At 70.3% G+C, this 56,387-nt stretch carries 57 protein-coding genes, 1 tRNA gene and 1 pseudogene (1 of these 59 running past the window's edge); 37 read left to right on the forward strand and 22 right to left on the reverse strand.

The genetic code is table 11. The features are described from left to right. Positions 1 to 988, forward strand: a pseudogene (locus tag QM634_RS03360) (DNA polymerase III subunit gamma/tau); the annotation flags it as partial. A gap of 3 nt (positions 989 to 991) precedes the next feature. On the opposite strand, the gene QM634_RS03365 reads toward QM634_RS03360, so the two are convergent. Further along, on the reverse strand, positions 992 to 2,308 hold the full coding sequence (locus QM634_RS03365) for a class I SAM-dependent methyltransferase (RefSeq protein WP_415041362.1): 1,317 nt from the start codon (positions 2,306 to 2,308) through the stop codon (positions 992 to 994). After that, entirely contained in the window at positions 2,305 to 3,711 is a 1,407-nt protein-coding gene (locus tag QM634_RS03370; protein ID WP_415041418.1) for an FAD-binding oxidoreductase, read from the reverse strand. The genes QM634_RS03365 and QM634_RS03370 overlap by 4 nt, the downstream gene beginning before the upstream one ends. A gap of 99 nt (positions 3,712 to 3,810) precedes the next feature. On the opposite strand from QM634_RS03370, the gene QM634_RS03375 reads away from it, so the two are divergent. From QM634_RS03375 to QM634_RS03405, 7 genes are read left to right on the forward strand one after another with little or no spacing between them, the layout of a single operon-like run. Beyond that, complete coding sequence (locus tag QM634_RS03375) at positions 3,811 to 4,248, forward strand: SRPBCC family protein (RefSeq protein WP_415041363.1); 438 nt, start codon at positions 3,811 to 3,813, stop codon at positions 4,246 to 4,248. A 41-nt stretch (positions 4,249 to 4,289) separates the two neighbouring features. Further along, the gene (locus QM634_RS03380; protein WP_415041364.1) at positions 4,290 to 5,147 is read left to right on the forward strand and encodes a pseudouridine synthase; all 858 of its coding nucleotides are present in this window, start codon (positions 4,290 to 4,292) and stop codon (positions 5,145 to 5,147) included. Positions 5,148 to 5,163: 16 nt separating this feature from the next. Then, a complete protein-coding gene (locus QM634_RS03385) occupies positions 5,164 to 5,799 on the forward strand; it encodes a vitamin K epoxide reductase family protein (protein ID WP_415041365.1) in 636 nt (211 codons plus the stop codon). 3 nt (positions 5,800 to 5,802) lie between these two features. Beyond that, positions 5,803 to 6,132 (forward strand): hypothetical protein, encoded by a 330-nt coding sequence (locus QM634_RS03390; RefSeq protein WP_415041366.1) that lies wholly within the window; start codon positions 5,803 to 5,805, stop codon positions 6,130 to 6,132. Between the two features lie 31 nt (positions 6,133 to 6,163). Then, positions 6,164 to 6,523, forward strand: a complete 360-nt coding sequence (locus QM634_RS03395) for a YbaB/EbfC family nucleoid-associated protein (RefSeq protein WP_415041367.1) — start codon at positions 6,164 to 6,166, stop codon at positions 6,521 to 6,523. Between the two features lie 2 nt (positions 6,524 to 6,525). Continuing rightward, positions 6,526 to 7,137 (forward strand): recombination mediator RecR, encoded by a 612-nt coding sequence (recR, locus tag QM634_RS03400; RefSeq protein WP_415041368.1) that lies wholly within the window; start codon positions 6,526 to 6,528, stop codon positions 7,135 to 7,137. A gap of 3 nt (positions 7,138 to 7,140) precedes the next feature. After that, the gene (locus QM634_RS03405) at positions 7,141 to 7,641 is read left to right on the forward strand and encodes a uridine kinase family protein (RefSeq protein ID WP_415041369.1); all 501 of its coding nucleotides are present in this window, start codon (positions 7,141 to 7,143) and stop codon (positions 7,639 to 7,641) included. Positions 7,642 to 7,691: 50 nt separating this feature from the next. On the opposite strand, the gene QM634_RS03410 is transcribed toward QM634_RS03405, so the two are convergent. Continuing rightward, positions 7,692 to 8,405 carry a type 1 glutamine amidotransferase gene (locus QM634_RS03410; protein ID WP_415041370.1) on the reverse strand — a complete coding sequence of 238 codons (714 nt, stop codon included), beginning with the start codon at positions 8,403 to 8,405 and terminating at the stop codon, positions 7,692 to 7,694. Then, positions 8,405 to 9,688, reverse strand: a complete 1,284-nt coding sequence (locus QM634_RS03415; protein WP_415041371.1) for a MurT ligase domain-containing protein — start codon at positions 9,686 to 9,688, stop codon at positions 8,405 to 8,407. The genes QM634_RS03410 and QM634_RS03415 overlap by 1 nt, the downstream gene beginning before the upstream one ends. Before the next feature lie 66 nt (positions 9,689 to 9,754). Here QM634_RS03415 and QM634_RS03420 point away from each other — a divergent pair, with 66 nt between their 5' ends. Next, complete coding sequence (locus QM634_RS03420; protein ID WP_415041372.1) at positions 9,755 to 10,822, forward strand: alpha/beta hydrolase; 1,068 nt, start codon at positions 9,755 to 9,757, stop codon at positions 10,820 to 10,822. Then, the gene (locus QM634_RS03425) at positions 10,815 to 12,335 is read left to right on the forward strand and encodes a sugar porter family MFS transporter (protein WP_415041373.1); all 1,521 of its coding nucleotides are present in this window, start codon (positions 10,815 to 10,817) and stop codon (positions 12,333 to 12,335) included. Before QM634_RS03420 ends, QM634_RS03425 begins: the two co-directional genes overlap by 8 nt. 19 nt (positions 12,336 to 12,354) lie before the next feature. Here the strand turns inward: QM634_RS03425 and leuA are convergent, their stop codons facing one another. After that, positions 12,355 to 14,202, reverse strand: a complete 1,848-nt coding sequence (leuA, locus tag QM634_RS03430; RefSeq protein WP_415041374.1) for a 2-isopropylmalate synthase — start codon at positions 14,200 to 14,202, stop codon at positions 12,355 to 12,357. Between the two features lie 180 nt (positions 14,203 to 14,382). Further along, positions 14,383 to 15,138: a class I SAM-dependent methyltransferase gene (locus QM634_RS03435; protein ID WP_415041375.1), complete on the reverse strand. Its 756-nt coding sequence runs from the start codon at positions 15,136 to 15,138 to the stop codon at positions 14,383 to 14,385. A 172-nt stretch (positions 15,139 to 15,310) separates the two neighbouring features. Between QM634_RS03435 and QM634_RS03440 the strand changes: the two genes are divergently transcribed. Then, the gene (locus QM634_RS03440; RefSeq protein WP_415041376.1) at positions 15,311 to 15,751 is read left to right on the forward strand and encodes a hypothetical protein; all 441 of its coding nucleotides are present in this window, start codon (positions 15,311 to 15,313) and stop codon (positions 15,749 to 15,751) included. On the opposite strand, the gene QM634_RS03445 is transcribed toward QM634_RS03440, so the two are convergent. Continuing rightward, positions 15,752 to 17,233 carry an MFS transporter gene (locus QM634_RS03445; protein WP_415041377.1) on the reverse strand — a complete coding sequence of 494 codons (1,482 nt, stop codon included), beginning with the start codon at positions 17,231 to 17,233 and terminating at the stop codon, positions 15,752 to 15,754. Positions 17,234 to 17,266: 33 nt separating this feature from the next. Next, on the reverse strand, positions 17,267 to 18,517 hold the full coding sequence (locus tag QM634_RS03450; protein WP_415041378.1) for a hypothetical protein: 1,251 nt from the start codon (positions 18,515 to 18,517) through the stop codon (positions 17,267 to 17,269). A 102-nt stretch (positions 18,518 to 18,619) separates the two neighbouring features. Between QM634_RS03450 and QM634_RS03455 the strand changes: the two genes are divergently transcribed. Both QM634_RS03455 and QM634_RS03460 read left to right on the forward strand, forming a co-directional pair. Then, a complete protein-coding gene (locus QM634_RS03455; RefSeq protein WP_415041379.1) occupies positions 18,620 to 19,885 on the forward strand; it encodes an aspartate kinase in 1,266 nt (421 codons plus the stop codon). 2 nt (positions 19,886 to 19,887) lie between these two features. Then, positions 19,888 to 20,913 (forward strand): aspartate-semialdehyde dehydrogenase, encoded by a 1,026-nt coding sequence (locus QM634_RS03460; protein WP_415041380.1) that lies wholly within the window; start codon positions 19,888 to 19,890, stop codon positions 20,911 to 20,913. A gap of 6 nt (positions 20,914 to 20,919) precedes the next feature. Here the strand turns inward: QM634_RS03460 and QM634_RS03465 are convergent, their stop codons facing one another. Continuing rightward, positions 20,920 to 21,546 (reverse strand): glycoside hydrolase family 19 protein, encoded by a 627-nt coding sequence (locus QM634_RS03465; RefSeq protein ID WP_415041381.1) that lies wholly within the window; start codon positions 21,544 to 21,546, stop codon positions 20,920 to 20,922. 10 nt (positions 21,547 to 21,556) lie between these two features. After that, positions 21,557 to 21,994, reverse strand: a complete 438-nt coding sequence (locus QM634_RS03470; RefSeq protein ID WP_415041382.1) for an SRPBCC family protein — start codon at positions 21,992 to 21,994, stop codon at positions 21,557 to 21,559. A gap of 104 nt (positions 21,995 to 22,098) precedes the next feature. Between QM634_RS03470 and QM634_RS03475 the strand changes: the two genes are divergently transcribed. From QM634_RS03475 to QM634_RS03515, 9 genes are all read left to right on the forward strand, one after another. Continuing rightward, positions 22,099 to 22,269, forward strand: coding sequence for a hypothetical protein (locus QM634_RS03475; RefSeq protein ID WP_415041383.1), 171 nt, complete (start codon positions 22,099 to 22,101; stop codon positions 22,267 to 22,269). Between the two features lie 128 nt (positions 22,270 to 22,397). Then, entirely contained in the window at positions 22,398 to 22,724 is a 327-nt protein-coding gene (locus tag QM634_RS03480; RefSeq protein WP_415041384.1) for a hypothetical protein, read from the forward strand. Positions 22,725 to 22,896: 172 nt separating this feature from the next. Further along, a complete protein-coding gene (locus QM634_RS03485) occupies positions 22,897 to 24,159 on the forward strand; it encodes a lipase family protein (RefSeq protein ID WP_415041385.1) in 1,263 nt (420 codons plus the stop codon). Positions 24,160 to 24,213: 54 nt separating this feature from the next. Continuing rightward, positions 24,214 to 25,617: a hypothetical protein gene (locus QM634_RS03490; protein ID WP_415041386.1), complete on the forward strand. Its 1,404-nt coding sequence runs from the start codon at positions 24,214 to 24,216 to the stop codon at positions 25,615 to 25,617. A 40-nt stretch (positions 25,618 to 25,657) separates the two neighbouring features. Next, positions 25,658 to 26,329: a hypothetical protein gene (locus tag QM634_RS03495; RefSeq protein ID WP_415041387.1), complete on the forward strand. Its 672-nt coding sequence runs from the start codon at positions 25,658 to 25,660 to the stop codon at positions 26,327 to 26,329. Between the two features lie 39 nt (positions 26,330 to 26,368). Beyond that, on the forward strand, positions 26,369 to 26,800 hold the full coding sequence (locus QM634_RS03500) for an Ohr family peroxiredoxin (protein WP_415041388.1): 432 nt from the start codon (positions 26,369 to 26,371) through the stop codon (positions 26,798 to 26,800). Between the two features lie 55 nt (positions 26,801 to 26,855). Continuing rightward, the gene (locus QM634_RS03505; protein WP_415041389.1) at positions 26,856 to 27,329 is read left to right on the forward strand and encodes a hypothetical protein; all 474 of its coding nucleotides are present in this window, start codon (positions 26,856 to 26,858) and stop codon (positions 27,327 to 27,329) included. 13 nt (positions 27,330 to 27,342) lie between these two features. Beyond that, entirely contained in the window at positions 27,343 to 28,815 is a 1,473-nt protein-coding gene (locus QM634_RS03510) for a hypothetical protein (protein ID WP_415041390.1), read from the forward strand. Between the two features lie 65 nt (positions 28,816 to 28,880). Further along, a tRNA-Pro gene (locus tag QM634_RS03515) sits at positions 28,881 to 28,954 on the forward strand. A 141-nt stretch (positions 28,955 to 29,095) separates the two neighbouring features. Here QM634_RS03515 and QM634_RS03520 read toward each other — a convergent pair. Both QM634_RS03520 and QM634_RS03525 read right to left on the reverse strand, forming a co-directional pair. Next, positions 29,096 to 30,079, reverse strand: coding sequence for a metallophosphoesterase (locus QM634_RS03520; protein ID WP_415041391.1), 984 nt, complete (start codon positions 30,077 to 30,079; stop codon positions 29,096 to 29,098). Between the two features lie 93 nt (positions 30,080 to 30,172). Next, positions 30,173 to 32,623, reverse strand: a complete 2,451-nt coding sequence (locus tag QM634_RS03525; protein ID WP_415041419.1) for a penicillin-binding protein — start codon at positions 32,621 to 32,623, stop codon at positions 30,173 to 30,175. Between the two features lie 292 nt (positions 32,624 to 32,915). Here QM634_RS03525 and QM634_RS03530 point away from each other — a divergent pair, with 292 nt between their 5' ends. Further along, entirely contained in the window at positions 32,916 to 33,233 is a 318-nt protein-coding gene (locus tag QM634_RS03530; RefSeq protein ID WP_415041392.1) for a WhiB family transcriptional regulator, read from the forward strand. Positions 33,234 to 33,248: 15 nt separating this feature from the next. Here the strand turns inward: QM634_RS03530 and QM634_RS03535 are convergent, their stop codons facing one another. Then, positions 33,249 to 34,367 (reverse strand): ArsA family ATPase, encoded by a 1,119-nt coding sequence (locus QM634_RS03535; RefSeq protein ID WP_415041393.1) that lies wholly within the window; start codon positions 34,365 to 34,367, stop codon positions 33,249 to 33,251. After that, entirely contained in the window at positions 34,368 to 35,399 is a 1,032-nt protein-coding gene (locus QM634_RS03540; RefSeq protein ID WP_415041394.1) for an ArsA family ATPase, read from the reverse strand. Between the two features lie 71 nt (positions 35,400 to 35,470). Here QM634_RS03540 and QM634_RS03545 point away from each other — a divergent pair, with 71 nt between their 5' ends. Genes QM634_RS03545 through QM634_RS03555 form a run of 3 tightly spaced genes read left to right on the forward strand, consistent with a single transcriptional unit; the run spans position 35,471 to position 36,976 of the window. Further along, positions 35,471 to 35,650: a hypothetical protein gene (locus QM634_RS03545; protein ID WP_415041395.1), complete on the forward strand. Its 180-nt coding sequence runs from the start codon at positions 35,471 to 35,473 to the stop codon at positions 35,648 to 35,650. Between the two features lie 4 nt (positions 35,651 to 35,654). Next, positions 35,655 to 36,134 (forward strand): RidA family protein, encoded by a 480-nt coding sequence (locus QM634_RS03550; RefSeq protein WP_415041396.1) that lies wholly within the window; start codon positions 35,655 to 35,657, stop codon positions 36,132 to 36,134. Continuing rightward, complete coding sequence (locus QM634_RS03555) at positions 36,131 to 36,976, forward strand: MBL fold metallo-hydrolase (RefSeq protein ID WP_415041397.1); 846 nt, start codon at positions 36,131 to 36,133, stop codon at positions 36,974 to 36,976. Before QM634_RS03550 ends, QM634_RS03555 begins: the two co-directional genes overlap by 4 nt. Positions 36,977 to 36,985: 9 nt before the next feature. On the opposite strand, the gene QM634_RS03560 is transcribed toward QM634_RS03555, so the two are convergent. Both QM634_RS03560 and QM634_RS03565 read right to left on the reverse strand, forming a co-directional pair. Then, on the reverse strand, positions 36,986 to 37,660 hold the full coding sequence (locus QM634_RS03560; RefSeq protein ID WP_415041398.1) for a Crp/Fnr family transcriptional regulator: 675 nt from the start codon (positions 37,658 to 37,660) through the stop codon (positions 36,986 to 36,988). A gap of 137 nt (positions 37,661 to 37,797) precedes the next feature. Then, positions 37,798 to 37,944 carry a hypothetical protein gene (locus QM634_RS03565; protein WP_415041399.1) on the reverse strand — a complete coding sequence of 49 codons (147 nt, stop codon included), beginning with the start codon at positions 37,942 to 37,944 and terminating at the stop codon, positions 37,798 to 37,800. Positions 37,945 to 38,212: 268 nt separating this feature from the next. On the opposite strand from QM634_RS03565, the gene QM634_RS03570 reads away from it, so the two are divergent. From QM634_RS03570 to QM634_RS03590, 5 genes are read left to right on the forward strand one after another with little or no spacing between them, the layout of a single operon-like run. After that, the gene (locus QM634_RS03570; protein WP_415041400.1) at positions 38,213 to 38,539 is read left to right on the forward strand and encodes a hypothetical protein; all 327 of its coding nucleotides are present in this window, start codon (positions 38,213 to 38,215) and stop codon (positions 38,537 to 38,539) included. A 53-nt stretch (positions 38,540 to 38,592) separates the two neighbouring features. Then, a complete protein-coding gene (nth, locus tag QM634_RS03575; RefSeq protein ID WP_415041401.1) occupies positions 38,593 to 39,339 on the forward strand; it encodes an endonuclease III in 747 nt (248 codons plus the stop codon). Further along, on the forward strand, positions 39,336 to 40,019 hold the full coding sequence (locus QM634_RS03580) for a TlpA family protein disulfide reductase (protein ID WP_415041402.1): 684 nt from the start codon (positions 39,336 to 39,338) through the stop codon (positions 40,017 to 40,019). The genes nth and QM634_RS03580 overlap by 4 nt, the downstream gene beginning before the upstream one ends. Then, entirely contained in the window at positions 40,016 to 40,861 is an 846-nt protein-coding gene (locus QM634_RS03585) for an NUDIX hydrolase (RefSeq protein WP_415041403.1), read from the forward strand. Before QM634_RS03580 ends, QM634_RS03585 begins: the two co-directional genes overlap by 4 nt. After that, the gene (locus QM634_RS03590) at positions 40,858 to 42,054 is read left to right on the forward strand and encodes a MarP family serine protease (RefSeq protein WP_415041404.1); all 1,197 of its coding nucleotides are present in this window, start codon (positions 40,858 to 40,860) and stop codon (positions 42,052 to 42,054) included. The genes QM634_RS03585 and QM634_RS03590 overlap by 4 nt, the downstream gene beginning before the upstream one ends. Positions 42,055 to 42,139: 85 nt before the next feature. Here the strand turns inward: QM634_RS03590 and QM634_RS03595 are convergent, their stop codons facing one another. The 4 genes from QM634_RS03595 to QM634_RS03610 form a co-directional block, all read right to left on the reverse strand. Then, positions 42,140 to 43,069 carry an alpha/beta fold hydrolase gene (locus QM634_RS03595; protein ID WP_415041405.1) on the reverse strand — a complete coding sequence of 310 codons (930 nt, stop codon included), beginning with the start codon at positions 43,067 to 43,069 and terminating at the stop codon, positions 42,140 to 42,142. A gap of 6 nt (positions 43,070 to 43,075) precedes the next feature. Then, positions 43,076 to 43,597, reverse strand: coding sequence for a phage holin family protein (locus tag QM634_RS03600; RefSeq protein ID WP_415041406.1), 522 nt, complete (start codon positions 43,595 to 43,597; stop codon positions 43,076 to 43,078). A 60-nt stretch (positions 43,598 to 43,657) separates the two neighbouring features. Next, positions 43,658 to 45,595 carry an acetate--CoA ligase gene (gene acs / locus QM634_RS03605; protein WP_415041407.1) on the reverse strand — a complete coding sequence of 646 codons (1,938 nt, stop codon included), beginning with the start codon at positions 45,593 to 45,595 and terminating at the stop codon, positions 43,658 to 43,660. A gap of 97 nt (positions 45,596 to 45,692) precedes the next feature. After that, a complete protein-coding gene (locus QM634_RS03610; RefSeq protein WP_415041408.1) occupies positions 45,693 to 46,508 on the reverse strand; it encodes a class I SAM-dependent methyltransferase in 816 nt (271 codons plus the stop codon). A gap of 80 nt (positions 46,509 to 46,588) precedes the next feature. Between QM634_RS03610 and QM634_RS03615 the strand changes: the two genes are divergently transcribed. Beyond that, complete coding sequence (locus tag QM634_RS03615) at positions 46,589 to 47,347, forward strand: oxidoreductase (RefSeq protein ID WP_415041409.1); 759 nt, start codon at positions 46,589 to 46,591, stop codon at positions 47,345 to 47,347. 333 nt (positions 47,348 to 47,680) lie between these two features. Here the strand turns inward: QM634_RS03615 and QM634_RS03620 are convergent, their stop codons facing one another. Beyond that, on the reverse strand, positions 47,681 to 48,517 hold the full coding sequence (locus QM634_RS03620; RefSeq protein ID WP_415041410.1) for an HAD family hydrolase: 837 nt from the start codon (positions 48,515 to 48,517) through the stop codon (positions 47,681 to 47,683). Positions 48,518 to 48,943: 426 nt separating this feature from the next. Here QM634_RS03620 and QM634_RS03625 point away from each other — a divergent pair, with 426 nt between their 5' ends. The 4 genes from QM634_RS03625 to QM634_RS03640 are packed head-to-tail and all read left to right on the forward strand — an operon-like array spanning position 48,944 to position 53,636. Further along, positions 48,944 to 49,909: an esterase/lipase family protein gene (locus QM634_RS03625; RefSeq protein ID WP_415041411.1), complete on the forward strand. Its 966-nt coding sequence runs from the start codon at positions 48,944 to 48,946 to the stop codon at positions 49,907 to 49,909. Between the two features lie 15 nt (positions 49,910 to 49,924). Further along, complete coding sequence (locus QM634_RS03630) at positions 49,925 to 50,848, forward strand: SDR family NAD(P)-dependent oxidoreductase (RefSeq protein WP_415041412.1); 924 nt, start codon at positions 49,925 to 49,927, stop codon at positions 50,846 to 50,848. After that, complete coding sequence (locus QM634_RS03635) at positions 50,845 to 52,488, forward strand: AMP-binding protein (protein WP_415041413.1); 1,644 nt, start codon at positions 50,845 to 50,847, stop codon at positions 52,486 to 52,488. The genes QM634_RS03630 and QM634_RS03635 overlap by 4 nt, the downstream gene beginning before the upstream one ends. Before the next feature lie 20 nt (positions 52,489 to 52,508). Continuing rightward, a complete protein-coding gene (locus QM634_RS03640) occupies positions 52,509 to 53,636 on the forward strand; it encodes a lipase family protein (RefSeq protein WP_415041414.1) in 1,128 nt (375 codons plus the stop codon). 42 nt (positions 53,637 to 53,678) lie between these two features. On the opposite strand, the gene QM634_RS03645 is transcribed toward QM634_RS03640, so the two are convergent. Further along, positions 53,679 to 56,279: a LuxR C-terminal-related transcriptional regulator gene (locus tag QM634_RS03645; protein ID WP_415041415.1), complete on the reverse strand. Its 2,601-nt coding sequence runs from the start codon at positions 56,277 to 56,279 to the stop codon at positions 53,679 to 53,681. An 81-nt stretch (positions 56,280 to 56,360) separates the two neighbouring features. Between QM634_RS03645 and QM634_RS03650 the strand changes: the two genes are divergently transcribed. Further along, a protein-coding gene (locus QM634_RS03650; protein WP_415041416.1) for a DUF1295 domain-containing protein crosses the window boundary here: on the forward strand, positions 56,361 to 56,387 show its 5' portion. Its footprint extends 855 nt past the window's final position; 27 of the gene's 882 nt are visible here — the first part of the coding sequence; the start codon lies at positions 56,361 to 56,363; its stop codon lies off the right edge, out of view.

Genomic DNA, 56,387 nt, shown 5'->3' on the forward strand with positions numbered 1-56,387 from the left:
CCCGGCTGCCTCCGCCGCGCCGACCGCCGCTGCGGCGCCGGCCCCGCCCCCCGCCGACGAGCCCGCGCCGAAGTTCATCCGGCCCTCGCAGCGCAAGGAAGCCGATCCCACCGAGCCGCAGCGCCCTTCGGAACCGGCCCCGGAGCCTGAACCGGTTGCCGCCGCCGCTCCGGAACCCGAGCCCGCTGGTGGTGGTCGAGTGGCCGACGAGGCGCCGGCCGAGGAGGGTGTATCGAGACCCCCGTCGGCCGACGTCGCTCCCGAACCCACTCCCGAACCCACGCCCGAACCCGAACCGGAACCTTCCGTCGTCGCTCCCGAACCCGCACCCGAACCAGAGCCGAAGGCGGAGGCGGAGCCCGAGCCGGAACCGGAGCCCGAGCCGGAACCGGAGCCCGAACCCGAACCGGAGCCCGAACCCGAACCGGCTGCGCAGGGCGGCCTGAGCCTGGACGAGGCGCAGCGCCGATTCGGCGAGGTCCGCGCGGCGATGCGCGAGCATTCGCCGGTGTTCGAGGCGATGCTCAGCGGCGCGTTCGTCCACCACGTCGGCGGTGCGGTGGTCACTCTCGGCCATGCGAACGAGGCGCTTGCCGCGCGACTGTCCGAGGAGCAGCGGGCGCAGGCGTTGCGGTCGGCGTTCACGACCGTGTTCGGCACCGAGTTCGAGGTGCGCACCGTCCATCTGCAGCCCGAGGCCGGACCGGCGGGCGCGGCGCCGCAGGCCGGCCAGCAGGCGCCGAAGCAGACCTACCGCCGGCCCAGTCGGGGTCAGGCGGCGGCTCCCTCGGAGGATGTGCCCCCCGAACCCGAGGAGCCTTCTCCGGAGCCCCCTAGGCCCGACGAGGAGATCCCCGAGGCCGAGCGCGACGAGATGGTCGCGCAGGCCCACGACACCGCGTCGTCCGATGGTGTCCGCGACCCCGACGAGATGGCCCTCGAGCTCCTGCAGGCCGAGCTCGGCGCCCAGGTCCTCGACGAGAAATAGTCCCTACGGCTGCCACCAGGGTCGCAGCGGGGTGTTCGGCTTCTTGTCGGGGCCGAGCTTGGTCGCCAGGACGTGGTGCAGCTGGATGACGTCGCGCTCGAAGCCGATGCGGCAGCCGGCCATGTAGAGGCCCCACAGGCGGGCGGTGCCCTCGCCGACCTCGGCGACCGCCTCGTCCCAGTGCTCGACGAGGTTGGCGTTCCAGTCGCGCAGGGTCATCGCATAGTGCTCGCGGAAGTTCTCCTCGTGCACGACCTCCAGTCCGCCGACGTCCTGGATCTTGCCGATGATCGTCCCGGATCCGGTCAACTCCCCGTCGGGGAACACATAGCGGTCGATGAACGCCCCGGCCTTGTTCGGGCCGATGTTGTCCGGGCGGGTGATGCAGTGGTTGAGCAGCAGTCCGCCGTCGCGCAGCTTGTCGCGCATGAACGAGAAGTACGACGGGTAGTTGTGCACGCCGATGTGCTCGGTGAGACCGATCGACGACACGGCGTCGAAGCCGGATTCGTGCACGTCGCGGTAGTCGCTGTGGCGCACCTCCGCGAGATCCTCCAGGCCCTCGCGCTTGATGGCCTCCTGTGCCCACGAAGCCTGCTCGGCCGACAGGGTGGCACCGATCGCCTTCACCCCGTGCTTGGCGGCGTAGCGGACCATCCCGCCCCACCCGCAGCCGATGTCCAGGAGCCGATCGCCCGGCTTGAGCCGGAGCTTGTCGAAGATCAGCCGGTACTTGTTCTCCTGCGCCGTCTCCAGAGTGGCGTCGGCGTCGGGGTACACCGCACAGGTGTAGGTCATCGACGGCCCGAGCACCCACTCGTAGAACGTGTTGGAGACGTCGTAGTGGTGGTGGATGGCCTCGGCGTCGCGCGTCTTGGAGTGGCGCAGCCCCTCGGCGAAGCGACGCCACCGCGGCAGCGTCTCCTGCGGCGGCGGGGCGATCGGTTTGAAGTGCTCCAAGCCGATGCTGCGGGCGATCTGCGCCATCTGCAGCGGCGACGGTTTGCTGAAGGACAGATCCTCGGCGAGCGCGACGAGCGCCGGATAGGGGTCGCCGGGCGGGACGCCGATCAGCTCCAGGTCGCCGGCGATGTAGGCGCGTGCCAAGCCGAGGTCGCCGGGAGCGGTCACCAGGTAGGTCGTGCCGCGGGGAGTCTTCAGGTTGACCCGGAACGGGGCGTCCTCGGGCCCGGTCGCACTGCCGTCGTAGGCGGTGAGCCGCACCCGCGACTCGCCGCCCAGGAACGTCTCGAACACGTTCGCCAGCGGCAGGTGGTGGTCCGTGCCGTGGGTCGCGCGCGCATCCCTCAGAGTGGTCATTTGCTCTTCACCGCCTTGGAGTAGAGGTCGAGTAGTCGGGACTGGGGGTCGTACTTCGCCTTGAGGTCGCGATAGTGCTCGCCGCCGTAGAGGGCGTCGAACTCGTCGACGTCGTAGAACGACTCCGAGTACAGCGATTTGTGGCCGTCGAGGTCGGCGACCTTGCGCTCGATGAGCCGGTTGGTGTGGCCGGGCTTTCCCGGGGTCACCGGGACCGCGGACCAGAAGCCGACGTTGACGTAGGTGCGCTCCGGCTCGAGCGGGTAGAGGGGCCACGGTCGGTGCGGGTCGGCCCCCGGCGGCAGCGGCGATCGCAAGCGCAGCGGGCACAACCAGATCGGCTCGATCGGCACCTCGCGCAGGAACCAGTCGACGAAGTCGGGGGTCTTCTCGATCGGCACCTCGATGTCCTGCACCACCCGCTCGCTCGGCGGCTGGCCCTTGCGGGCGCTGATCCGGTCGCCGATGTCGTACCGGTGGTCCAGGGCGATCAGCTTCCAGTAGAAGCTGCTGCGCAGCCACCGGCGCGGCCAGAACCGTCGGATCGTCGGGTTCTGCGTGCCGAAGGCCCGCGAACACCAGAACCAGTCGGTGTCCCAGCGCCACAGGTAGTCGCGGATCGTCAGCAGGTCCCGCTTCGGGGTCTGCGCCGGTGCGTGCTGGATCGACCGGTAGTAGATGTGCCGACCGGTGTAGTCGCTGACGGGCATCGACCGCTCGTCGGTCTGCCGGCCCAGCACCAGGTAGGACTCGTCGGCGGAGAACACCACACCGTCGAGGTAGTCGACGGGCTCGCCGTCGTAGGACTTCTCGTCGACGATCCGCGTCATGGCGGCGACGAGTGTGTCGACGTCGGTGAAGCGCACGTGGCGCAGTTCGACGTAGGGCTTGACCGGTTCCAGCTCGATCCGCAGTCGTACCGAATAGCCGAGTGTCCCGTAGGAGTTGGGGAAGCCGTAGAACAGGTCGGAGTGGGCGCCGCCGGGGGAGGCGGTGAGGATCTCGCCGGTGCCGGTGAGGATGTCGATCTCGGTCACCGATTCGTGCGGCAGCCCGTTGCGGAACGACGTCGACTCGATGCCCAGCCCGGTGACCGCGCCCCCGAGGGTGATGGTCTTGAGCTGTGGCACGACCAGCGGCGCCAGGCCGTGGGGGAGTGTCGCGTCGACTAGGTCCTCGTAGGTGCACATCCCGGCGACATCGGCGGTCCGCGCGTCGGGGTCGACGGCGATCACACCGGTCAGCCCGGAGACGTCCAGGCCCGGGTGGGGGTTGTGCTCGCGTCGTCGGAAGAGGTTGGAGGTCTTCTTCGCCAGGCGGACCGTGCCGTCGGTCGGGATCGCGCGGTAGCTGGCGAGCAGTCGTCGTACTCCCTGCTCGTAAACCGAAGGACCCGTCCCCAAGCTCACCGCCATTACCCTCTACCGTAGGCACGAAAGGCCGTGTCCGCGAGCGCAATACCGATACGCAGCGGCGATACCGACGACGAGGAGCAACCACCCATGGCGCAAGTGACCGCCACCCAGACCGCCATCATCAACGCCGCACCCGACGCGGTGCTGGCCGCGCTGGCCGATTACACGTCGGTGCGACCGGCCATCCTCCCGGAGAACTACCGGGATTACGAGGTCCTGTCCGGCGGCACCGGTGCCGGCACCGTCGTCCACTGGATCCTGCAGGCCACCGAGAAGCGCCAGCGCGACGTGAAGGCGACCGTCACGGTGGCCGACTCGACCATCACCGAGACCGACGAGAACTCCTCGATGGTCACCACCTACACCGTCGCCCCGAACGGATCCGGTTCGACCGTCAGCACGACCACCACCTGGCAGGGTGCCGGCGGCGTGGGCGGCTTCTTCGAGAAGACCTTCGCCCCCAAGGGACTGGGCCGCATCCAGGCCGCGCTGCTGGGCAACCTCAAGTCGCGGTTGGAGAGCTGAGCCGCCGACGTCGCCGCAGTCCGCTCCCGCCGCGCGCGGGGGTGGATGCGACGCGCGTCGTCCTGCGCGCCGAGGCCACCACGACCGTCGCCGACGCGCTGCTCGCGTCGAGCCAGGGAGCCGAGGTCGGGGTCGAGGGCCTGGCCGTCCGCTCCGACGCCGGGGAACTGGTGGACCTGGACGGCCGCCCGGTGCGGCTCGACGAGCCGTCACGGCCGGGGGCCGCGGTCTTCTTCTACCGCGACCTGCCCGACGAGGTGCCGATCCCCTTCGACCTGGAGATCCTCCACGACGATGACGACCTCATCGTCGTCGACAAACCGCATTTCCTGGCGACCATGCCGCGCGGCCGACACGTGACGCAGACCGCGCTCGTGCGGCTGCGCCGCGAGTACGGCGACGACGACATCGCCCCGGCGCACCGATTGGACCGGTTGACCGCCGGGGTGTTGATGTTCACCCGGCGACCGCAGGTCCGCACCGCCTACCAGGAGCTGTTCGCCTCTCGGCGCGTGCGCAAGACGTACTGGGCCGCCGCCGACGGGCAGTGGGAGCACGCCGATCGGGTGCGCGTGGCGAACCGCATCGAGAAGACCGCCGGGGATCTGCGCGCGCTCGTCGTCGACGGCGAACCGAACGCCGTCAGCACCATCGCACGCACCGACGACGGTTTCACGCTCCTGCCCGAGACCGGGCGCACCCACCAGCTGCGCGTCCACATGGCCGGGCTGGGGGTGCCGATCCAGAACGACCCGCTCTACCCGCAGGTGCGACCCGAGCTGGCCGAGCTGCCCGATCACGGCGACTTCTCCCGGCCGCTGCGGCTGGTCGCGACCTCGCTGGAGTTCGACGACCCGCTGACGGGTCGATCGCGGCGCTTCCGGTCCCGCCGCCGGTGAGCGGTACGCTTTCCCCGTGAGTGAGACCGACACCGCGGCCGACGCCGTGACCGAATCCGACGCCGTGGCCGAGCCGGATCGCGGTGAGCTCTGGACGCGGATCACCGCGTGGGTGCTGGTGATCGGGGGCGCGATCGCCTTCGTCGCCTCCTTCGTGCTGACCTACGAGAAGCTCGAGCTGCTGTCCGACCCCAACTACAAGCCCTCCTGCAGCATCAACTCGGTGTTCAGCTGCAGCCCGGTGATGGCCTCCTGGCAGGCCTCGCTGTTCGGCTTCCCCAACCCGCTGATCGGGATCGCCGGTTTCGCGGTCGTGATCACCGTCGGCATGGGGATCCTCGCCGGGGCGCGGTACGCCAACTGGTTCTGGGGCGGCCTGCAGCTCGGCGTGACACTCGCGATGGCCTTCGTGCTGTGGCTCATCTACTCGAGCCTCTACGACATCGGCGCGCTGTGCCTGTACTGCATGGTCGTGTGGTCGATGACCATTCCGCTGTTCGTGGTCGTGACCGTCCGCAACCTGATGGCCACCCGCACACAGCCGTCGCGGGCCCTGGTCGCCATCGCGCCGTACGTGCCGGTGATCGTGTTCGTCTGCTACATGTTCGTCGCGGCCGCGATCCTCGACCGGTTCTGGACCGCCCTGTTCTGACCCATGAGCATCATCGGATCGTATGAGCGCCACCCCGACCTGGGGTGCGAGGCGATCGTCTTCCTCGACGACGAGACCGGTGCGTGCTTCCAGATCCAGCGCGACCTCGTCGGCGGTCCGCGCGCCGACGAGTACTGCGTGACCACCGGGGCGAGCGCCCCGGTCTACGGCGCCGTCAAGCAATGGCGCCGCGTCGACGGCAACCGCTTCGAATTCGAGTTGGTCCCGCGTGCCGGACGGCTCTTCGGCGACGACGTCCTGTCCTTCGAGGTCACCTCGAGCGATGCGACGCCCGAGGAACTCGCCGTGCATCTCGACCGCATCCTGCGCTGAGAAGTCGGGGGCGGCGACTACCCTGGAGATCGTGACGCAAACACCAGATCTGGGCGGTCTCCTCGGCGGGGACGGCGACCCGAACGCACTGTCGGGACTGCTGGCGCAGGCCCAGCAGATGCAGGAACAGTTGATGACCGCGCAGCAGGAGATCGCGCAGACCGAGCTCACCGGCACGGCCGGGAACGGCCTGGTCACGGTCACCGGCAGCGGTGCCGGCGGCATCACCGGCATCACCATCGACCCGAAGGTCGTCGACCCGTCCGACGTGGAGACCCTGCAGGACCTGATCGTCGGTGCGCTGACCGACCTCGACGCCAAGCGGGACGCGCTCGCCGCCGAGAAGATGGGCCCGCTGTCGGGCGGTCTGGGCCTGCCCGGACTGGGCTAGCGATGTACGAGGGGCCGATCCAGGATCTGATCGACGAGCTGGCCAAGCAGCCCGGGCTCGGCCCGAAGGGCGCCCAGCGCATCGCGTTCAGCCTCCTGGCGGGGGAGAAGTCCGACATCGACCGGCTCATCGCGGCCTTGGGCCGGGTGCGTGACGACGTCACCTTCTGCTCCGAGTGCGGCAACGTGTCGGCCAACCCGCTGTGCCGCATCTGCTCGGACGCCCGGCGGGATGCGACGAAGATCTGTGTCGTCGAGGAACCCAAGGACGTCAACGCGATCGAGCGCACCAAGGAGTTCACCGGCCGCTACCACGTGCTCGGCGGCGCGCTGGATCCACTGTCGGGGATCGGGCCGGACCAGCTGCGCATCCGCGAGCTGCTCAAGCGCCTGGGCAACCAGGACGACGGCATCGACGTCACCGAGGTGATCGTCGCGACCGACCCCAACACCGAGGGCGAGGCGACCGCGACCTATCTGCTGCGGATGCTCAAAGACTTCCCCGGGCTGGAGGTCACCCGCCTGGCCTCCGGTCTCCCCATGGGCGGCGACCTCGAGTTCGCCGACGAGCTGACGCTGGGCCGCGCACTCTCGGGTCGCCGGGCACTGGCCTGACGCGTGCCGCCGATCACCGTCGCCGCGGGGATCATCGCCGTCGACGGACCGTCCGGCGCCGGGAAGTCCACGCTGGCCGATGAGCTGATGCGCGGGCTCGACGGCGACGCCGTCCTCGTCCGCACCGACGAGTTCGCGACCTGGGACGATCCCGTCGCCTGGTGGCCCGAGTTCGTGGCGGGCGTGCTGACGCCGTTCCGTGCCGGTGCGGACCTGCGCTACCGGCCGCGGGTGTGGGACGGCGACGTCGCCGAGCCGGGGCCGACGGTCGTGCGCGCGTGGCGACCGATCCTGCTCGTCGAGGGGGTGTCGTCGGCGCGCCGCGCGATGGCCCCGCACTTGTCGCAGGCGTTCTGGCTCGACGGCCCGGCCGCCGAACAGCGGCTGGAGGCGGCGGTCGCCCGCGAGGGGGAGGCGGCGCGCGAGCATCTGCGCGCCTGGCAGCGCTTCGAAGAGGGCTGGTACGCCGTCGACCGGACGCGCGAGCGCTGCGAGGTGCTCTAACGCCGAGGTCTGTGACCACCGAGCGACAACAAACCTCGGCGTAAGCGGTGTCAGCGCGCCGCGGCCAGGCGCTCCTTGCGGAGCTGGTCGATCTCCGGGAGGTCCAGCGGTGCGAGCTCGGTGCCGGTGGCCTGCGCCAGGAGGTGGTCGGCCAGCTCGGGGTTGCGGGCCAGCAGCGGGCCGTGCATGTAGGTGCCGATCACACTGCCCTGCACGACGCCCTCGACCTTGTCGGCGGTGCCGTTGCCGACGCCGTGGCGGACCTTGGCCAGTGGTCGCGCACCCGGGCCCAGGGTCGTGATGCCGCGGTGGTTCTCGAAGCCGGACAGCGGCTGGGCCAGCCCGTCGAGCAGGGGCTCGGTGACCAGCTCGCCGATGGACCGCGCCGGGCCGGGGGAGGTGGTCAGGTCGAACATGCCGATGCCGTCGACCTTCTCCCCGGCGGCGGTCTCATACCAGTCGCCGAGGACCTGGATGGCCGCACAGATCGCGAGGACCGGCCGGCCGGCCTGCGCGGCGCGCTGCATCCCCGGGTGCTCGCTGAGGTGGCGGGTGGCCAGGCGCTGGGCGAAGTCCTCGGCGCCGCCGAGGGTGTACACGTCCAGCGAATCGGGCACGTCGTCGTCGAGGGTGATCGACACGATCTCCGCGTCGAGGCCGCGCATCCGGGCGCGCTGACGCAGCACCAGGGCGTTGCCGCCGTCGCCGTAGGTGCCCATCACGTCGGGCAGGACCAGGCCGATCCGCACTGTCGACTCGCTCATCACGCGTCTCCCTTCACCGCGGCGATGGGTTCGGCCCCGGCCCGCTCCAGCGCGGTGCCGAGGTCGCGGAAGGCGGTGTAGTTCGCCAGCACCTCGACCCGGCCCGGCGGGCACTGCGCGATCGCCGTCATCGGATCGGGCACGGTGGTGTGTTCGGCGCCGGCATAGAGCAGGCGCACACCCAGGTCGGCGGCGCGTTCGCCGGAGGCGATCACCTTCATCGTCTCGAAGGCCTCGAACCGCACGTCCCACAGCCACGAGAGGTCCTCGCCGTCGGGCACCTGGCCGTTGACCGCGATCACCAGGCTGTCGGCATCCTGGTCGATCATCGACAGGGCCTCCTGCCAGCCGGCCGGGTTCTTGGCGAGCAGCGTGCGGATCGTGTGATCGCCGAGTCGGTACGAGCCGTAGCGGCCGGCCACCTCGCCGACGGTGCCGACGGCCGCGGCCGCATCGGCGGGGTCGGCGCCCATCACCACGGCGGCGGCGATCGCCTGCGTCGCGTTGCCGCGGTTGGCCCGACCGGGCACGGCGGGGGCCAGCGGCGCGGAGAAGCCGTCGGGCCCGTAGACCTTCTCGTCGTCGAACCACCAGTCCGGCGTCGGGCGGCGGAAGGATTCGTCGCCGGTCGACCGCCACTGGCCGTCGCCGGAGCGGATGATCGGCTCGCCGGTGCGCGGACAGCTCACCGAGTCGCCGACCCAGCCCGCGCCCGCGGCGACCCACACGACGTTGGGGGCGTCGAAGGCGGCCGAGGTGACCAGCACGTCATCGCAGTTGGCGACGACGGTCATCTCCGGGTGCCGCTCGATGCCCTCGCGCAGCCGCCGCTCGATGATGTTGATCTCGCCGACGCGGTCGAGCTGGTCGCGCGACAGGTTGAGCATGACCAGGGCGCGGGGGTCGAGGGCGTCGCAGACGTGCGGGACGTGCAGCTCGTCGACCTCGAGTGCGGCGACCGGCTTGCCGCGGGTGAGCGACAGCGTCGCGATGATGCCCGCGTCCATGTTCGCCCCGTCGGCCTGCGTGGCGACCGGTCCGACGCCCGCCAGCGCCGCGGCGAGCATGCGCGTCGTCGTCGACTTGCCGTTGGTGCCGGTGACGAGTGCGGTCTGCCGACCGGCGCCGAGACGGGCCATGATCGACGGGTCGACCTTCATGGCGACCAGTCCGCCGATCATCGAGCCTTTGCCGCGCCCGGCCGCCCGTGAGGCCCAGCGGGCCGACGAGGCGGCGGCGAGCGCCAAACGGGTGCGGGCGGGCAGGCCCGGGGCGTTCGACATGCGTTCGAGTTTCCCACAACCAAGTCCCATCGGAGAGCGCGCCTCCCTCGGTAGGGTGTGAGCACTGTGAGTGAATCCACGAAGGTCGCGCTGCCCGCCGGTATCCGCGCCCAGCGGTTGGTGATGCGGGCCGTGGGCAAGCTGCCCGCGCCGGTCGTCGGCGCGCTGGGCCGACTCGCGCCCACCAATGCCGCGGGCGACCGGATCGATCCTGTTCTGGCGAGCGTGGCGTTGGCCGCCGACAAGGTGCCGGCCTTCGACATGTACGACGCCGACCCGACGCGGGCCCGACGCAAGATCGACGTCTCGTCGGCGATGCTGGCCCCGGTCCACCCGCCGTTCGCCGTCGACGAGGACGTGGTCATCGACGGTCCGGCGGGCCCCATCCCGGCGACGCGGCTGCGCGCGGGCACCGCCTCGCGCGGCATCGTCGTCTACTTCCACGGCGGCGGCTGGACCATCGGCAGTCGGGCCAGCCACGACGGTCCGGCGCGCGACCTGGCCGTCGACGCCGGCGTCGACGTGCTCAACGTCGACTACCGACTGGCCCCGGAGCACCCGTTCCCCGCGGCCGCGGACGACGCGCTCGCCGCATGGCGGTACGCCGTCGACCATGCGGCCGAATGGGGCGTCGATCCGGATGCGATCGTCGTGGCCGGGGACAGCGCCGGCGGCAACCTCGCCGCGGTGGTGTCGCAGCTGACCCGCGGTGAGAAGGTCGTGCCCGCGCTGCAGCTGCTGATCTACCCGGCGGTGGACCTGGCCGGTGAGACACCGTCGCGGACCGAGTTCGCGACCGGTCGGTTCCTGACCAAGAAACACATGGACTGGTTCATCGACAACTACGTGCCCGACGTCGCCGAGCGCGCCGACCCGAAGGCCTCGCCGATGCGCGCCGCCGACCTCTCCGGGCTGCCGCCCGCGCACGTCGTCGTCGCCGGCTTCGACCCGCTGCGCGACGAGGGCATCGCCTACGCGCAGGCGCTGCGCGACGCCGGGGTGCCGGTCACCCTCGACCGCGCAGGCTCGATGATCCACGGATTCTTCAACATGACGATGATCTCGCCCGCGGCCCGGGAATCGGCCCGACGCGCGGCGCGGGCCGTCGCGGAAAGGTTGGACGCAGATGACTGAGGGCGGCGCGATTCCCGAGGTGGAATCGATCTTCGACGACGACGAGGACGAGGGATCGACGTCCGGGGCGATCCGGATCGCCTCGGTGGCCGCGCTCGGCGGTCTTCTGTTCGGCTACGAGACGTCGGTCATCAACGGCGCCACGAAGGCGATCGAGCACGGATTCGACGTCCGGCCGGCACCGCTGGGCTTCGCGGTCGCGTCGTCACTGATCGGTGCGGCGGCCGGCGCACTGACCGCCGGGCGGATCGCCGACCGGATCGGCCGCCTCAAGGTCATGAAGATCGCGGCGCTGCTGTTCTTCATCAGCGCGATCGGCTGCGCCCTGTCGCCCGAGTCGTGGGGCATGGGCGGCCTGGCGTTCTTCGTCGCGTTCCGCGTCATCGGCGGCTTCGCCGTCGGCGTCGCGTCGGTCATCGCCCCGGCCTACATCGCCGAGACCGCGCCCGCACGTCTGCGCGGCCGGCTGGGGTCGCTGCAGCAGTTGGCGATCGTCGTCGGCATCTTCCTGTCCTTCCTGGTCAACCTCGTGCTGCAGAACCTGGCCGGGGGAGCGGAGAAGACCCTCTGGCTGGGCATGCCGGCGTGGCGGTGGATGTTCCTGGCCATGGCGATCCCGGCCGTCGTCTACGGCCTGCTGTCGTACACGATCCCCGAATCGCCGCGCTACCTGATCTCCCAGCACCGCATCCCCGAGGCCCGCAAGGTGCTCGAGATGCTGCTCGGCGAGAAGAACCTCGACATCACCATCAACCGAATCCGGTCCAGCATGGCGCGCGAGACGAAGCCGTCGTGGCGCGACCTCAAGGCGCCGGCCGGCAAGGTCTACCCGATCGTGTGGATCGGACTGTTGCTCTCGGTGTTCCAGCAGCTCGTGGGCATCAACGTCGTCTTCTACTACTCGAACGTGGTGTGGGAGTCGGCCGGCTTCGACGAGAGCCAGGCGTTCCTCACCTCGACGATCACGTCGGTCATCAACATCGCGACGACGCTGGTGGCCATCGCCCTGGTCGATCGTGTCGGCCGCAAGCCGCTGCTGCTGGCCGGATCGATCGGCATGACGGTGTCGCTGGTGACGTTGGCCTTCACCTTCCACCACCTCACCGACAAACTCGACGCCCTCGGGCACCACGTCCTCAACGACAACGGCGATGCGGTGCAGACGCTGCCGGGAGGCTGGGCGACGGTCGCGCTGATCGCGTTCAACGCCTTCGTCGTCTTCTTCGGGATGAGCTGGGGCCCGGTGGTCTGGGTGCTGCTCGGCGAGATGTTCCCCAACCGGATCCGCGCTGCCGCGCTGTCCCTGGCCGCGGCCGGTCAGTGGGCCGCGAACTGGGTCATCACCCAGACCTTCCCGGTCATCAAGGACAGCGTCGGCCTCACCTTCGGCTACGCGCTGTACGCGACCTTCGCCCTGCTGTCCTTCCTCTTCGTCGCCCGGTTCGTGCCGGAGACCAAGGGCAAGACCCTCGAGGAGATGGACGCGTTGGCCGGGATCGCCGCCGACGAGTAGTCGGCGGCGACCGCACCGGTCACGGGGCCCAGGTGCCCTCGGCCTGCTCGCCGTCGGCCTCGGCGGCGCCGCGGTGCGCCCGGTTCACGGCCGAGACGACCGCCCGCAGGCTCGCCGTCGTGATCGACGAGGCGATGCCGACGCCCCACACGGTGTCGCCGTTGACCTCGCACTCGACGTAGGCGGCGGCGTTGGAATCATCGCCGGACGTCAGTGCGTGCTCGCTGTAGTCGAGGACCCGCACGTCGAACCCGACGGTGGCCAGGGCGTCGACGAAGGCGGCGAGCGGGCCGTTGCCGCGCCCCTCGATCTCCTTCTCGACGCCGTCGACCTTCACGACCGCGGTGATGGCGTCCTCGCCCTCGTCGGTCTCCGAGGCGTCCACGCGCTGGCGCATCCGTTCCAGCGGCCGGATCGGGTTCAGGTACTGCTCGGCGAAGACGTCCCACATCTCCTTGGGCGACACCTCGCCGCCCTCGCCGTCGGTCAGCTTCTGGATCTCGCGGCTGAACTCGATCTGCAGGCGCCGCGGCAGGTTCATGCCGTGGTCGGCCTTCATGATGTAGGCGACGCCGCCCTTGCCGGACTGGCTGTTGACGCGGATGACCGCCTCGTAGTTGCGGCCGACGTCCTTCGGGTCGATCGGCAGGTAGGGCACCTGCCAGACGATGTCCTCGACGTCGGAGTCGGCCTCGTCGGCGTCGATCTTCATCTGGTCCAGGCCCTTGTTGATCGCGTCCTGGTGGCTGCCGGAGAAGGCGGTGTAGACCAGGTCGCCGCCGTAGGGGTGGCGCTCGGGCACGTTCAGCTGGTTGCAGTACTCCACCGTCCGGCGGATCTCGTCGATGTCGGCGAAGGAGATCTGCGGGTCGATGCCGCGGGAGAACAGGTTCATGCCCAGCGTGACCAGACAGACGTTGCCGGTGCGCTCGCCGTTGCCGAACAGGCAGCCCTCGATGCGGTCGGCGCCGGCCAGGTAGCCCAGCTCGGCGGCCGCGACGGCCTCGCCGCGGTCGTTGTGCGGGTGCAGGCTCAGAATGATCGAATCGCGACGGGCCAGGTTGCGGCTCATCCACTCGATCGAGTCGGCATAGACGTTGGGCGTGGCCATCTCGACGGTCGCCGGCAGGTTCACGATCAGCGGCTTCTCCGGCGTGGGCGCGATTATCTCGCTGACGGCGTCGCAGACGTGCTTGGCGTAGCTCAGCTCGGTGCCGGTGTACGACTCGGGCGAGTACTCGTAGCGCCACTGCGTGTCCGGGTACTTCTTCTCCTCCTCCAGAACCTTGTGGGCCGCCCGGGTCGCGATTGCGGTGATCTCGTCCTTGTCGGCGCGGAACACGACGCGGCGCTGCAGCACCGAGGTGGAGTTGTAGAAGTGCACGATGACCCGCGGCGCGCCCTGGCAGGCCTCGAAGGTCCGCTCGATCAGCTCGTCGCGGCACTGGGTCAGCACTTGGATGGTGACGTCGTCGGGGATGACGTCGTCCTCGATGATCTCGCGGACGAAGTCGAAATCGGTCTGGCTCGCCGACGGGAAGCCGACCTCGATCTCCTTGTATCCCATCCGCACGAGCAGGTCGAACATGCGGCGCTTGCGCGCCGGGCTCATCGGGTCGATCAGGGCCTGGTTGCCGTCGCGCAGGTCGACCGCACACCAGAGCGGCGCGCGCTGGGCCACCTTGTCGGGCCACGTGCGGTCGGGCAGCGACACCTTCTCGACCTCGTCGGCGAAGGAGCGGTAGCGGTGCACCGGCATCGCCGATCCGCGCTGCGGATTCCAGGTCGGCTGGCCCTGCGCCCGCGGACCGGAGGGCTCGACGATGCGCGAACCGTGGCGAGAGGTGAAGGAATCAGGGGAAGTCATGGTGGTCAATCTCCAAAGGGATGGGGTGGAAGATGACCGGCGCGCGAAATGGCCCGCGACGGAGGGCCGGTCGATTCAGACCCCGCCGCGGCAACCGAGGAGGAATGCGCGCTGCATGCGCTCAGATTACCCGGTCGGCAATCGGAAACACAAAGGCGTTCGGGAAATCCTCGCCGGTCGTCATTCCGAGGTCGCGCTCGGTGTGCAGAACAGCACGACCGCGTCGTTGGTCGCCTGCACCCCGTCCGGCCCGATCGCGTCGAGGAGTTGCGCGCGCAGCCGTTCACGCTCGGCGTCGTCGAGTGTGATCAGGCGCGAGTAGGTGAACAGCTGGCCCACGTATTCGTCGGTGGAGTACACGACCGGCTCGGGATGGTCGCGGTGGTCGATGTCGAACCCGGCGTCGGCGATCTGGTCGGTGACCCGTGCGGAATGGGGCTTTCTGTCGGACCCGCGGGGACCGAGGGACCCGAGGATCGACACGACGGCCTCCCGCGCCGGTCCCACCGCCCGGATCCGGTTCCACGTCAGGGCCATCGCACCGCCCGGTGTCAGCAGCCCGCGCACCTTCGGCAGCGCCCGCTCCGGGTCGACCCAGTGGAAGGACTGGCCGAAGGTCACCAGGTCGAACCGTCGCCCCGCGTCGTCCCACTCCTCGAAATAGGCCCCCTCGACGTCGATCCCGCGGCTGCGCGCCACCGCCGCCATCTTCGCGTCGGGCTCGACGGCGAGGACGTCGGCGCCGGCCGCGGCCAGTTGGACGGAGAGGATTCCGGTGCCGGCGCCCACGTCGAGGACGCGCAGCCCGGGCCGGGTGACCAGCCCGTCGACCAGTGCCGACGGGTAGCGGGGGCGGAACTCGTCGTAGGCGAGGGCCGCCGACCCGAACGAGTCTGCTCGGCGCCGGTCGAGGTGGCTGGGGGTTTCCGCGGTCATGGTTCCAGCATCCTCGCGCGGGAGACCGGTGCGGCCGGTACCGAGCAGTTCTTCTCCCCTCCACCCCCGGATTTCAGTGAATCCTCAGGTTGACAGTGGAAAGTGGCGTGCGTTCAGCCCCGGTCCGCCGTCGCGACCGTGCGTCGACGGGCCATCCCCGAAAGGAACACACATGACTGCCATGCGTCACCGCATCGCGACCGTCGCCCTGGGCGTCGGCGCCGCGTCGCTGCTGGCCACGGGCGCCGCCCAGGCCGCCCCGGTCCACGGCCCCGACCTCAAGCCGGTCCCCAAGTCGACGCCCGTCCCCGAGACGAGCTGCACGCTGGGACAGGTCGAGAAGGCCCTGGCCAAGGAGGATCCGGCCATCTGGAAGAAGATCAACAAGTCGCCCCAGCACCGCAACCGCTTCGAGAACATGGTCGTTCTCACCAAGGAGCAGCGGAAGGCGAAGAAGGCGCAGTGGAAGCGCGCGCACCCCACCGAGGCCGCCGCGTTCGACTTCCTGAAGGACAACAACATCTCCTTCCACTCGCCGCAGCAGAAGGCGCAGATGAAGGCCAAGCGCAAGGCCACCATGGCCAAGGTGAAGGCCACCTGCGGCCAGTTCTGATCAGCGACTGATCGGACCCTCCGATGGTGCTGTCCCCGGATCCCGGGGCAGCACCATCGCCGTAACGGCGGCCATGACCAGCAGGATCGCCGCGGCCGTCCCGAGGGCCACGTGCACACCGGACATGTACGCCGACTTCGCGGCGTCGGAGACGGCACTGCTGCCGCCGGCCGAGTCGAGCGCCTCGCGCAGCGTTCCGCGGAACGCGGGGCTCGTCTGCGCGTAGCGGTGGGCGAACACGACGGCGGCGAGGGAGCCGAGCAGCGCCAATCCCAGGGCCTGGCCGAGTTCGAAGCTCGTCTCCGAGATGCCGGTCGCCTCGCCCGCCCGCTCGGGCGGCACGGAGCCGACGGCGACCACCGACACCAGGCTGAACGCGGTGCCGTAGCCGACGCCGGCGACGGCCGACCCGAGCAGGAACGCCCACAGCCCGTCGTGCACGCCGGTCCACTGCAGCACGACCATCCCCAGCGCACAGACCAGCAGGGCGCCGATGAACGCGCGTCGCACCCCGATGCGCGCGACGATGCGGGCAGACCCGAGGGAGAAGGCGCACACCGTCGCGGCCATCGGCAGACCCAGCAGCGCGGCGCCCAGTGGATCGCGGCCGGTGATCGACTGCAGGTACTCGTTGACCAGGTACGTCGTCGCGGCCAGCGACATCATCGCCGCCAGGGTCACGACGATCGCCACCGCGAAGCTCGGCGTGCGAAGCAGCCGCAGATCCACCAGCGGGTGCGCCGAACGGGAGCAGTGGGTGGCAAACGCGGCGAGCAGGGCGATGCCCACCGCACCGACCACGACCGGCACGGGGTCCACGCCGGTCAGGGCGAGGTGCTTGACGGCGTAGACCACGCCGAGGATCCCGCCCACCGACAGGATGACGCCGAGCAGGTCGAAGGGCGCCTCCTCGTCGTCGGCGCGGGCGTCGGCGGGGAGGAGTCGGACCGCCAGCCACAGCACCGCGACCACCGGCACGTTGATCAGGAACACCGAGCCCCACCAGAAGTGGTGCAGCAGCACGCCCCCGACGATCGGCCCGACCGCGGTGCCGCCGGCGAAGGCCGAGGTCCACACGCCGATCGCGCGGCCGCGCTCGACCGTGTCGTCGAACATCGTGGAGATGATGGCCAGGCTCGACGGGAGCAGTGTCGCGCCGCCGAAGCCCATCAGCGCCCGCGCGGCGATTAGCATCGCCGGGGTCGCGGCGAACGCGGCCAGCAGCGACCCGGCGCCGAAGACCGTCGCACCGCCGATGAGGAGCCGCCGACGGCCGACGCGGTCGCCGAGGCTGCCCATCGTGATGAGGAGTCCGGCGATCACGAAGCTGTAGGAGTCGAGGATCCACAGCGACTGCGTCGGCGAGGGATCGAGGTCCTTGGTCAGCTGCGGCATCGCCAGGAACAGCACCGACACGTCCATCGAGACCAACAGCACGGGCAGGATCAGTACGCCCAAACCCCACCATCGCCGGTTGCCCACAAGCCGAGAGGGTAGTCGTCGACCGCGGTCCTGTTACATCGCGTGCGGATAGACCGTGAGCATGTGCGCGCCGAACCACGAACTGAGGGCGACGACCCCGACCAGCATCGTGGTGCGCACCCGCGGCGTCTGATTCGCCACCCAGATGGCGATCGGGATCAGCAGCACGAACGCCGGCAGCAACAGGCGCGCGCGGCTCATCATCAGACCGCTGGACAGCACGATCGACGCGGTGACCAGCGTGCCGTACAGCAGCAGCGGCCACGGGGCGCGCGCGGCGACGTTGATCCCCACCAGCACGACCGTCGCGACGATGATCAGCGCCGTGGCGACGGGCGCGACCTCGCCGGAGTTGATCAGCGAGTAGTTGACGAAGCGGAAGGTCGCCCGGCCCCAGTCGTACTTGGTGCCCCAGCCGCCGGTCTGGATGTCGAACCACCCCATCGGCGTCTCGGTCTTGTGCCAGACGTAGCCCAGGTAGCCCAGGAAGCCCAGCGGTGCGACGACGATCGCGGCCCAGGCGCGCCACCCGCCGAGCCGCACCCCGGCGTTGCCCGTCTTGCCGCGCGGCAGGCCGGTCGCCGCGATGAACGCCGTCAGCATCACGACGGCGATGAGCACGATGCCCGTCGGCCGGATCAGACCGGCGGCCAGCGCGGTGAACCCGGCGAGCAGCCAGCGCTTCTCCAGCACCCCGACCAGCGACCATGCGACCACCGCGCAGAACAGCGCCTCGGTGTAGGCCATCGAGAGCACGACGCCCATCGGGGCGGCGGCGAACAGGATCAGCAGCACCAGGCCGGTCGTGCGGGCCCGCGACTCGTCGGCCCCGGTCATCTCGACGGCACACCAGCGCCCGATCCGCGCCACGGCCACGGCGGCGAAGGCCCCGGCGACGAGGGTCACGATGATCGCGGCGCCGTAGACGCCCAGACCGGGGATCACGGCCACGGCCTTCACCAGATACGGGTAGCCGGGGAAGAACGCGAGCGCGGTGTCGGGGGTGTGGATCCCGTTGGCATCGGTGTTCGTCGCGGGCACGTCGGCGTAGCCGTACTTGGCGATCGCCAGCATCCACTTGCCGTCCCACAGCTGCAGCGTCGTGGGCAGGGTCGTCCCGCGCAAGTCGGCGAACCGGGCGAGGACCGCGATGCCCGCCAGGCGCACCGCGAAGAAGGCGAGAATCGGCACGACCCAGTCGTCGACGACGTCGCGGGGCGTCGGCTGTTGCGCGTCGGCGCGCGCATCGTCGCGCACGGCGTGCGACGTCGAGGAGGTGGCCACGTCGGAGATCGTAGTAGGCGCCGGTGCGCATTCGGAGAGGCAACCACCTCCCCGGTAGACTTGAGCTTCGGCAACTCCCCAGGTCCAGAGAGGTAATTTTCGGTGGCGCTCGTAGTGCAGAAGTATGGCGGGTCCTCGGTCGCAACGGCCGAGCGGATCCGTCGCGTCGCCGAGCGCATCGTGGACACGCGCAAGCGCGGCGACGACGTCGTCGTGGTCGTGTCGGCCATGGGCGACACCACCGACGAACTGCTGGACCTGGCCGAGCAGGTCAACCCGGCCCCGCCGCCGCGCGAGATGGACATGCTCCTCACCTCGGGCGAGCGGATCTCCAACGCGCTGGTCGCCATGGCGATCGCGTCGCTGGGCGCCGAGGCGCAGTCGTTCACCGGTTCGCAGGCCGGCGTCATCACGACCAGCAGCCACGGCAAGGCCAAGATCATCGACGTCACGCCCAGCCGTGTCCGCGACGCCCTCGACGAGGGCAAGATCGTGCTGGTCGCCGGCTTCCAGGGCGTCGCCCAGGACACCAAGGACGTCACGACGCTGGGCCGCGGCGGGTCGGACACGACCGCCGTCGCCTTGGCCGCCGCGCTGAACGCCGACGTCTGCGAGATCTACACCGACGTCGACGGCATCTACAGCGCGGACCCGCGCATCGTGCCCAACGCGCGCCACCTCGACACCGTCTCCTTCGAGGAGATGCTGGAGATGGCGGCAGCCGGCGCCAAGGTGCTCATGCTGCGCTGCGTGGAATACGCGCGGCGCTACAACGTTCCCGTTCATGTGCGCTCGTCGTACTCGAACAAGCCCGGCACCCTGGTGACCGGATCGATGGAGGACATTCCCGTGGAAGAAGCGATTCTCACCGGCGTTGCACACGACCGCAGCGAGGCCAAGGTCACCGTCGTCGGCCTCGACGATCAGCCCGGCTCGGCCGCAAAGGTGTTCCGCGCGGTCGCCGACGCCGACATCGACATCGACATGGTGCTGCAGAACATCTCGAAGGTGGAGACCGGCAAGACCGACATCACCTTCACCCTGTCGCGCGAGCTGGGCCCGATCGCGGTCGAGAAGCTGAACGCGCTGCGCGAGGAGATCGGCTTCGCCGAGGTCCTCTACGACGACCACATCGGCAAGGTGTCGCTCGTCGGCGCCGGCATGCGCTCGCACCCGGGTGTGACCGCGCGCTTCTGCGAGGCCCTCGCCGACGCCGGGATCAACATCGAACTGATCTCGACCTCCGAGATCCGCATCTCGGTGCTGTGCCGCGACACCGACCTCGACGAGGCCGTGCGCGTGCTGCACGACGCCTTCGACCTCGGCAGCGACGAAGAGGCCGTCGTGTACGCCGGAACGGGTCGCTGACCGTGGGCGCCCGCATCGGCGTCGTCGGCGCCACCGGACAGGTCGGCGGGGTCATGCGCGCCCTGCTGGCGGAACGGGATTTCCCCGCCGATGAGGTGCGCTTCTTCGCGTCGTCGCGCTCGGCGGGCAAGAAGCTGCCCTGGAAGGGCGGCGAGATCGTCGTCGAGGACGCCGCGACCGCCGATCCCAGCGGCCTGGACATCGCGCTGTTCTCCGCCGGCGCGACCATGTCGCGCGAGCAGGCCCCGCGGTTCGCCGCGGCGGGCGTGACCGTCATCGACAACTCGTCGGCCTGGCGCAAGGACCCCGATGTCCCGCTGGTCGTCTCCGAGGTCAACGGCGAGCTCGCGAAGACCCCGCCCAAGGGCATCATCGCGAATCCGAACTGCACGACCATGGCCGCGATGCCGGTGCTCAAGCCGCTGCACGAGGCGGCCGGTCTGCGCCGGCTGATCATCTCGTCGTACCAGGCCGTGTCCGGCAGTGGCCTGGCCGGCGTCGAGGAACTCGCGTCGCAGGTCCGTGCGACCGCGGGTGACGCCGAGAAGCTCGTCTACGACGGTTCGTCGGTCGACTTCCCCGATCCGGTGAAGTACGTCGCGCCGATCGCCTTCAACGTCGTCCCGCTGGCCGGCTCGATCGTCGACGACGGCTCCGAGGAGACCGACGAGGACCAGAAGCTGCGGAACGAGTCGCGCAAGATCCTCGGTCTGCCCGAACTCCTGGTCAGCGGCACCTGCGTGCGCGTGCCGGTGTTCACCGGGCACTCGCTGTCGATCAACGCCGAGTTCGACGAGCCGCTGAGCCCGGATCAGGCGCGCAAGATCCTGGCCGACGCCGCCGGGGTCGAGGTCGTCGACGTGCCGACGCCGCTGGACGCCGCCGGCAAGGACGTCTCGCTGGTGGGCCGCTTCCGCCAGGACCCGGGAGTGCCCGACGGCAAGGGCTTGGCCCTGTTCGTCGCCGGCGACAACCTGCGCAAGGGTGCCGCGCTCAACACCATCCAGATCGCCGAACTGCTCGTTTAGCCGTCGCTACCGCTTGCGCCGGCGCAGCCAGCTGCGCCGCTTCGGCGGCGAGGCCGCCTCGGCGAGGCGCAGGCAGTGCTCGTAGCGCGACGTGCGGTCCGCGAGCCCGTTCAGCCCGCCGTTGATCGCCCGGGTGACACCGTCGAGATCGCGGTCGTCGGCGAGGGTGTTGATCTGCGGCCGGGCCACGGTCCAGTACCAGGTCACACCGAGGAAGCCGTACTCGTCGGAGGCCAGCTCCTCGGGATGGTCGACGAAAAAGGTCGACGACGGGACGTAGCCGTTCTCGTGGGCCCAGGCGCTCAGCTCGGTGTAGTTGGTCCGACCGGTCACCTGGATGGGACCGCGGCCCTTGAACCGCACCCCGTCGCCCTTCTCGGTGTTGCCCAGGTCCGTGCGCCCCTCGTAGTCCGCGCCGGAGGCGATCTCCTCCATGTAGCGCAGCCCGGCCGATTCGTGCCCGATCTGGGCGAGCCACATCGCGGCCCGGTCCACGGTCGTGCAGCCGCAGGCGCGCAGGGACTCGACGACTGCCGGGAACAGGAGCCGATAGCGCTCGAAGGGCAGGCTCTCGCCCATCGCCCGCGCGAGGGAGGCGGCGTTGTGGACGATCGGCGGCGTCGAGGAGGCCATCGGGGGGGGGCTACAGCTTCTCGAGGATGCTGTTCAACTTGTGGTCGGAGGCGGACACGGCGGCGTGCACCGCGGGCTCGACCACTTTCGACAGTGCTTTGCCGGCCAGCCCGCCCGGGAACTTGTAGTCGATCGCGACGCTGATCTTGGTGGTCGTCGGGTCGATCTCGGTGAGCTTCCAGCGCGTCTGGTTGTCGAAACCGGAGACCGAGGCGGTGTCGATCTCGGTGCCCTCGACCCAGCGGACGATCTCGATGACCGAGTCGACCCGCGCCCCGACCTTCATCCGCGACTGGAAGCGGGCGCCCTCACCGCGGGTCTGCTCGGTCGTCGGGGTCATCTCGGTGAGGCCGAACATCCACGTCGGCAGGTTCTCGACTTCGGACATGTAGTCCCACACCTTGTCGATCGGCGCGTTGACGGTGTTCTCGTGGTCGATGTGTCCCACGGGGTCTCCTTCGGGTCGGTGCCGGTGCCCCGGCGCGCTTGCGCGACTGTAGAACCCTAGCGGGTACGGCGCGCCCGGCGCGGCGGGACACTACGCTGAGGATCATGAGCGACGAGCAGTGGTACTACGAGATCTCCACCGGCAAGGTCACCCAGGGCAAGGAGGGCAGCGTCATGGATCGCATGGGCCCGTACCCCGACGAGGCCACCGCCCGCCGTGCGCTGGAAATCGCCAAGGAGCGCAACGACTCGGCCGACGCCGACGACGAGGACTGAACCTGGCAGTTCGCCGGGAGCTTCCGTCGAACCCTGCGAAACGGTCATAACGCGGGTATCGCACGCCCTATTGTTCGGACCGACGGGGCAAGGCCTTGCCCCACAACGGATCTGACGAAGGGCATGACATGTTGAACCGAACCACCGCCTCGATCGCCGGCGCGCTCGCCGCGGGGGCGATCCTCCTCGGCGCCGCCCCGGCCCACGCCGCCCAGGGCGGCGACGACACGGCCAACAAGCGCTCGTGGGTCAAGGTCGGCAAGTCCGAGCTCGACAGCGCGGGCGGCGGGTCGGCGGTCTGCGCGGGCACCGGGGTCGAGGCGGTGCACTGCCTGAAGATCGGCAAGGCGCTCGACAAGGAGCGCAAGAAGCATCCGGACGCCAAAGGTTACTGGGCCGAGTTCCACTACAAGAAGGGCTTGGGCATGGGCAAGACCAAGTCCGGCACCTGGTGACCGGCTAGCAGCGGAAACAGGCCGCGCCGACGTCTCAGCAGGGGCGTTGGCGCGGCCTTTTCGTCGCTTTCGGTATCCGGACGGCATAGCGGGAGTCTCGATCCGACTACAGCCGTGCGCCACGGCCGGTCGGTGCTCGCCAGCGTGGGCAACCGCTCGTACTTTCGCGGTTATGCAGAAGCAACGCATCCGCCCATCGCGTCGCGTGCGTCGTGCGGCGACCGCAACGGTCGCGGCGGGCGCCCTCGTCGCCGGGCTCGCCGTCGGCACGTCGACGGTGGGTGCCGCCGATTTCTACACGCCGCCCGCGCAGGTCGGCCCCGCCGCCTCCGAACCGGGTGTGCTGGTGCGCACCCAACCGATCCCGCTGATGGCGCCGCTGCCCGGCCGCGCCACCCGGATCATGTACATGACCGCCTACACCGACGACAAGCCGGTCGCCGCGACAGGCACGGTCATCGAGCCGCTTGCCCGATGGGGCGGTCGCGGCCCGCGCCCGACCGTCGTCCTGGGTCCCGGCACCAGCGGGCAGGGCGATCAGTGCGCACCGTCCAAGCTCATGGGCGTGCCCTTCGCGCTCGACGTCGCGAAGCCGAGCCTGGCGCTGAACTTCTCGTTGCCCGAGATGCTGGTGCTGCTCAACAACGGCGTGCGGGTCGCCGTCGTCGACTACGTGGGCATGGGGACCCCCGGCGTCCCGACCTTCCTCAACCGTGCCGAGCAGGGCCACGCGATGCTCGATGCCGCGCGCGCCGCCCTCAAGCTCCGGGATGCCCCCGGCGACGCCCCGATCGCCTTCTCCGGCTACGGCCAGGGCGGTGCGGCGGCCGCGGCGGCCGCCGAGCTGGCCCACGACTACGCCCCCGAGCTCAATGTCCGCGCCTCCCACGCGGGCGCGCCGATGGCCGACGTGATCAGCGTGGTCAACAAGGTCGACGGCACGCACGATGCGGGCACGATCGGTTACCTGCTGAACGGTCTCACCGTCCGCTACCCGAAGGTCAAGCCGATCCTCGACCGCGAGCTGAGTCCGGCGGGCAAGGCCGTGCTCGCCGGCGTCGCGGGCCAGTGCATCACGGACACCGGGCTGACCTACGGCTTCCAGCGCAGCACCGCGTGGACGCGGACCGGCGAATCCCTCGGCCAGCTGATCGCGCGCACCCCCGAACTGCGCAAGACGCTCGACGATCAGCGCATCGGCAAGGGCAAGCCGTCGGCACCGGTGCTGCTGGAGGCCTCGCCGGCCGACGACCTCGTGCCCTACGCCACGGTGCGCCGCCTCTTCGACGACTGGCGCGGCAAGGGGGCGTCGGTCCAGCTGTCCGACACCGGCCTGCCGCCCCTGCTGCCCGGAACGGGTCTGGCCCACGCGGTGGCGAAGTCGCCGAACGTCCTGCCCGCCACCAGCTACCTCATCACGGCCCTGACCGACTGACCCGGCCCGACTGACTGGGCCCGTGCCCGCCCGCCGTGTGGGACCATTCGGTCCATGAGACTCGGCGGTGCGGGGGTGACGGTGCTGGTCGCGGCGCTGACCATCGCCGGCGCCGCGCCCGGTCACGCGGAGCCCGGTGTCGACGTCGGCCCCACCGGCACCTCGCTCATGCACGGCGACCTGGCGTCGACCGATTCGACGCCGCACCCGGGACCGGGTCGTCGCGCCCGGCTGGCCGCCTCGTCCGTGCCCGGCGGGGCCTGTGCCGCGACCTTCCTGCGCCGCGACCAGATCCCGGTCTCGCTGTGCACGCAGTTCGTCGGCCCGGGCGGGGTCGCCGTCCCGACGGTCACCTCCTTCCATCCGCGCACCGCGGCGGTGATCGCCCGCCTGCCGCTGACCAAGGGCGGACTGCTCGGCGGGGTGTACGGATACCTCGACGGCAGGGGGCGGGTCGTCGTCGCCGACGGCTCCGGGGCCATCGTGCGCGTCGCGCACCACGGCGGGCTGCGGGCGCCGCGGCTGGTCGTCGAGGACCGGGTGTCACTGGCCGGCCACGTACCGCCCGGCGACGCCGTCACCGGGTTGGCCCCCGACTACCGGGGCCGGGTCTGGTTCGTCACGACCGGCGGCGTCGTCGGCACCGTCACGCCGGGCCGGCGGCCCCGCGTGGCGTCCATGCGCCTGCGGCGCGGCGAACAGATGGGCAACGGGCTCTCGGTGCGCCCGGCCGGTGTCTCGGTCCTCACCACGCACGCGCTCTACGAGATGCAGGCCGGTGCCGACGGCCGGCCGCACACGCGCTGGCGCCGCGCCTACGACCGCGGGTCGGCGCGCAAGCCCGGTCAGCTCACCTGGGGGTCGGGCACCACCCCGACCTACTTCGGACCGGGCGGCGACGGCTGGGTCGCCATCGTCGACAACGCCGACCGGGCGCCCAACCTGCTCGTCTACCGCAGCGACGACGGCGGCCTCGTCTGCCGCATGAAGGCCTTCCGGCGCAGCGGGCAGGGCACCGAGAACTCGATCCCGGCGATGGGCAACACCCTCGTCATCCCCAGCACCTACGGCTACCAATACCCACCGCAGGCCGAGAGCGGCGGCCCGTCGCGGCCGCTGTCAGCGCCCTTCGTCGGCGGGTCCACCCGCGTCGACGTCTCCGCCTCCGGGTGCCGCCGCGTGTGGGAGAACGACGACCGGATCGCGACCCTGCCCCGCCTGGCGCGCGGTGACGGCGTCGTCTACGCCCTCGGCTACGGGCCGCTGCGCCCCGGCCCGCAGCAACTCGGCCCCGTCTACCTGATCGGCTCGGATTTCCGGACCGGTCGGCGGGTCCTCACCCTGCCCGTGGGGCAGGGGCCGCTCGACGAGCCGATGGAGTTGACCGGCACGATCGGGCCCGACGGGACGATGTGGCAGGCCACCGTCGGGCGCATGCTGCGCTTCACTGCGCACTGAGCCGAACACGCGAGCGGTCGGCAGTGGCAGTATCGAAGGCATGAACGTGCCCGACGACGATCCCGACGCCCTGCCCAGCCAGGCCGAGCTCGATGCGCTGGACATGGCGGAGTTGACCCGCACCTCCGGCGAGAGCGACATGGGCTACCCGACGCCCGACGAACCGGCGGGTCCGCCGCCGCCCGCCCTCGCGCGCGACGCGTGGGTGCTCTGGTGGATCGGTGCCGCCGCCGGCATCGCGTCGGCGGTCTACCTGCTGGTGAACATCGGGTCGATCTGCGACGGCCTGCAGCAGCGGCTGCTCGCCGACATCAAGAAGGCCATCGACGAGGCCCAGCACGCCGGCAAGAAGCCGCTGTCGATGCCGGCCGACGAGTACCACGGCCTGTCCCACTTCCTGCCGCCGACGATGCTCGTCGCCATCGTTGTGCTCCTCGCGCTGCAGTTCGTGCTGCTGCGCGCGGTCGGGGTGCACCACAGTCGCAACGCCCGCAACATCTTCCTCGCGATGGTGCTCATCAACCTCGTCTGCATCCCCACCGGGATGGACCTGCTGCGGTTCGCCGATTCCGCGCCGACGATGGTCATCGTCGGCTGGATCCAATTCGGCGCGCTGCTGTTGGCGGCGCTGTGCACCTTGCGGCCCGCCGTCGGACGGTGGCTGCCCGCGCCGACCGGCATCGGCAAGGTTTTCCGACCCGGCCGGCCGTAGCGCCGGGTCGCCCCGATCCACCGATTGATAGGAGAAATGATGAGTGTTCAGGTCGCCTACCGGGTTTCGTCGACCGCCACCGGCGGTGGTCGGGACGGCCACGTCGAGTCCGAACCCGGCCGGATCAAGCTCGACCTGCAGCCGCCCGTCGAGCTCGGCGGCAGCGGTGACGGGGCGAATCCCGAAGAGCTGTTCTCCGCCGGTTACGCCGCCTGCTTCCTCGGTGCGCTGCGCCTGGTCGCCAAGAACGCCGGCGTGACCCTGCCCGACGACACCTCGGTCACCGTCACCGCGGGCATCGGCAAGGACCTGGCCGACAACGGCTTCGGACTCGTCGCCGACATCGGCGTCGCGCTGCCCGGCCTCGACCAGGCCAAGGCCGACGAGCTGGCCGCCGCCGCGCATGCCTTCTGCCCCTACTCGAAGGCGACGAAGGGCAACATCGAGCACACGGTGACCGCCACGGTCTGACGTCGCAGCGCGATCGAGCGTCGGCGGCAACAGCGGCTGCGGTAGCGTGAGCGGCGTGAAAGACGCAAACCTGACCTCGGGCGGACTGTCGTTGCTGTTGATCGCGGTGACGGTCGCCGTCATCGCCTTCGTCGTCTACCGCCGACGTGAAACCGCCGCACTGCAGCGCGATGCCTCGTTGGCCCGCGACCTGCGCGACGCGGCCGGTGACGACGCCGTGCGGTTGGCCGCCGTCGACGAGTTCGAGACCACGATCTACCAGCGGCTCTTCTACACGAGCGTCGTCGGGCCGAAGATCCGCAGCGCGGCCTTCTCGCTGCTCGGCCTCGCACTGTCGCTGGGCCTCGCCGTGCTGATCGCGCCGCTGTCCGGCTTCACCGCGACCTCCGCCAAGGTGGTCACCGGTGCGCTCGCCATCGGTTTCGGCATCGCCACGATCGTGTTCGGGGCCTGGGCGCTGTACCACCTGATCAGCACCCCGCGCGTCTCCTTCGTCGAGTCCTACGCCGACGACAACGACGACGACTAGCACCGGACAACCCGTGTGGTCGAAAGTCACTGATCGTCCGCGCCTGCTGCTCGGCGGGGGCGTGATCGTCCTCGTCCTCGCGCTGATCGGTGCGTGGGCGCTGGTGGGCGACACCCCCGCGGTGACGAGCGACCACTCCGACGACCAGTACTCCGTCGCCTTCGGCAACCCCAACGAACCCGATTCGGTGGTGACCAGTCGCGCGACCTTCCCGACCTCGTCGTCGGCGATCCTGGTGAAGGACGATGCGGCCGCCGATGTCGTCGAGCGCAGCGCCAAGGCGGCGCGGGAGCGCCACGTGCCCCTGCTCGCCGTCGGATCCACCTCCGCCGAACCGGTGCGCCGGGAATTGGCGCGGCTGGGTGCGACGAGTGCGGGCGCAGACGACAAGTCGGGGATCCCCGACGTCGGCGTCACGGTCGACGACCTCTCGAGCGTTCCGACGCAGAGCCCGCCGATCACCGGCGATGCCCTGGTCCTCATCGCCGAGGGAACCGGCAGCGCCGCGGCCGAGGCGACCGCGAAGGCGGCCGGCGCCACCGCCGTCGTCGTCGACGCGCCCGATCCGCGGGCCAGCGGCACGGCCATCGACTTCGTGAAGACCCACCCCGACGCACACGTCACCGCGATCGGCGGCGCCTTCGGCACCCCCAAGCTGCTCGCGTCGAACGTGGACCTGGCCCGACAGGCGCCCGAGCTCCCCGGCGGCGGCTACACGCTGTTCCCGGGCCGGCGGATGGTCGCGCTCTACGGGTCGCCCGGTGCACCTGCCCTCGGCCCGCTCGGCCGGCAGGACCTGCCCAAGTCGATTGCACGCGTGAAGCGACTGGCCGCGAGCTACCAGCCGTTCAGCAAGGAGAAGGTGATCCCGGCCTTCGAGATCATCGTCACCGTCGCCTCCGCCGAGCCGGGCAAGGGCAACAAGTACACCAACGTGATCGACCCCAAGGAGATCAAGCCGTGGGTCGAGGAGGCGGGCAAACAGGGCGTCTACGTGACGCTGGACCTGCAGCCCGGTCGCGTCGACTTCCTCACCCAGGCCAAGATCTACGAGGACCTGCTCAAGGAGCCGCACGTCGGCCTCGCCCTCGACCCGGAGTGGCGGCTCAAGCCCAACCAGGTGCACCTGACTCAGATCGGGCAGGTCGCGCCCGAGGAGGTCAACCGGACCTCGGACTGGCTCGCCAAGTTGGTCCGCGACAACAAGCTGCCGCAGAAGCTGTTCGTGCTGCACCAATTCGACGGCGACATGTTGGGCGATCGCAGCAAGATCAACACCGGCCACCCCGAACTCGCCGTCATGATCCACGCCGACGGCCACGGGACGCCGCCGGTGAAGATGGGCACCTGGAACCGCCTCAACACCGGCCTGCCGCCGGGGATCTACATGGGGTGGAAGAACTTCTACACCGAGGACCATCCGACCTTCTCGCCGCAGCGGACCATGCAGGTCCAGCCGACGCCGTGGTTCGTGTCGTACCAGTGATCGGGCGGTCGTAACCCGATTTCACCCCGGCGTACCGACGCGGTAAGCTGATCCAGGTTTTAACACGGGGTATGGCGCAGCTTGGTAGCGCGCTTCGTTCGGGACGAAGAGGTCGTGGGTTCGAATCCCGCTACCCCGACGCAAGGTTGAGATTGCAGAAGAGGCCCTGACCGGCGACGGTCGGGGCCTCCTCGTTTCTCCCGCCCCAGATCCAACACCGCGGTACAGGTTCCAACACGGTTCGGTGTTGGAAGGTGCTGTGCGGAGTTGGATCTTCGGGTCAGACGCGGTCTTCGGCGAGCTGGGGCAGCTGCTCGACCGCCGAATCGTCGCCGCCGTGTGAGACGGGCGTGAGCGTGAGCAGCGTGGCCTCCGGGCGGCAGGCGAAGCGCGCCGGAGCATACGGCGAGGTGCCCAGGCCGGCGCTGACGTGCAGGCGCATGTGGTTGCCCCACCGCGACGGCCCCTTCACCCGTGAGCGGTCGAGTTCGCAGTTGGTGACCAGCGCGCCGTAGAACGGCAGGCACAGCTGCCCGCCGTGGGTGTGCCCGGCCATCACCAGGTCGTAGCCGTCGTCGGCGAAACGGTCCAGCACGCGCGGCTCGGGCGAGTGCGTCAGACCCAGGCGCAGTTGGGCGAGCGGATTCGGGCGCCCGGCGATCGTGTCGTAGCGGTCGCGGTCCAGATGCGGGTCGTCGACGCCGGAGGCCACGATTCGGGTGCCGTCGACCTCGATCTCGTGGGTCCGGTGCGTCGCGTCGAGCCAGCCGCGCTCGATGAACGCGGCGCGCATGTCGCGCCAGGGGAGCGGGTCGCCGGTCTTGCGCTCGTGGTTCTTGTCGAAGTACTTCATCGGGTTCTTCGGCGTCGGTCCGAAGTAGTCGTTGGAGCCGAACACGAACAGCCCCGGGTGCGCGAGGAGACCGTCGAGGGCCTGCATCACCGCGGGCAGCGCCTTCGGGTGGGCGAGGTTGTCGCCGGTGTTCACGACCAGGTCGGGTTCGAGCTCGGCGAGCTCGGCCACCCACGCCTGCTTGAGGTACTGGTTCGGCATCATGTGCAGGTCGCTGATGTGCAGCACGCGCAGCGGCGTCGACCCCGGCTCGAGCACCGGCATCGTCGCGTGGCGCAGGGCAAAGGCGTTGCGCTCGATGACCGTCGCGTAGAACAGCCCGGCTGCGCCGGCGCCAACGGTCGCGGCCGCGGTTCGCCCGAGCGGCGAGGACAGCAGGGACGTCACACGGGAAACTGCACGATCAGACATGCATTTCAGGATACGCGCGGACGCGGGGAGGGCCCACTCGGCGAGATTTTGGGCACGCTCGGCGAGATTCTGGGCACGCTCGGCGAGGTTGGGTCAGCCGGGGATCTGGATGATCACCGGGCCGACGCCGGGAACCTCGACCGTGGTCTCGGTCGGACCGCTGCCGGTCTTCTTCCCGTCGCTCACGTAGATCGACACCATCGAGCCGGGCATCGCGGTGTCCGACGGGGCGGTGAAGACCACCGTGCCCTTCGGTCGCGAACTCGGCGCCTCGAGCTGGTTCACCTTGAATCCGGCGCGCTGCAACCGGGCGGTCGCCTCGCTGGCGGGCAGGCCGGTGACGTTGGGGATGCGGCCGCGGGGCGTGCCCTGCATGTACTCCCACGACGGGGGAGGCATCACCGTCGGCCCGAACTTCCCCGCAATCGGGCTCACGGCGCTGAACCACGTGCGGGCCGGCTCGCTACCGCCGTAGAGGTTGCCGTAGCCGCACTGGCGCAGCGGGCCCGAGCACAGCTCGGCCGGGCGCGGGCCGTCGTTGTAGGCGTAGACCGACGACGCGAGGTTGTTGGTGAAGCCGAGGAAGGCCGACGAGCGGTGCGCCTCGGTGGTACCGGTCTTACTCGACAGCGGCAGGCCCCAGCCCGCACCGCGTGCCGCGGCGGCGGCGGTGCCGGCGCCCGTGTCGTCCTTGCTCATCAGGTTGGCCAGCGTGCGCGCCAGCCCCTTGTCGACGACCTGCTCGCAGCGCGGCGGCGCGAACGGCACGTTGGCCATGGCGGGCTTGCCGTCGGGTCCGATGACGAGGTTGCCGTACTGGTCGCGCTTGACCTTGGTGATGCCGGCGATCGGGTTCGGCGGGCACCAGACGCCGCCGGAGGACAGCGTCGCGGCCACGTTGGACAGCTCGAGTGCGTTGACCGCGAACGGGCCGAGGGTGAACGAGCCGAGGTTGCCCTGCTTGACGTAGGTCGCGATCGACTTGTCGCCGAAGCCCGACGAACCGGGCTGGGTGTAGCTGCGCAGGCCGAGGCGGACCGCCATGTCGACGGTCGGCGAGACGCCGACGCGCTGCAACAGCTTGACGAACGCGGTGTTGGGCGACTGGGCCAGTGCGTTGGTGATCGTCATCGATGCCGGGTACTTGCCGTCGTTCTTGACGCAGTACAGGCTCGGCGGACACCCGTTGGTCGAACCCGAGTTGCCCATGCCGGTCAGCTGCAGGCTGACCGGGACGGGGATGGTCGACCCGCCGCCGATGCCCTTCTCCAGGGCGGCCGCGACGGTGAAGATCTTGAAAATCGACCCGGCGCCGTCGCCGACGAGGGAGAACGGCTGCGGTTGGACGGTCTCGCCGGCCTTGAGGCGCAGGCCGTAGTTGCGCGACGAGCCCATGGCGAGCAGGTCGTGCGACCGGTCGCCCGGCTTGATGACGCTGGCGACCTCGGCGACGCCGTCGGCGTAGGGGCTCGCGTACTGCTGCAGCGCGCGGACCGTCGACCGCTGGACGGCCGGGTCGAGCGTGGTGCGGATGGTGTAGCCGCCGCGCATGACGGTGTTGCGCGACATCCCGTTCTCGGCGAGGAACTTCAGTGCGTAGTCGCACAGGAAGCCGCTGTTCTTGGCCGAGATGCAGCCCTGCTGCTCGACCTTCGGCTGCGGCAGCGTGCCCAGCGGCAGCTTCTTGGCGTTCTCCAGCTCCGCCCGGCGGTCGGGGAAGTTGTCGATCATCGTGTCGAGCACGAGGTTGCGGCGCTCGGTGGCGCCCTGCGGGTTCGTGTACGGGTTCAGCGCCGAACTCGACTGCACCAGGCCGGCGAGCATCGCGGCCTTCTCCACGCTCAGATCCTTGGCGGGGATGCCGAAGTAGGTTTGCGAGGCGGCCTCGATGCCGAAGGCGTTGTTGCCGAACGGGACGGTGTTCAGGTAGCGCGTGATGATCTGCTTCTTGGCCTCTTGCTTGGCCTGCGCCGGTCCCAGGCCGCGTTCGCGACGGGCCTGCTCGGTCATCGACTGCTCCATGTTGAGGGCCATGCGGACCTCGCGGAGCTTGCGCGCGGGGGTCGTCTCGGTGGCGGCCTGCTTCTCGGCCTCGGTCCGCGACAGGACGAACAGTTGGTAGTTCTTGATGTACTGCTGGTCGAGGGTCGAGGCACCCTGCTGCACCTCGCCCGACGAGGAGTTCTTCAGGGCGGCGCGGATCGTGCCCTTCCAGTCGACGCCGTCGTGGTCGAAGAAGCGGCGGTCCTCGATCGACACGATCGCGCGGATCATGTCGGGGTTGATGTCGTTGAACCCGACCTGGAAGCGGTACTGGTCGTAGAGGAGCGCGATCGGCTTGCCGGTCACGTCGGTCATCGTCGTGACCTCGGGAACCGTGCCGTTGAGCAGCTCCGACGACACGTTCTCCATGGCCGCGGCCGCCCGGTTCGACGCGACGCCCAATCCACCGGCGATGGGGAAGAGCAGACCGGCGACGAGGATGCCGGAGACGAAGATCGCGCCGGCGAGCCGGCCGAGCTTGCTCTTGGTCTCCGACGTCATTCGGGAGGATTTCTTAAACGGCACGCCCCACAGGATACGGGGGATTTCCTAGAAGGTGTTAGGCGCGCCGTGACCGACTTGTGATCAATGCCCGGACCGCCGCGAATGGTGTGAACAGGCGTGTTTGCTGCCAGTTAGCACGAATGTCCCAGTTTTTCGGCCCAGGTCTTGCTTTCTGGGCGGCGCCCTACATAGATTTGACGACGGGTGTGACCTACACAACAGCCGGGGGTCGGCAATGACCTGGGCAACGTCGTAGGGAATATGGATACAAGGCAGACAGGGGCTGGTAATGACGCCAACGACACTGACGACTGGGGAATCGGAAGCGCGACAGGCATGGGTGTCGCAGGCCAAGTGTCGAGGTGAGGATCCGGACCAGCTGTTCGTGCGGGGGGCCGCTCAGCGCAAGGCTGCGACCATCTGCCGGCACTGCCCGGTTCAGCTCGAGTGCGGCGCCGATGCGTTGGACAACCGCGTCGAGTTCGGCGTGTGGGGCGGGATGACCGAGCGTCAGCGCCGCGCCCTGCTGCGCCAGCACCCCGAAGTCACCTCCTGGGCGTCCTTCTTCGAGGCCCAGCGGCGCCGTCAGCGCGCCGACGTCGGCTGACCGGCCGAAGCGGCCTCAGCCGCGGGCGGTGATCTGTTCGGCCACCGCGCGCAGGGCCTTGGCGTCGGCCACCTCGAACGGCAGCGCCGGAACGCCGACGATCGGCACCTTCGGGTGCACGGTGGTGAACCGGCCCAACAGGTCCAATTCCCGACGACCCGTCTCCGCGCGCAGCGCGTGCACGTCCAACGCGCCCTTGGTGAGGTCGTCGTCCATCTTCTCCGCGGCGGCCGCGGCCGTGGCACCGGTGATGCTCGTGAGGCTCGGATGGGTGCGGTTCACGATCAGCCCCGCCAGCGGCATCCGCTCGGTGGAGAGCCGGTCGACGAAGAACGCGGCCTCGCGCAGGGCGTCGGGCTCGGGGGCGGCGACGACGGCGAACTGGGTGCCCGGCTGGTTGAGCAGCTCGTAGGTGCGCGCGGCGCGCTCCTGGAAGCCGCCGAACATCGAATCGAGTGACTGCACGAACGTCGCCACGTCGCGCAGGGTGTCCCCGCCGACGACCGTCGAGACGCCGCGCATGGCCAACCCCATCGCCCCGGTCACGACCTTGCCGACGCCGCGGCCGCCGCCGATCAGCATCTTGCTCAGCCGCCCGGACAGGAAGGAACCGAGACGCTGCGGGGCGTCGAGGAAGTCCAGCGCGTTCCGTGACGGCGGCGTGTCCACGACGATCAGGTCCCAGCGGTTCTCCTCGAGGAGTTTGCCGAGCTTCTCCATCGCCATGTACTCCTGCGTGCCGGAGAACGACGACGCGACCGTTTGGTAGAAGGAGTTCGCCATGATCGCCTCGGCGCGCTCGGGGGTCGAGTGCTCGAGCACCATCTCGTCGAAGGTGCGGCGCATGTCGAGCATCATCGCGTCGAGGGTGCCGGTACCGGTGAGCGGCTTGCCGTCCTCACCGGTGAGCGGCACCGGCTGTGGTTCGTTGGTCAGCGAGTCGACGCCGAGCGACTGCGCCAGGCGCTTGGCCGGGTCGATGGTCAGCACCGCGACCTTGCGCCCCTGCTCGGCGGCGAACAGGGCCATGGCCGCCGCCGTCGTCGTCTTGCCGACGCCGCCGGCGCCGCAGCAGATGACGACCTTCGTCGTGGGCGCCCGCAGGATCTGGCCCATCTTCAGCACGTCGGTCATCTACACGCCCGCCTCTCGCATCGCCTGTGCCAGCTCGTACACCGCGGCGGTGTCGTGACCGTTCAGGTTGGGCAGCTCCAGTGTCGCGATGGGTGCGCCGTCGGAGTTTTCGACCGAGTCCAGCTGGCCGGAGGCCACCTGTTGGGCCTGGTAGCGGATCGCATGCTCGATCGATTCGGTCAGCAGGCCGGCCAGGGCGTCCTGGTCGAGCTCGATGCCGGCCGTGGCCAGGTTGTCCTTGATGCGCGCGGCGTCGATGCGGCCTTCGGCGATCTCGTCGATCTCGTCGTCGGGCAGCAGTGCGGGGACCACCCGGTTGACGAAGATGGTGCCCACCCGCAGGTCTTTGCCGCGCAACTCGTCGACGGCCTCGATGGTCTCCTGGATGGGCATGGCCTCCAGCAGGGTGACGAGGTGGACCGCCGTGTCCGGCGAGTGCAGGAGCTTGGTAACCCCGTCGCTCTGGTTGCGGATCGGGCCGGTCTTGGTCAGGTCGGCCATCGCCTGCGTGACGTCCAGGAAGTTGCCGATCCGGCCGGTCGGCGGTGCGTCGACCACGACCGCGTCGTACAGGTTCCCGCCGGACTTGTCGGTGGCGATGATGCGCTCTTTGATCTTGCCGGTGAGGATGACGTCGCGCAGGCCGGGGGCGACGGTGGTGACGAAGTCGATGGCGCCGATACGCTTCATCGCGCGCCCGGCGAAGCCGAGGTTGTAGAACATGTCGAGGTATTCGAGCAGTGCGTGCTCGATGTCGATGGCCAGGCCGTACACCTCGCCGCCGGACACCGTGGCGATCAGGTCGTCGGTGGGCGGCAGCGGCGGCCGGTCGAAGAGCTGGGCGATGCCCTGGCGTCCCTCGACCTCCACCAGCAGCACCTTCTTGCCGCCCTGGGCGAGTGCGAGGGCCAGCGCCCCGGCGACGGTGGTCTTGCCGGTGCCGCCCTTGCCGGACACGAAGTGCAGGCGGGCCCGCTTCGCCGCGGGGGGCCAGGAGTGCGGAGTCGCGTCGTTACCGTCGTTGGTGACCACGACTGTAGAGCCTAGTGCCTCGTGTCTTGGATGTTGTCGCGACGTTGACACGGACCGATACGCTGGACGCTATGAGCGAGTCATCTTCTGTTTCCCGAGCGGCCTGGGAGTACGTGACCGTCCCCCTGCTGACCCATGCGACCAAGCAGATCCTCGACCAGTGGGGTGCCGACGGGTGGGAGCTCGTCAGCGTCCTGCCCGGTCCCACCGGGGAGCAGCACGTCGCCTACCTCAAGCGGATCAAGGACTAGGGCCGTGGCCAGCGCCTCGTGGTCGTCGCGGTTGTCCGAGCTCGGCGTGACCCTGCCGCCGGTGGTGCCGCCGCTGGCCGCCTACCAACCGGCGGTCCGCTCCGGCGACCACGTCTACACCTCCGGCCAGCTGCCGATGGTCGGCGGTGAGCTGATGTCGCGGGGCAAGGTGGCCGAGGGCGCCGAGGGCAACGTGACCCCGGAGGAGGCGAAGGCCGCCGCCCGTCAGGCCGCGCTCAACGCGCTGGCCGCGATCGACGACCTCGTCGGCATCGATTCGATCGTCCGCATCGTCAAGGTCGTCGGGTTCGTCGCGTCGGGCACCGGCTTCTCCGGCCAGCCCGGCGTCGTCAACGGCGCTTCCGAGTTGTTGGGGGAGATCTTCGGCGACGCCGGCCGGCACGCCCGGTCGGCGGTGGGCGTCTCCGAGCTCCCGATCGGCGCGCCGGTGGAGATCGAGTTGATCGTCGAGGTGGCGTCGTGAGCACCGAGACCGCCGAGGTCGACGAACCGTTGACCCATCCCGCGTACGGCGAGCTGCGGGAGGTCACCCCGTTCGCGTCGGTGCTGCTCTGCGACAACCCGGGCGCGATGGAGCTCGAGGGCACCAACACGTGGATCCTGCGGGCACCCGGTCATCCGGACTGCGTCGTCGTCGACCCCGGTCCGCGCAAGCACAAGAAGCACGTCAAAAAGATCGCCGGCAGCGGCAACGTCGTGCTGACGCTCATCACGCACCGGCACCACGACCACATCGGCGCGATCGGCGCGCTCTACAAGCGGACCGGCGCCCCGGTGCGCGCCAAGCTGAAGAGCCTCTGCCGCGACGGGCGGCCGCTGGTCGACCGCGAGGTCATCAAGGCCGCCGGGCTCAAGATCACCGTGCTGGCGACGCCGGGCCACACCGGTGACTCGACGAGCTTCCTCGTCGAGCACGACGGCCAGCGCGCCATCCTCACCGGCGACACGATCCTCGGTTCGGGCACCACCGTCCTCGACCCGCGCGACGGCGGGCTGCGCGACTACCTCAACTCGGTGAACCGGCTGATCGTCGAGGGCAGTGGGCCGATGGAGTCGGCGACGGTGCTGTTGCCCGGCCACGGTCCCGACCATCCCGATCTCGTTCCCGTCGCGCGCTTCTACAAGAAGCACCGCGAGGAGCGGCTCGATCAGATCCGCGCGACGCTGGAGTCGATGGGGGTCAAGCCGCGCGACGCCAAGCCGATGAAGGTCGTGCGACGGGTGTACTCCGACGTCGACAAGAAGCTGTGGCCGGCCGCGCGCATGTCGGTCAAGGCGCAGCTGGAGTATCTGCGCGAGGAGTAGCCGCGCGGGTCAGCGCGCGCGGCGCGCGAGACGCTCGGAGTCGGCGATCAGGACGCTCTTGCCCTCCAGCCGCAGCCAACCGCGCTGGGCGAAGTCGGCCAGCGCCTTGTTCACGGTCTCGCGGGAGGCGCCGACGAGTTGGGCGATCTCCTCCTGGGTGAGGTCGTGGGTGACGCGCAGGGCGCCGTTCTCCTGCGTGCCGAACCGCTGGGCCAACTGCAGCAGCTGCTTGGCGACGCGGCCGGGGACGTCGGTGAAGATCAGGTCGGCGAGGTTGTTGTTGGTGCGGCGCAGACGGCGGGCCAACACGCGCAGCAGCTGCTCGGCGATCTCCGGGCGGTCCTTGATCCACGCCTTGAGCGCGTCGCGGTCCATCGAGACGGCCTTGACCTCGGTGACGGTCGTCGCCGACGAGGTGCGCGGGCCCGGGTCGAAGATGGACAGCTCGCCGAACATGTCGGACGGTCCCATGATCGTGAGCAGGTTCTCTCGGCCGTCGGGCGAGCGTCGGCCGAGCTTCACCTTGCCGGTCTGGATGATGTAGAGCCGGTCACCCGGTTCACCCTCGTGGAAGATCACGTGGCCGCGCGGGAACTCCACGGGCTGGAGCTGCTGCGACAGCGCCGCTACTGCACTGGGCTCGACACCCTGGAAAATGCCGGCCCGGGCCAGTACCTCGTCCACTGTGAACCTCTCCTCAAAACGTCTCGTATCGCGTCACACATTGCCGGCGGACCAATGCCCACCCGCCACAAGAGCAAAGGCTACTGGAAATGCGACCCAAAATGTTGGATGGGTCACGTTTGCCGTGGGTGACCCGGTCAGCTGGCCCGACGGGCGCTGCTGCCGCCGATGGGGGTCGCGGGCAAGGTCGCCACGCTCGCCACATCGGGCTCCTCGGCCGGGGTGTGCCGCCCGACGAGCAGGGAGTCGACTTGATCGGGGCTGACGGCGCCAGAATCGCGCATTGCCAGTGCCTCTAGTTTCTCCATGCCGACGACGACGAGCATGAGAACCAGGGGAAACAGAATCGCCGCCAGTCCGTGCATGCGGACCAGTTAACAACAGCGGATCGGGGTCAAGCCAATAAATCTGGCAGTCGTCACTGCATCGTTACCGACCGTGCCCACTTTCTCGTCGACCGTGCCCAGATTTCCGTCGAGCGTGCCCACTTTCTCGTCGAGCGTGCCCAGAATTGCGTCGACCGTGCCCGCGCGCCGACTTATCGTCGTCGACATGCCCGACCAGCAGCCGCCCGACCGCTCCCTCCGATTGATGAGTGACTATTCATGTCGATGGCCGGTGTGGGGAGAGGAGACTGAGGACGAACTCGGCCTGTCCGACTCTCTTGCCGAAGACCTGCGCGACTGGCAGGAGTTCTTCAACGCCCGGTTCCACTGGGAGGACGGGTGGTCGTCGCCCGATGACGCGGTCGTCTACGAGCGCACCGGACGCGCGTTGCTGTCGCGCATGCACGCCGAACTGCCCGCGCACCACATCGAGCTCGACCTCTGGCCCGTGGGCGAGGGGAAGGTCGGGAGTTGGGAATTGACCGACCCGTGACCCGGCGCCGACCTTCGACACTGCAATCCGGGCACCCTCGCTAACCTGGGTTGGTGAGCACGCGTGGGAAGCCCGAGTCGCAGTTGGCGCTGGTGCGCCGGGCGCGGCGGATCAATCGGAAGCTGAGCATCGCGTTCCCGCACGTCTACTGCGAGCTGGATTTCACGAACCCGCTGGAGCTGTCGGTCGCGACGATCCTGTCGGCGCAGTGCACCGACGTCCGCGTCAACCAGACCACCCCCGCGCTGTTCGCCCGTTACCGCACGGCCGCCGACTACGCCGGCGCCAATCGCGCCGAGCTCGAGGAACTCATCCGGCCCACCGGCTTCTACCGGAACAAGGCCAACTCGATCATCGGCCTCGGTCAGGCGCTCGTCGAACGGTTCGACGGGGAGGTCCCGCACACGCTCAAGGAACTGGTGACGCTGCCCGGCTTCGGGCGCAAGACCGCGAACGTGGTGCTGGGCAATGCGTTCGACGTCCCCGGGCTCACCGTCGACACCCACTTCGGACGCCTCGTGCGCCGCTGGGGGCTGACCGAGGAGACCGATCCGGTGAAGGTCGAGAAGGTCATCGGCGAGCTCATTCCGCGCAAGGAGTGGACCGACTATTCGCATCGCGTGATCTTCCACGGTCGACGCGTCTGCCACGCGCGCAAGCCCGCCTGCGGAGTCTGCATCGTGGCCGGCGACTGCCCGTCGTACGGCGAGGGTCCGGTGGACAAGGAGACCGCCGCCAAGCTGGTGAAAGGCCCGGAGACCGAGCACCTGCTGGCGCTCGCCGGGATGGGCGAGTCGTGAAGGAGTCGACGCGCGAGGGCCTGCGCTCTCCGGTCTTCCGCTGGACGGTCGTGTTCGGCGTGCTGGTCGTCGCCTTTGCCGTCGCGGTCTGGCCCCGCACCGCGCCGGCCGACGACTCCGCCGCCCCGACCACCGCGTCGCCTCACCCGCTCCCGTCCTCGGTCGTCGACGCCGGCGAGATGGCATCCGCGCGGGCCAAGGCGGCCCTGCGACCGTGCCCGACGCCGAGCGGGCCCATGGGTGCGGCGTCGGTCCTGGCCGGTGTCGCCGTGACCTGCCTGGCCGACGGCCAGCAGATCGACGTCGGCGCGGCGACGGCCGGTCGCCCGCTGATCGTCAACTTCTGGGCCACCTGGTGCGGGCCGTGTCGTCGGGAGCTGCCGGTGCTCGCCGCGTTCGCCGACCGGGTCGGTGACAAGGCCACCGTGCTGGCCGTCCACGACAAGCAGGGCGCCGACGCCTACCTGGCGCTGGCGCTGCTGACCGAGATCGACGTGCACGTGCCCACGGTCCTGGACCAGACCGGGGCGATGGCGCGCGCCCTCGGGGTCCGGCAGGTCCTGCCGTCGATGGTGTTCGTGCGTGCCGACGGAACCGTCGCCGGCGCGCCGGTGCGCCTTTACGAGAACCCCGACCAACTGGCCGCCGACGCCCGCACCTATCTGGGGGTGCAGTCGTGAGCGACCTCCCCGCCGGGCACACCGTCGGCCCGCTCGTCGACGAGGCGCAGATCCCGCCGTGGTTGCGCACGTTGACCGACGATGTCGACGCGCTCACCGACATCGTGAACAGCCGCGGCGGCGACCGGGCCCGTCTGGCGCGGATGATCAAGTCGGCGCGCAACCGGCGGGCCGCGGCCGTGCTCATACTCTTCGCCGGTGGCTTCGACGCCGATCCGGCCTCCCCGGGTGGCCTGCCCGACGACGCCGAGGTGCTCCTGCTCGAGCGGGCGACGACGCTGCGCCAGCACAGTGGCCAGGTCGCCTTCCCCGGCGGCGCCCACGACGAGGGTGAGCCGTACCCCGTGCACACGGCATTGCGCGAGGCGCAGGAGGAGACCGGCCTGGACCCCGACGGGGTGCGGGTGCTCGCCAACCTGCCGTCGTTCTCGACGCTGCCCAGCCCCTTCGAGGTCGTGCCGGTCCTCGGCTACTGGGAGACGCCGAGCCCGGTGCGGGCGGTCGACGCCGGCGAGACCGCCCGCGTCGCCCGGATCCGCATGCGCGAGCTGCTCGACCCCGCCAACCGCTTCCAGGTGCGTCGCGACTTCCTGGGCGGGCGCGTCTACCAGGGGCCGGCGTTCATGGTCGACGGCCTGTTGGTGTGGGGTTTCACCGGTGGCCTGCTCGCCGCGATCAGCGTCGCGTCGGGGTGGGAGCTGCCGTGGGACACCGACGACGTGCGGCCGCTCGACGACGCGATCGCGGCGGCCAAGTCGTCGCAGGAGCACGGCCTTCCGCTGGACCTGCCCTTCCCGCCCGATCGCGACGACTTCCACGGACCCGCGGAGGAGGGGCGGTGAACGCGGGTCTGGTCATCGACATCGTGCTCGCCGCGATCGTCCTCATCGCCGCCGTCTCCGGATTCCGGCAGGGGGCGCTGGCGTCGGCGATGTCGTTCATCGGTCTGGTGATCGGTGCGCTCGCCGGCATCCTTGTCGCGCCGCGCGCGATCTCCGGGATCGAGGACGGCCGCACGCGGATGATCGCGGGCATCGCGATCCTCGTCGTACTGGTCGTCGTGGGCGAGATCGCCGGGATCGTGCTGGGGCGCTGGTTGCGCGAGCGGTTGCGCACCTCGCCGGCGCGGTTCCTCGACAGCGCCGTCGGGATGCTGCTGCAGGCGGTGACCGTCCTCGCGGCGGCCTGGTTGCTGGCCAGTCCCATCCGCGACTCGTCGCTGGCCCCCGCCGCCGACGCGGTGGAACATTCGCGCATCTTGACCGCCGTCGGAGATGTGGCACCCCGGTGGCTCGCCGGTGTTCCGGACCGCTTCCGCACCCTGCTCAACGACTCCGGTCTGCCCGATGCGATCGGTCCCTACGGCCGGACGACGATCAACCCTGTTGATCCGCCGAATGCCGGACTGTCGCGGGCGCCCGCGGTGGAGCAGGCGCGCGGATCGGTCGTGAAGATCCGCGGCGAGGCACCGTCGTGCCAACGGGCCCTGGAGGGCAGCGGGTTCGTCTTCGCCCCCGAGCGGATCATGACCAACGCGCACGTCGTCGCGGGGACGTCGCGGCTCACCGTCACCGCGGGCGAGCGGTCGCTGCCGGGGCGGGTGGTCCTGTTCGATCCGCGGGTCGACGTCGCCGTCATCGACGTGCCCGGCTTGACGGAGAGGCCGCTGCGTTTCGCCGATCGCACGGTCGACGCGGGAGGCGACGCGATCGCGCTCGGCTACCCCGAAGACGGCCCGTTCACGGCCAGTCCGCTGCGGGTCCGCGGTCGGGTCAACCTCTCCTCGCCGGACATCTACGGCGGTGAGGCGAGTCGTCGTGAGGCGTACACGCTGCGCGGATCGATCCGACAGGGCAACTCCGGCGGGCCGATGATCACGCCCGGCGGCGAGGTCGCCGGGATGATCTTCGGGGCGAGTGAGAAGGCCGACGACGAGACCGGCTTCGCGCTCACCGCGGGCGAGCTGCGCGAGCAGGTGACCCGCGGCGGTGAGGCCGAGTCGACCGTCGCGACTGGTGCCTGCGTGGTCGGTTAACGCCCACTCGATGCAATTTCACCGCCCACTCGGCGAGATTCACCGCCCACTCGGCGGGGGTTGGGACGGGGAGTCCACTCGGCGGTCAGGCAAGCCAGTCGAGCAGGAGCTTGGTGGTGCGCTCGGGCTGCTCTTCGTGGACGAAGTGCCCCGCGCCCGGCACGTGCCAATAGTCGAAGGCCGGTGCCCACGGACTGCTGGCGACCATCGTCGACTCGGTGATGTAGTGGTCGTCGCGGCCGCGCAGCGCCAGGACCGGGACGCCGACGGGCTGGTCCATCAACTCCATGAACCGGGCGCCGTCCGGCCGGAACTGCGAGCGATAGGCCCAGCGCTGGTACTCCAGCGAGCAGTGCGCGACACCGGGGATCTGCACCGCTTCGCGGTTGCGGGCGAGCACCTCGTCGAAGTCGCGGGTCTCCTGCCACCGCTGTCCGGCGCGATCACGGAAGTAGTCGACGAGGAAGGCGCCGTCGTGGCGGGTGAGCTGGCGCTCGCCGAAGCGCGGCAGCTGTTTGTAGAGGAAGCCGCCCAGGAACGCCGACCGCTGCGTCTTGTTGCGCAGCACCTCGCGCCGCAGCGCCCGCGGGTGCGGTGAGGCGAGGACGGCGATGCGGGAGACGACGCGCGGGTGCAGGGTCGCCGTGCCCCAGCAGACGAGTCCGCCGTCGGCGTGCCCGACCAGCGTCGCCGACGTGTGGCCGAGCGACCGGATCAACCCGTGGGTGTCACCGGCGAGCGTCCACCCGTCGTAACCGCGCGGCGGCTTGTCGGAGTCGCCGTAGCCGCGCAGGTCGACCGCGACGGCCCGATAGCCCGCCTCGGTCAGGGCGGCCAATTGGTGGCGCCAGCTCCACCAGAACTCGCCGAAGCCGTGCAGCATCAGGACGAGCGGTGCATCGGCCGGGGCCCGCGGATCGGCCTCCACGGCGTGGAAGCGCAGCCCGTTGGCGCGGACGTCGAGGTGGTGCCACGGCCCGTCGAACCGGACGACGGAGGGGTCGGGGGCGGGCACGACGGGTCAGTGCTCGCGCGCGGGCGGCAGCGCGGAATGGGCCCCGGGGCCCTCGAACTGCGTCTGGCCCGGCAGGACTTCCTTCAACGACGAGACGGACTCCATGGTCTTCTCGGGCTTCTTGAGCTTGGTGAACAGCTTGTACCCGAAGAACCCGGCGACGGCGGTGATCAGCAGCAGCAGCAGGAACACGATGCCGAAGGCCGCCCAGGCGGGCAGCCAGATCATCAGCAGGGCGCCGAGGAAGATGAAGAAGAACAGGCTCGTATAGAGCAGCATGACGCCAGCGGCGGCCAACAGGCCCGAGCCCGCACCGGCCTTCTTGGCCTCTTTGGTGATCTCGGCCTTGGCCAGGGCGATCTCCCCGCGGAACAGCGTCGACACCTGCGCGCTGGCGTCCTTGACGAGATTGCCGATGGTCGGGTCCCCGCTCGGGCCGGCGTTGGCGTCCGACAGCGGGATCGCCGGTACCGGCCCGGTCGGCCCGGAAGCCACCGTCGTCTGCGCGCGCTGCTTTCTACGGTTCACATCGTCCTCCGTGGTGGTTACCCCGGCTATGTTGCCATGCCGGGTTGCGGGCGGAACCGGCTACCGCTGACGGCTGCGGATGTTCTCGAACACCGACGGGTCGACCAGCGTCGAGGTGTCGCCGAGTTCGCGGCCCTCGGCGACGTCCTTGAGCAGGCGGCGCATGATCTTGCCGGACCGGGTCTTGGGCAGTTCCGGCACGACGTTGACCTCGCGCGGCTTGGCGATCGGGGAGATCTCCGTCGCGACGTGGTTGCGCAGGTCCGTCTCGAAGGAGTCGGGCAGCGAGTCGACCCCGCCGCGCAGGATCACGAAGGCGACGATGCCCTGCCCGGTCGTCGCATCCGACGCGCCGATGACGGCGGCCTCGGCGACGTCGGGGTGGCTGACCAATGCCGACTCGACCTCGGAGGTGGAGATGCGGTGGCCGGACACGTTCATCACGTCGTCGACGCGACCGAGGACCCAGAGGGCGCCGTCGGAGTCGTAGCGCGCGCCGTCGCCGGCGAAGTACCAGCCCTGCTCGGCGAACCGGGACCAGTACGTCTCCCGGAACCGGTCGTCGTCGCCCCAGATGCCCAGCAGCATCGACGGCCACGGCTGGTCGAGCACCAGGTAGCCCTGCTCGCCACGCGGGGTGTCGTTGCCCTCGTCGTCGACGATCCGTGCGCTGATCCCCGGCATCGGCCGCATCGCCGCACCGGGTTTGGTGGCGGTCACCCCGGGCAGCGGCGAGATCATGCAGGAGCCGGTCTCGGTCTGCCACCAGGTGTCGACGATCGGGCAGCGGTTGCCGCCGATCACGTCGCGGTACCAGCGCCACGCCTCAGGGTTGATCGGCTCGCCGACGCTGCCCAGCAGCCGCAGCGACGAGAGGTCGTGCGCGTCGGGGATGGCGCGGCCCCACTTCATGAACGTGCGGATCAGGGTCGGCGCCATGTAGTAGATGGTGACGCCGTACTTCTCGATGACCTGGAAGTGGCGGTGTTCGTTGGGGGTGTTCGGGGTGCCCTCGTAGAGGATCTCCGTCGCGCCGTTGGAGAGCGGGCCATAGACGATGTAGGTGTGGCCGGTCACCCAGCCGATGTCGGCGCCGCACCAGAAGACGTCGCGGCCCTCCTTGTGGTCGAAGACGTTGTGGAAGGTCGAGCTCGTCTGGGTCAGATAGCCGCCCGAACCGTGCACGATGCCCTTCGGCTTTCCGGTGGTGCCGGAGGTGTACAGCAGGAACAGCGGGTGGTTCGAGTCGAAGAACTCGGGGTCGTGCTCGGGCGAGGCCTCCTCGACGGTGTCGTCCCACCAGACGTCGCGGCCCTCGACCCAGTTCAGGTTCGGGTCGTGGTTGGTGCGCCGGACTACCACAACGTGCTCGACCGACTTCGCCGCGTCGTCGCCGGTGCCGAGGGCCTCGTCGACGGACGCCTTGAGGGGTGCGGGCTCGCCGCGCCGGTACTGGCCGTCGGTGGTGACGACGAGCTTGGCCTCCGCGTCATCGACGCGTGAGCGCAGCGCCTTGGCGGTGAAACCGGCGAAGACCACCGAGTGGGTGGCGCCCAGGCGCGCGCAGGCGAGCATCGTGATGATCGCCTCGGGCACCATCGGCATGTAGATGGCGACCCGATCGCCGGCGCGCACACCCAGGTTGGTGAAGGCGTTGGCGGCCTTGCACACCTCGTCCTTGAGCTGGGCGTAGGTGATGTCGCGGGAGTCGCCGGGCTCGCCGACCCAGTGCAGGGCCACGCGGTCGCCCTTGCCGGCGGCCACGTGCCGGTCGACGCAGTTGACCGCGACGTTCAGCTTCCCGCCGGGGAACCACTTGGCGAACGGCGCATTCGACCAGTCCAGGACGTCGGTGAAGTCGGTGTCCCAGTCCAGCCGCCGCGCCTGCTCGGCCCACCATTCGAGGCGGTCGGCATCGGCCTTCGCATAGATCTCGGGGGTGGCGTTGGCCTGGGCGACGAACTCCGGTGACGGCGGGTAGACGGCGGTATCAGACATAGTTGTGAGCGTAGTCACGGTCACCGGGGGCGCGCAGCGATGCGGCCAAGATCTGATGCGGCCAAGATCTGCCCGGCCGTGCACCGCTCGGTGAGGGTCATTCGGCGAACCGGGCGAAGGTCACCGACGGTCGCAGGTTCTTCAGCACCGGCGCGTAGGCCAGCGGGCGCAACACTGGGTTGCCCCAGGCGCCGCGGCCCTTGGGCATCGCCACGTCCTGCGTGCTGACGATCCGGGGGATCCGCTGCGGGATGGCGGCGGCACCGGCCAGGTTCAGCGAGAACGGCATCGGCGGCGTGCGGTAGCGGTCGGACAGGTTGAGGCCGGAGAGGGTCTTCTTGGAGAACCACGAGGGGATCGAGTCGAAGAACAGGCTGCCGCCGGGGAAGCGGGCGGCGAGGTCGGTGAGCAGGTTCCACACGTCGTCGGGCTCGAAGTACATGAACAGGCCTTCGGCGATGATCAGGACCGGCTGCTCGTCGGGGACCCGGTCGAACCAGGACCGGTCGAGCGCGGAGGTCGGGCACTCGATGATCCGCTCCTCGCGGGGCAGGAGGCGTCGGCGCACCGCCATCACCGGCTCGAGGTCGACGCTGACCCATCGGACCGTCGGATCCTGCACCCGCCAGAAGCTCGTCTGCAGGCCCTCGCCGAGGTTGACGACCGCCGCACCCGGGTGGCGGGCCAGGTGCTCGCGCGCCGCGGCGTCGGCGGCCAGGGCGCGCAGCGCGTGCGTCTGGCTGGGCCGGCCGAACTTGTCGTAGTCGTAGTCGATCGTCTCGTAGAGCTCGACGGCGAGCGGGTCGTCGATGATCGGATGCGGACGCTTGGCCTCCTCGGCACGGTTGCGCAGCGTCCACAGCGTCGTCGCGGACACGCCCTCGAGGGTGTTCCCGTCCACCGTGGGGGCCATGGCACTCTCCTTCGTCGACCGTCTGCTTAGGTAAGCCTAACCCGGCGGGGCCGACCTGGGTAGGCCGTAGTCTGATGGCCATGTCCAGCCACCCGCTCGCCGCGCTCGTCGAGTTGCCCGGCGTGGCCGAGGCGGCCGACCGGGCGCGCGACGCCCTCGCCGCCGTGCACCGCCATCCGGCGAACCTGCGCGGGTGGCCCTCGACCGCGCTCGAGGCATCGTGGCGGGGTGGTCGGTCGTCGGCGGCGATCGACGGTGGAAGCGTCGAGCTGCGCCGCGACGGCGACTACGACGACCCGCTGCTCGCCGGTGCGATGCGCGTGGCGCAGGCGCTCGACGGGGACTCGCTCGAGCAGCTCGTCGGCGTGTACCGCCGGGCACCGGCGCAGGCCCTGGCGCGCCTGCACGTGCTGGCCGCCGCCGACCTCGTCGACGATCCGGGGGAACTGGGGCGCCCACGGCCCGGCGCCAGTACGCGCCTGGACCTGTTGACCCAGGTGATCACCGCACCGGCGACGGTGCCGGCGCCCGTGGTCGCCGCGGTCGTCCACGGCGAGCTGTTGGCCCTGGCGCCCTTCGGCCACGCGAACGGGATCGTCGCGCGCGGCGCCTCCCGGTTGTCGTGCGTCGCGACCGGCTTGGATCCGCACAACCTCGGCGTCCCCGAGGTCGCGTGGCTCAAGCGACCGGCCGACTACCACCGCGCGGCGGCGCGGTTCGGCGAGGGGACCGCCGACGGCGTCGGGGAGTGGATCCTGCTGTGCTGCGCGGCGCTCGAGGCCGGTGCCGCCGAGGCCGCGTCGATCGCCGACGCCGCCCGCCCGCGGACCCAGAAATAGGGGGCCCGAGACAGCGCTGCGGGCGGCGACCGAATGGTCACCGCCCGCATAGCACGGGCCCAAGTTACCAAGCGTGCTTGGTGGGTTGTGGTCTCACCTCGGCGAATCGAGTGCCGACCGGCCGCCTCGCGGCGGTTGCCGACCATTCGCAGGTGCACAACGCTTCTGCCTCTGTAGCGGCGCGCTCCGCGTGGGTGCTTGCCGCCCGTGCTGGGAATTCCGGTCGGGGATTCGTTCCTTCTCTTCCGGGTCGGATCTGGCCTTCCGGGCTTCCGTACCCATAGTTCTACTACGTGACCCAGATCACATCAAGCGTTTGCGGCCTACAGATTTTCAGAGGCGATTGTGTGCGGGTAGCCGCTTGCGCAACCAGCCGTAGTAGAAGACCGCACCGATCGCGGCGACCCCGGCGCCGGCGGCCGCGGAGACCGCGAGTGTGCGCGGCGACGGGGTGAGGCGGTCGGACAGTCCGACGGGCCGGTCCCACGCCAGGATCGGCCAGCCGTTGGCGGTCGCGGCCTTGCGCAGCCCCCGGTCGGGGTTGACCGCCGCGGGATGCCCGACGGCGGCGAGCATCGGCAGGTCGGTGATGGAGTCGGAGTAGGCGTAGCACTCGGCCAGGTCGTAGCCGGCCTCGTCGGCGACCTCCCGCATCGCCTGCGCCTTGGCCTCGCCGTAGCAGTAGAACTCGAGCTCGCCGGAGTACCGCCCGTCGACGACCGCCATCTTGCTGGCCCGCACCGCGTCGACGCCGAGCATCTCGCCGATGGGGGCGACCATCTCCATCCCCGACGCCGAGATCAGCACGACGTCGTGGCCGCGCGCCTGGTGGTTGGCGATGAGCTCGGTGGCCTCGGCGAAGACGAGCGGCTCGACGATGTCGTGCAGCGTCTCGTCGACGATCGCGTTGATCTGGTCGACCGGCCATCCGCGGCACATGTCGGTGACGTGCGCGCGAAGCTTCTCGACCTGGTCCTCGTCGGCGCCGGTCAGGGTGAACAGGAGTTGGGCGTAGGCGGACTTGATCACCGACCGCCGGTTGATCAGGCCGCCCGAATAGAACGGCCGGGTGAAGGCGAGCGCGCTGGATCGGGCGATCACCGTCTTGTCCAGGTCGAAGAACGCGGCGACGCCGCGACGCCCGCTCGCGGGTTTGACGGCAGAGTCCACCCCTCGAGCGTACGGCCGGAAAAGCTTGGTGGCAGGGCTCTTTCGCAGAACGTGGCAACACGTTCATTGTTATTGCAAACGTCCCAGAACCAAGCGTATGCTCAGTCGTACCCGGTGCATAACCGGGTCTTTTCAGCCCGACCCCCCGGGGCTGAAAAGCGATGACCCCGGCCTTCTCCCCCCATTGGCCGGGGTCGTCCTCTGTCAGCGGCTCGCTTCGGACTGTGGTCCGGTTCAACCGCCGCCCCCGATGCCCGGCCGTTCCGGTCCCCGCCGAGGTCTCGCCGCATGCCTACTTAGACGCATCCGAGGTCTCCCCGGTTCCCCCGAATCGCGAAAGATTCTGGCAGCGCGCGTTGTCCAATCCGGCCCGTGGACCGGCGGTAGCCGTTAGATTCCCGGTGTTGGCACAGACAAGGGAGAGTCATGACAGCCAGGTTCGGCAATCGGGGGCGAGTCCTCGGAGCACTACTCGCGATGGCGACCGGGGCGTCGGTGGCCCTGGCCGCGGCGCCGGCCCAAGCGGCCCCGAAGTATCCGGAGAACTACAACTTCTTCTCCGGCATCCCGGATGAACTGATCAACCACGGCGGCTCGCTGCCGGGGACCAACAAGAAGGTGTGCAAGCCGCCGGCCGCCCACCCGCGCCCGGTCGTCCTGGTGCACGGCACCGGCGGCGGGCAGCAGACCAATTGGGGCGCCTACGGAGCGATGCTGGCCAACCGCGGCTACTGCGTCTTCGCCCTCACCTACGGCGCGCTGCCCCTGCCCTGGCCGGCGACCGCCGTCGGCGGGATGCTGCCGATCGAGGATTCGGCGCGGCAGCTGCGCACCTTCATCAACGGCGTGCTGGCCCGGACCGGCGCGCAGACCGTCGACATCATCGGCCACTCGCAGGGCACGTTCATGCCGACGTACTACATGAAGTACCTGGGCGGGGCGTCGAAGGTCACCAACTACGTCTCGCTCGCGCCGCTCTGGCACGGCACCTCCGGCGACCTGATGGTTCCGGTGTCGAGGTTCCTCGGCTCCCTCGGCGCCGGCGACCGGTGGATGCCGGTCGGCCAGGCGCTCAGCCAGATGCTGCCCGGCTCGGCGATGGTGGACAAGATCTGGCGCGGCGGCTCCCCGTACGTCAAGGGGGTCAACTACACCAACATCACCACGCGCTACGACGAGCTGGTCCTGCCGTACACCAGCGGCATCCAGCCGGCCGGCCGCTCGGGGGCGAAGGTCCGCAACATCGTCGTGCAGGACACCTGCCCGACGGACTACAGCGACCACATGGCCATCGCCGGCTCCAAGCGCGCCGCCTTCATGGCGCTCAACGCACTCGACCCCGAGCACCCGGTCAAGGTGCCGTGCATGGTCGTGCCACCCTTCACCGGATAGGCGGATAATGCGGTCATGACCGAGATGCGAATGGACGAGCGGGTGGCGCTGGCCGCCGTCGGCCCGCCGATGGAATACGACTCCAAGCGGATCCGACGGGCGGTGCAGGGCAAGGTCGTCGTCGTCACCGGGGCGTCGTACGGGCAGGGTGAGGCGACGGCCAAGCTGCTCGCCGCGCACGGGGCGATCGTCGTCCTGGCGGCGCGCACCCGACCCAAACTCGACGAGGTCGCCTCCGAGATCATCCTCGCCGGCGGTCAGGCGCACACCTACGCCGTCGACATGGGCAACATGGCGGCCGTCGACGGGTTCGCCAAGCAACTCCTCAAGGACTTCGAGCGGATCGACGTCCTGATCCACAACGCGGGGAAGTCGTTGCGGCGCTCGGCCTTCCGCAGTGCCCTGCGACCCCAGGACATGGAGTCGATGGTCGGGGTGAACTTCCTGGGCCCGATGCGCCTGACGCTCGCCCTGCTGCCGCGGATGCGCGAGCAGGGCGGCGCCCACATCGTCAACATCGCGACCGCCGGTGTGCTGATGCCGAACGCGCCGCGGTGGGGCTTCTACATCGCGTGCAAAGAGGGCTTCGACAAGTGGATCCGGTCGGTGGCGATGGAGTCGCGCAACTACGGCGTCACCGTCACGAGCCTGTACGCCGGACACATCAAGAGTCGGATGGTCGCCACCGGTTGGGTCGCCGCGATGCCCGGGCACACGCCCGAGCAGGCCGCGCGGACCGTCGCCTACGCGATCACCCGTCGCCCGCGGACGATGGCGCCGCGCGGGATGCGCGCGCTGAATCTCGCCAGCACGGTCTTCGAAGGCCCGCTGGAACTGGCGCTGTCGCTGGTCGACCGGCGCTCGGGGGAGACCAAGGCCTCCGACGCCGCCTTCGCCGCCGCGATGGGCAAGGGCGTCAGCGGCAAGGCCGACGTGTGAGCGCAGACCCCACCCACAGCGGCGTCCGAGGCGACGCACGACAGTGGTTGGGGGCGGCCACGGCGATCGCGACGTCGGGGGTGCTCAGGCCGCCCGGGCCGCGCGCCGCCGTCCGGCTGGCCCGCGCGGTCTACCGATACGGGTCGACGCCGGCGGCCCTCGTGGCGATCGCCGCCGCACGGTTCCCCGACCGTCCGGCCGTCGTCGACGAGTTCGGGTCGATCACCTACCGCGAGGTCGTCGACGCCGCGTCGGCGGTGGCGGCCGACATCCGCGCGGCCGGCGGTGGCCCGGGCGGCGCCGTGGGCCTGCTCTGCCGCAACCACCGGGGCTTCATCGTCGCCCTGGCGGCGGCCGCGCAGACCGGTGCGGACGTCGTGTCGATCAACACCGAGGTGCCGGCCGCGCAGCTCGCCGCCCTGTTGGCCCGGCACGACCTGGACGTCCTCATCCACGACGACGAGTTCTCCGCCGCCATCGCCGACTCCGGCTGGCGCGGCCACGCGATCCTCGCCGATCCGGACGCCGCCGGGCACTCCCTCTGGTCGCTCGCCGCCGACCCGCCGCCCCCCGTCCCGCCGTCGCGCACGTCCGGGAAGACGGTGCTGCTGACCTCCGGCACGACCGGTCTGGCCAAGGGGGTGCCGCGCACGATCGGCGCGTCGGCGATCGTTCAGCTCGCGGCGACCGGCGTCGCGCACGTCGACCTGCGACCGGGTGACGTCGTCTACGTGGCGCCGCCCTTCTTCCACGGGTTCGGGATCCTCGCGCTGGTGGGGACCGTCGCGGTGGGCGGCACCGTCGTGTGTCGTCGCCGCTTCGACGCCGAGGCCGCACTGGCGGACATGCGCCGCCACCGGGCGACGGTGCTGATCGCGGTGCCGGTCATGCTGCAGCGCCTGGTCGCCGTGCCCGATGTCGCGAACGAGGCCGCCGACATCCCGCTGCGGACCGCGGTGACCGGTGCCGCACCCATCACCACCGCGACCGTGCGCGCCTTCCAGCGGGCGTTCGGCAACATCCTGGTCAACGGCTACGGCTCGACCGAGGCGGGCGTCGTGTCGATCGCGTCGCCGGCCGATCTCGCCGCGGCACCGTCGGCCGCGGGTCGGCCGGGCCTGGGTGTGTCCATCCGGATCGTCGACGACGACGGTGCGCCGGTGCCGGTGGGAACCAGTGGGCGAATCGTCGTGCGCGGTCCCCTCGACTACGACGGCTACACGCCCGACCCGGCGCTGCGGTCGACCGCCAAGCCGGTGCTCGACGGTCACGTGGACACCGGCGACCTGGGGCACCTGGATGCGAGCGGTCTTCTCTTCATCGACGGGCGCAGTGACGACATGGTCGTGTCCGGCGGGGAGAACGTCTTCCCGCGGGAGGTCGAGGACGTGCTCACCGACGTCCCGGGGATCGCCGACGCGGTCGTCCTCGGTGTCGACGACGAGGAGTTCGGCCAGGTGCTCGCGGCCTTCGTCGTCGCCGACGGGGCGGTGACCGACGACGGGGTGCGAAACGCTCTGCGTCAACGGTTGGAGCGCTACAAGATCCCCAAGACGATCACCCGCGTCCCCGCGATCCCCCGCAACGCGGCCGGCAAGGTGCTCAAGGCCGATCTGCTGGAAAACTTCCCGGTACCGTAGGTATCACATACCATCAGTCCATGGCTGAACCGCTCACGACCGCCGCCGATGGGGCCGGGCGACTGCTCTCCTATCGGCCGACCCGTGCGCGCATCGTGCCGGGGGTGCGGATGAAGGCGCAGGCCTGGCACATCCGGTACACGACGACCGCGGCCACCGGCGAGCTGATCGAGGTGACCGGCACCGTCCTGCGCCCGACCAACGAGCCGGCGGCGGCACTGGTCGGCTATGCCGTCGGCAGTCAGGGGCTCGCGCCCCGGGTGGCGGCGCTGTCCGCCCAGCTCCGCCTCGGCGTCGAGTACGAGGCCTCGCTCATCTCCGCCGCCCTGCGACACGGCTGGGTGCTGGCCCTGCCGGACTACCCGGGTCTGGGCGACGGCGGCGCGCGGTTGCACCCGTACGTCGTGGGTCGCGCGCTCGGGCCGAGTGTCCTGGACTGCGTCCGCGCCGCCCGGCAGCTGCCCGAGGCGGGTGCCGAGGGCCTGCCCGTCGCGATCACCGGCTACTCGGAGGGCGGCTGTGCGGCCGGATGGGCGCTGCAGATGCAGCCGGACTACGCACCGGAACTGCCGCTCGTCGCCGGTGCGGCCGGTGGCGTGCCCGCCGACATGATGGCGCTCTACGAGTTCCACGAGCGCAGCGCTTTCTCGTTCTTGCTGATGTACACGCTGCTCGGACTGGGCAGCGCCTACCCGGAGCTCGACGTCGACCGCTTCCTCACCCGGCGCGGCCGCTGGCTCGCCCGCTACTTCCGACGCACCCACCTGCTGGTCGCGATCGTTTCCGGCTTCTTCCTGACCGCCTGGCGCGACATCGCCAAGGCGGCGAACCCGCTGCCCTTCGACGACCCGCAGGTACGCGCCCGCATCGAGGAGAACCGCCTGGGCGCGACCGCGCCGGGGGTGCCGGTGCTGGTCGGTGCGGCGACCCTCGACCAGGCGATCGCCTACCCCCAGGTGCAGGCGCTGGCGCAGGAGTGGACGGCCGCCGGTGGCGATGTGACGTTCAGCCGGATGCGCGGCTGCGAGCACATCGCCGGCGGAGTGGTCTACCACCGTCGCGCCAACACGTTCCTCGCGCAACACGTGCGCGCCGCGGCCGCGACCCCGAGCGGCACGACGAAGACGAAGCGACTGCGCTCGGCCTGACTTCTCGCCGAGCGTGCCCAGATTCTCGTCGAGCGTGCCCAGTCAGGGCGCGAGTTCGGCGAGTGCGGCGCGGCTTTCGCGGTTGGTCTTGGCCATCGCGCGGTAGACGTGCCCTTCGACGGTGCGTTTGGAGACCTCGAGCAGCTCGGCGATCTCCCGGTTGGTCAACCCGCGGGCCACCAGCTCGACGACCTCCCATTCGCGCGCCGTCAGCCCGATCGGGGCCGCCAGTGCCCGCAGCGCCGGGGTGGTGAACCCGTTGTCGTCGGCGAGGCGACGGGCCGTGTCGGCCGCGTCGCGGGCGCGGCTCCGACGTCCCTCGGTGGCATAGGCGACCGCGGCCTGCGCGGCGGCGTCCGCTGCGGCGATCCGGTCGCCGAGGTCGGACCAGGCCCTCGACGACGCCCACAGGCCGTCCCCGTCGTGCTCGCCCAGCGCATGGGCATGATCGGCGGCGATGCCGGCTCGCGGCCCGTCGACGATGCCGGCGAGTTCGCGGAGTCGGGCGTGGACGGTCGGGTCGCCCCACCGGGCGGCGGTGTGCAGGGCGAGCACCTCGTCGCCGAACGCGCATCGTTCGCGCGCGACCGCCGCCGACTCGTGCGCCCGTTTGAGGGCATTCGACACCTCGCCGCCGGCCGCGCTCACCCAGCCGCGGGACAGAAGGAGTTCGGAGTCGAAGTAGGCGAGCGCGGACGCGGGGCATTCGGCCACCCACCGTTGGTGTTCGAGTGCCCGCTCGGTGTCGCCGGTGAGTGCGTACAGCAGCGCCAGTTGGGTGCGGCAGGCGTACTCCCAACCCGGTGTGGCGGTGGGGTCGGCGGCCAGACGGGCCACCACCCCGCGCACGCAGTCGGCCGCCTCGGTGGCCTCGCCGCGGAAGTAGGCGGCGCACCCGCGCAGGTAGGTCGTGAGGGTGCGGGCGAAGCCGGGCAGGTCGTCGGCCTCAGTGCTGTAGGTCTCGGCGATGTGGTTCACCGCGGCCAGGTCGCCCGCGACGGCCCGCGCGCGGAGCTCGACGGCCATGAGGGTGTAGCGGATCGATCCGGGGACGCTGACGGCCGCGTCGTCGTGCGCACGCCGGCGATACTCGTCGATCTCGTCGGCGCGGCCGGTGGCCCCGAGGCTGATGGTGCGCCCGATCGCGCCGAAGATGTGCGGCATCCCGCTCAACCCCGGATCGGCCAGGGCCTCGGCGGTGTAGCGCAGGGCGTCCTCGTACCGCCCCAGATACGCGGCGAAAGATCCGCGCAGGGCGGTGAACACCGACGGGTTCGATCCGGGTGGGGCCGCGGCGAGCGCGTCGGCGACGATCTGCTGCGCCTCCTGCGGCCGCTGCAGGACCCAGAACCGGTTGCCGGCATACATATAGGTCAGCAGCATCGACTCGTCGGCCGACAGCCCGTGCCGTGCCAGCAGGTCCGCGATCGCGGCATCGGCCTCGGCGCCCTGGTTGCCGGTGGTCAGGTGATAGGTCAGCATCATCTCGGCCGGGAACCCGCCGCCGGCGTCGATGGCGGCACGCGTCAGGGTGATGGCCAGGTCGGTGTCACACCAGGCCGACGCCGCGCCCGCCCCGGCGAGGTAGAGGTCGGCCGGGTGCTCGCCGCCGGACTCCATGGCGGCGACCGCGCGGATCATGGCGTCGCGCGGACTGCCGCTGGGGTGCGCGCCGAGTGCATCGGCCACCGCGCCGTGCAACCGGGAGCGGCGCAGCCGGCCCATGTGCTGCAGCCGCACCTCGGCGTAGAGGGGGTGCACCAGGCGGGCCGTCGGCGGTTCTCCGTCGACGACGATCAGCCCGTCGCGGCGGGCCTGCTCGACGACTTCCGGCGACACCCCCGGGACGGCGGTCAGCGCCGCGAGCGGCAGGGAACCGGCCAGCGCCAGGACGTCGACGAGATCGGCCACGGCGCCGTCCAGCCGCTCGAGTTGTCGGCCGATCAGCTCGGTGAGCGATTCGGCGATCGACGGTCCGCCGCGCCACACCCATTCCCCGCCGTCGCGGGTCAGCCTCCCCGACGCCTGGTCGGCGCCGGTGATCTCCCGTATGTAGAGCAGGTTGCCGGCGGTGAGCCGCCACAGATCTTCGACGGCCTGTCGCGGCAGGCGCCCGCCCAGGACCTGGTGCAGCAGGTCGGCCGTCGCGTCGAAGCCCAGCGAGCGCAGGTCGACGCGGTCGACCGTGGGCTCGCGGTCGAGGGCCAGGATGGGATCGGGTGCCGAGTCCAGGTTGCGCACGGCGACCACGACGAAGGCGAGGCGCCGGGTCGCGAGGCGGCCCACGACCATGGCCGACGCGTCGTCGATCCACTGCGCGTCGTCGACCAGGACGATCGGACCGGGGCCGCTGGACTCGCCGGCGATGGCGGTCACCGTGGCTTCGATCAGGGCGGCCGGGTCGGGTGGCGCCGCACCGAGCCAGGCGGCGGTCGCGCCGAAGGGGATGTCGCGGGTGGCGGCGAAACCGGTGATCCGCACGACGCGGCGCCCCGGTTCGGTGGCGGCGAACTCTTGCAGCAACCGGGACTTGCCGACGCCGGGTTCGCCGGTGACGACCACTCCGTTCGCCTGCGAGCGCACGGCGCCGAGCAGTGCCTTCAGCTCGGCGTCCCGCCCCGTCAACGGCCAGTCGGTGACCACGGTCGGAGTCTAGTTTCCGCGCGTGCGCCGAGAGGCGATAACCGGCCGGGAACACCGCCGCTTCGGGGTACTCTCGCCCGGATGAGCAAAGGTGCCTCACTGGGCAGG

Source organism: Gordonia sp. (in: high G+C Gram-positive bacteria) (genome assembly GCF_047606305.1).
Taxonomy (GTDB): domain Bacteria; phylum Actinomycetota; class Actinomycetes; order Mycobacteriales; family Mycobacteriaceae; genus Gordonia.

Bases quoted from the DNA above. Each gene is read 5' to 3' on its own strand.
- QM634_RS03490 (WP_415041386.1), top strand. From the start codon at position 24,214: ATGAGACTCGGCGGTGCGGGGGTGACGGTGCTGGTCGCGGCGCTGACC.
- QM634_RS03365 (WP_415041362.1), bottom strand. From the start codon at position 2,308: ATGACCACTCTGAGGGATGCGCGCGCGACCCACGGCACGGACCACCAC.
- QM634_RS03565 (WP_415041399.1), bottom strand. From the start codon at position 37,944: ATGCGCGATTCTGGCGCCGTCAGCCCCGATCAAGTCGACTCCCTGCTC.
- QM634_RS03375 (WP_415041363.1), top strand. From the start codon at position 3,811: ATGGCGCAAGTGACCGCCACCCAGACCGCCATCATCAACGCCGCACCC.
- leuA (WP_415041374.1), bottom strand. From the start codon at position 14,202: ATGACTTCCCCTGATTCCTTCACCTCTCGCCACGGTTCGCGCATCGTC.
- QM634_RS03630 (WP_415041412.1), top strand. From the start codon at position 49,925: ATGACCGAGATGCGAATGGACGAGCGGGTGGCGCTGGCCGCCGTCGGC.
- QM634_RS03485 (WP_415041385.1), top strand. From the start codon at position 22,897: ATGCAGAAGCAACGCATCCGCCCATCGCGTCGCGTGCGTCGTGCGGCG.
- QM634_RS03480 (WP_415041384.1), top strand. From the start codon at position 22,398: ATGTTGAACCGAACCACCGCCTCGATCGCCGGCGCGCTCGCCGCGGGG.
- QM634_RS03415 (WP_415041371.1), bottom strand. From the start codon at position 9,688: ATGTCGAACGCCCCGGGCCTGCCCGCCCGCACCCGTTTGGCGCTCGCC.
- QM634_RS03435 (WP_415041375.1), bottom strand. From the start codon at position 15,138: ATGACCGCGGAAACCCCCAGCCACCTCGACCGGCGCCGAGCAGACTCG.
- QM634_RS03500 (WP_415041388.1), top strand. From the start codon at position 26,369: ATGAGTGTTCAGGTCGCCTACCGGGTTTCGTCGACCGCCACCGGCGGT.
- QM634_RS03530 (WP_415041392.1), top strand. From the start codon at position 32,916: ATGACGCCAACGACACTGACGACTGGGGAATCGGAAGCGCGACAGGCA.
- QM634_RS03525 (WP_415041419.1), bottom strand. From the start codon at position 32,623: ATGACGTCGGAGACCAAGAGCAAGCTCGGCCGGCTCGCCGGCGCGATC.
- recR (WP_415041368.1), top strand. From the start codon at position 6,526: ATGTACGAGGGGCCGATCCAGGATCTGATCGACGAGCTGGCCAAGCAG.
- QM634_RS03390 (WP_415041366.1), top strand. From the start codon at position 5,803: ATGAGCATCATCGGATCGTATGAGCGCCACCCCGACCTGGGGTGCGAG.
- QM634_RS03440 (WP_415041376.1), top strand. From the start codon at position 15,311: ATGACTGCCATGCGTCACCGCATCGCGACCGTCGCCCTGGGCGTCGGC.
- acs (WP_415041407.1), bottom strand. From the start codon at position 45,595: ATGTCTGATACCGCCGTCTACCCGCCGTCACCGGAGTTCGTCGCCCAG.
- QM634_RS03425 (WP_415041373.1), top strand. From the start codon at position 10,815: ATGACTGAGGGCGGCGCGATTCCCGAGGTGGAATCGATCTTCGACGAC.
- QM634_RS03520 (WP_415041391.1), bottom strand. From the start codon at position 30,079: ATGTCTGATCGTGCAGTTTCCCGTGTGACGTCCCTGCTGTCCTCGCCG.
- QM634_RS03495 (WP_415041387.1), top strand. From the start codon at position 25,658: ATGAACGTGCCCGACGACGATCCCGACGCCCTGCCCAGCCAGGCCGAG.
- QM634_RS03640 (WP_415041414.1), top strand. From the start codon at position 52,509: ATGGCTGAACCGCTCACGACCGCCGCCGATGGGGCCGGGCGACTGCTC.
- QM634_RS03615 (WP_415041409.1), top strand. From the start codon at position 46,589: ATGTCCAGCCACCCGCTCGCCGCGCTCGTCGAGTTGCCCGGCGTGGCC.
- QM634_RS03465 (WP_415041381.1), bottom strand. From the start codon at position 21,546: ATGGCCTCCTCGACGCCGCCGATCGTCCACAACGCCGCCTCCCTCGCG.
- QM634_RS03475 (WP_415041383.1), top strand. From the start codon at position 22,099: ATGAGCGACGAGCAGTGGTACTACGAGATCTCCACCGGCAAGGTCACC.
- QM634_RS03610 (WP_415041408.1), bottom strand. From the start codon at position 46,508: ATGGCCCCCACGGTGGACGGGAACACCCTCGAGGGCGTGTCCGCGACG.
- QM634_RS03570 (WP_415041400.1), top strand. From the start codon at position 38,213: ATGCCCGACCAGCAGCCGCCCGACCGCTCCCTCCGATTGATGAGTGAC.
- QM634_RS03410 (WP_415041370.1), bottom strand. From the start codon at position 8,405: ATGAGCGAGTCGACAGTGCGGATCGGCCTGGTCCTGCCCGACGTGATG.
- QM634_RS03545 (WP_415041395.1), top strand. From the start codon at position 35,471: ATGAGCGAGTCATCTTCTGTTTCCCGAGCGGCCTGGGAGTACGTGACC.
- QM634_RS03535 (WP_415041393.1), bottom strand. From the start codon at position 34,367: ATGACCGACGTGCTGAAGATGGGCCAGATCCTGCGGGCGCCCACGACG.
- QM634_RS03625 (WP_415041411.1), top strand. From the start codon at position 48,944: ATGACAGCCAGGTTCGGCAATCGGGGGCGAGTCCTCGGAGCACTACTC.